General features: G+C 62.1%; 37 protein-coding genes and 3 pseudogenes. 29 read left to right on the top strand and 11 right to left on the bottom strand.

What is annotated here, in order from left to right; genetic code table 11:
- Positions 1–51 precede the first annotated feature (51 nt).
- Entirely contained in the window at positions 52–1,281 is a 1,230-nt protein-coding gene (locus G9373_RS31700; RefSeq protein WP_167118757.1) for a PucR family transcriptional regulator, read from the bottom strand.
- Between the two features lie 146 nt (positions 1,282–1,427).
- Between G9373_RS31700 and G9373_RS31695 the strand changes: the two genes are divergently transcribed.
- The 9 genes and pseudogenes from G9373_RS31695 (at position 1,428) to G9373_RS31660 (ending at position 10,794) form a co-directional block, all read left to right on the top strand.
- The gene (locus G9373_RS31695) at positions 1,428–1,949 is read left to right on the top strand and encodes a flavin reductase family protein (RefSeq protein ID WP_167118754.1); all 522 of its coding nucleotides are present in this window, start codon (positions 1,428–1,430) and stop codon (positions 1,947–1,949) included.
- Between the two features lie 37 nt (positions 1,950–1,986).
- Positions 1,987–3,333, top strand: a complete 1,347-nt coding sequence (locus G9373_RS31690) for an MFS transporter (RefSeq protein ID WP_206032823.1) — start codon at positions 1,987–1,989, stop codon at positions 3,331–3,333.
- 26 nt (positions 3,334–3,359) lie between these two features.
- Positions 3,360–4,517 (top strand): LLM class flavin-dependent oxidoreductase, encoded by a 1,158-nt coding sequence (locus G9373_RS31685; RefSeq protein WP_167118751.1) that lies wholly within the window; start codon positions 3,360–3,362, stop codon positions 4,515–4,517.
- Complete coding sequence (locus G9373_RS31680) at positions 4,517–5,704, top strand: CoA transferase (RefSeq protein WP_167118748.1); 1,188 nt, start codon at positions 4,517–4,519, stop codon at positions 5,702–5,704. The genes G9373_RS31685 and G9373_RS31680 overlap by 1 nt, the downstream gene beginning before the upstream one ends.
- On the top strand, positions 5,685–6,485 hold the full coding sequence (locus G9373_RS31675) for an enoyl-CoA hydratase/isomerase family protein (RefSeq protein WP_167118745.1): 801 nt from the start codon (positions 5,685–5,687) through the stop codon (positions 6,483–6,485). The genes G9373_RS31680 and G9373_RS31675 overlap by 20 nt, the downstream gene beginning before the upstream one ends.
- Positions 6,486–6,830: 345 nt before the next feature.
- Positions 6,831–8,063 (top strand): GTP cyclohydrolase II, encoded by a 1,233-nt coding sequence (ribA, locus tag G9373_RS31670; RefSeq protein WP_167118741.1) that lies wholly within the window; start codon positions 6,831–6,833, stop codon positions 8,061–8,063.
- A gap of 201 nt (positions 8,064–8,264) precedes the next feature.
- Positions 8,265–8,441 (top strand): annotated as a pseudogene (locus tag G9373_RS46900) (malonate decarboxylase subunit alpha); the annotation flags it as partial.
- Between the two features lie 41 nt (positions 8,442–8,482).
- Positions 8,483–9,871 carry a malonate decarboxylase subunit alpha gene (locus tag G9373_RS31665; RefSeq protein ID WP_346842874.1) on the top strand — a complete coding sequence of 463 codons (1,389 nt, stop codon included), beginning with the start codon at positions 8,483–8,485 and terminating at the stop codon, positions 9,869–9,871.
- A 2-nt stretch (positions 9,872–9,873) separates the two neighbouring features.
- A complete protein-coding gene (locus G9373_RS31660) occupies positions 9,874–10,794 on the top strand; it encodes an AEC family transporter (protein ID WP_095870514.1) in 921 nt (306 codons plus the stop codon).
- 89 nt (positions 10,795–10,883) lie between these two features.
- Here the strand turns inward: G9373_RS31660 and G9373_RS46895 are convergent, their stop codons facing one another.
- Entirely contained in the window at positions 10,884–11,519 is a 636-nt protein-coding gene (locus tag G9373_RS46895) for a hypothetical protein (RefSeq protein ID WP_240960847.1), read from the bottom strand.
- A 440-nt stretch (positions 11,520–11,959) separates the two neighbouring features.
- Complete coding sequence (locus tag G9373_RS31650; protein ID WP_167118738.1) at positions 11,960–12,658, bottom strand: hypothetical protein; 699 nt, start codon at positions 12,656–12,658, stop codon at positions 11,960–11,962.
- Between the two features lie 24 nt (positions 12,659–12,682).
- Here G9373_RS31650 and G9373_RS47830 point away from each other — a divergent pair, with 24 nt between their 5' ends.
- The gene (locus G9373_RS47830; RefSeq protein WP_346842875.1) at positions 12,683–12,784 is read left to right on the top strand and encodes a YegP family protein; all 102 of its coding nucleotides are present in this window, start codon (positions 12,683–12,685) and stop codon (positions 12,782–12,784) included.
- A gap of 219 nt (positions 12,785–13,003) precedes the next feature.
- Here the strand turns inward: G9373_RS47830 and G9373_RS31640 are convergent, their stop codons facing one another.
- Complete coding sequence (locus G9373_RS31640) at positions 13,004–13,498, bottom strand: N-formylglutamate amidohydrolase (RefSeq protein WP_167118735.1); 495 nt, start codon at positions 13,496–13,498, stop codon at positions 13,004–13,006.
- Positions 13,499–13,713: 215 nt separating this feature from the next.
- Between G9373_RS31640 and G9373_RS31635 the strand changes: the two genes are divergently transcribed.
- The 3 genes from G9373_RS31635 (at position 13,714) to G9373_RS31625 (ending at position 15,025) form a co-directional block, all read left to right on the top strand.
- Positions 13,714–13,884 (top strand): hypothetical protein, encoded by a 171-nt coding sequence (locus G9373_RS31635; protein ID WP_167118732.1) that lies wholly within the window; start codon positions 13,714–13,716, stop codon positions 13,882–13,884.
- A gap of 124 nt (positions 13,885–14,008) precedes the next feature.
- Positions 14,009–14,476: a hypothetical protein gene (locus tag G9373_RS31630; RefSeq protein WP_167118729.1), complete on the top strand. Its 468-nt coding sequence runs from the start codon at positions 14,009–14,011 to the stop codon at positions 14,474–14,476.
- A gap of 3 nt (positions 14,477–14,479) precedes the next feature.
- Complete coding sequence (locus G9373_RS31625) at positions 14,480–15,025, top strand: hypothetical protein (RefSeq protein ID WP_167118726.1); 546 nt, start codon at positions 14,480–14,482, stop codon at positions 15,023–15,025.
- Positions 15,026–15,102: 77 nt separating this feature from the next.
- On the opposite strand, the gene G9373_RS31620 is transcribed toward G9373_RS31625, so the two are convergent.
- From G9373_RS31620 to G9373_RS31595, 6 genes are all read right to left on the bottom strand, one after another.
- Entirely contained in the window at positions 15,103–15,864 is a 762-nt protein-coding gene (locus G9373_RS31620) for an SDR family oxidoreductase (RefSeq protein ID WP_167118723.1), read from the bottom strand.
- A gap of 19 nt (positions 15,865–15,883) precedes the next feature.
- Positions 15,884–17,680: an acyl-CoA dehydrogenase gene (locus G9373_RS31615; RefSeq protein WP_167118719.1), complete on the bottom strand. Its 1,797-nt coding sequence runs from the start codon at positions 17,678–17,680 to the stop codon at positions 15,884–15,886.
- A 25-nt stretch (positions 17,681–17,705) separates the two neighbouring features.
- On the bottom strand, positions 17,706–18,437 hold the full coding sequence (gene fabG / locus G9373_RS31610) for a 3-oxoacyl-ACP reductase FabG (protein ID WP_167118716.1): 732 nt from the start codon (positions 18,435–18,437) through the stop codon (positions 17,706–17,708).
- A 39-nt stretch (positions 18,438–18,476) separates the two neighbouring features.
- The gene (locus tag G9373_RS31605; protein WP_167118713.1) at positions 18,477–19,697 is read right to left on the bottom strand and encodes an acetyl-CoA C-acetyltransferase; all 1,221 of its coding nucleotides are present in this window, start codon (positions 19,695–19,697) and stop codon (positions 18,477–18,479) included.
- Between the two features lie 535 nt (positions 19,698–20,232).
- Entirely contained in the window at positions 20,233–20,988 is a 756-nt protein-coding gene (locus G9373_RS31600) for a TetR/AcrR family transcriptional regulator (protein ID WP_095870064.1), read from the bottom strand.
- Positions 20,989–21,084: 96 nt separating this feature from the next.
- Positions 21,085–21,489 (bottom strand): VOC family protein, encoded by a 405-nt coding sequence (locus tag G9373_RS31595; RefSeq protein WP_167118710.1) that lies wholly within the window; start codon positions 21,487–21,489, stop codon positions 21,085–21,087.
- 557 nt (positions 21,490–22,046) lie between these two features.
- Here G9373_RS31595 and G9373_RS31590 point away from each other — a divergent pair.
- The 16 genes and pseudogenes from G9373_RS31590 to G9373_RS31520 form a co-directional block, all read left to right on the top strand.
- Positions 22,047–22,898: an NAD(P)-binding domain-containing protein gene (locus G9373_RS31590; RefSeq protein ID WP_167118707.1), complete on the top strand. Its 852-nt coding sequence runs from the start codon at positions 22,047–22,049 to the stop codon at positions 22,896–22,898.
- Entirely contained in the window at positions 22,895–24,907 is a 2,013-nt protein-coding gene (locus G9373_RS31585; RefSeq protein ID WP_167118704.1) for an FAD-dependent oxidoreductase, read from the top strand. The genes G9373_RS31590 and G9373_RS31585 overlap by 4 nt, the downstream gene beginning before the upstream one ends.
- Before the next feature lie 52 nt (positions 24,908–24,959).
- Positions 24,960–25,418, top strand: coding sequence for a MaoC family dehydratase (locus G9373_RS31580; protein ID WP_206032821.1), 459 nt, complete (start codon positions 24,960–24,962; stop codon positions 25,416–25,418).
- Positions 25,419–25,701: 283 nt separating this feature from the next.
- Positions 25,702–27,732, top strand: a complete 2,031-nt coding sequence (locus G9373_RS31575) for an FAD-dependent oxidoreductase (RefSeq protein WP_346842873.1) — start codon at positions 25,702–25,704, stop codon at positions 27,730–27,732.
- 38 nt (positions 27,733–27,770) lie between these two features.
- Positions 27,771–28,697: an MBL fold metallo-hydrolase gene (locus tag G9373_RS31570; protein ID WP_167118698.1), complete on the top strand. Its 927-nt coding sequence runs from the start codon at positions 27,771–27,773 to the stop codon at positions 28,695–28,697.
- Between the two features lie 402 nt (positions 28,698–29,099).
- The gene (locus tag G9373_RS31565) at positions 29,100–30,197 is read left to right on the top strand and encodes a phenylacetate--CoA ligase family protein (protein ID WP_167118695.1); all 1,098 of its coding nucleotides are present in this window, start codon (positions 29,100–29,102) and stop codon (positions 30,195–30,197) included.
- A 200-nt stretch (positions 30,198–30,397) separates the two neighbouring features.
- Entirely contained in the window at positions 30,398–31,147 is a 750-nt protein-coding gene (locus G9373_RS31560) for an SDR family oxidoreductase (RefSeq protein WP_240960846.1), read from the top strand.
- A gap of 597 nt (positions 31,148–31,744) precedes the next feature.
- Positions 31,745–32,587, top strand: coding sequence for a mycofactocin-coupled SDR family oxidoreductase (locus G9373_RS31555; protein ID WP_167118689.1), 843 nt, complete (start codon positions 31,745–31,747; stop codon positions 32,585–32,587).
- Between the two features lie 130 nt (positions 32,588–32,717).
- A complete protein-coding gene (locus tag G9373_RS31550; RefSeq protein ID WP_167118686.1) occupies positions 32,718–33,548 on the top strand; it encodes a mycofactocin-coupled SDR family oxidoreductase in 831 nt (276 codons plus the stop codon).
- 127 nt (positions 33,549–33,675) lie between these two features.
- The gene (locus G9373_RS47825; RefSeq protein WP_167118683.1) at positions 33,676–34,038 is read left to right on the top strand and encodes a putative quinol monooxygenase; all 363 of its coding nucleotides are present in this window, start codon (positions 33,676–33,678) and stop codon (positions 34,036–34,038) included.
- A 647-nt stretch (positions 34,039–34,685) separates the two neighbouring features.
- The gene (locus G9373_RS31540; protein ID WP_167118681.1) at positions 34,686–36,026 is read left to right on the top strand and encodes an MFS transporter; all 1,341 of its coding nucleotides are present in this window, start codon (positions 34,686–34,688) and stop codon (positions 36,024–36,026) included.
- A gap of 84 nt (positions 36,027–36,110) precedes the next feature.
- Positions 36,111–36,599, top strand: a complete 489-nt coding sequence (locus tag G9373_RS31535) for a MaoC/PaaZ C-terminal domain-containing protein (protein WP_167118678.1) — start codon at positions 36,111–36,113, stop codon at positions 36,597–36,599.
- A gap of 81 nt (positions 36,600–36,680) precedes the next feature.
- On the top strand, positions 36,681–37,595 hold the full coding sequence (locus G9373_RS31530; RefSeq protein ID WP_167118676.1) for an SDR family oxidoreductase: 915 nt from the start codon (positions 36,681–36,683) through the stop codon (positions 37,593–37,595).
- 884 nt (positions 37,596–38,479) lie between these two features.
- A pseudogene (locus G9373_RS46885) lies at positions 38,480–38,739 on the top strand (IS1380 family transposase); the annotation flags it as partial.
- A 372-nt stretch (positions 38,740–39,111) separates the two neighbouring features.
- Positions 39,112–40,236 carry a 12-oxophytodienoate reductase gene (locus G9373_RS31525; protein ID WP_346842872.1) on the top strand — a complete coding sequence of 375 codons (1,125 nt, stop codon included), beginning with the start codon at positions 39,112–39,114 and terminating at the stop codon, positions 40,234–40,236.
- A gap of 786 nt (positions 40,237–41,022) precedes the next feature.
- Positions 41,023–41,352: pseudogene (locus G9373_RS31520) on the top strand (transposase); the annotation flags it as partial.
- A 958-nt stretch (positions 41,353–42,310) separates the two neighbouring features.
- On the opposite strand, the gene G9373_RS31510 reads toward G9373_RS31520, so the two are convergent.
- Positions 42,311–43,078, bottom strand: a 768-nt coding sequence (locus tag G9373_RS31510) for an IS256 family transposase (RefSeq protein ID WP_167118670.1), incomplete at its 5' end; no start/stop codon positions are given.

The raw sequence follows: 43,078 nt of genomic DNA, 5'->3' as shown, positions 1-43,078 counted from the left end.
GACCCGACCCGATCCGATCGGACCGGATCGGAGAAGTGTTACGGCGGTTGCTTATTCAAAGAGAAACTGGGTGACCTCGCTTTTGACTTCGAGTTCCTCTGTTTGCGTGCACAGCGGCAACAGGCGAACGGCGAGTTGAAAGCGGAAAGAGCGTTCCGGCGAAGTCAGATCCATCCCTGAGGTTTTGGCGGCTTGGCGTAGCCGGTAATCAAGAGTGTTCGGGTGGATGCCGAGCTGGGTTGCGGCTGCTCTCCTGTTCATTCCGAGAGTAAAGTACACATACAGTGTGTGGACCAGATCGATCTTGCTGGTCCGCTCGGTCCCGGTCAGGTCGCCGAGGACGGTCGCGACGAAGGTGTCGACTGGTGGGCCTTGCCGAAATAGATCGAAGAAGCCCGTCGCCTCGTACGTATGCACTTGGCCCTTGGGAAAGAGGATCTCGCCGAGAGCGCGGGCACGCTCCGCTTCGCGGACGGCCGCGGCTAGGCCTTCGGCTGTGGGCGCGGGCCGACTCAGCCCCGCGCTGACGTCGTCTGAACCAGCCTTCGACTGAAGGAGTGCCTGATTTACCAGTGCTTCGATTCCGCTGGTTGCTGCGGTCGGAACAAGAATGATCACGCCGCGCCGCAGCAGCGCCGAGGTAGCGCCCGGGATGAGGCGCCGGAACGCCTGGAGAAGCTCAAGAAGAATTTCGTCCAGGGTGCTGCTCGCCCGCCGAGTCGGCCCAATTACTACTGCGACATGCGGCTGTTCGGGATCTAACCCGACAGAACGGACTGCGGCATGGCGCTCGTCGGTGGTATCGAAGTCGTCCGCCACAATGCGCGAGAGCAACAAGCGCGTTGCTTCAATCCTCGAGTCGAGCAGATTGTCGCGTTCGGTCAGATAGGCGCGCTCAGCCTCGCTGCTGACCCAATCGATGTAGCGAAGTGTGTAGTCGGTGAGCACGTAAGGATCTAGATCCGACCTGCTCACGCTGAATTGTTCCCACATAGCGCGGGCACCAATTCGGTAGGCGCGAAGCATTCCCTCGAGTGGCACACCTTGGTGAACCCTCCTACGGGCGGCGTCGGCCAACGCGGCGAGCTCTTCGCTCGACGGCCGGCTTTGGTGGACTACGGCGTGGAGGTATATGCGCGCATTTTGGACGTTCGTTTCCACGACATCCGCAATCACTGCTGGGGGAAGGTTGGCGTAGTCGGGATTCGCCGCACAGATCGTTTCCGTGACGTACCGACCAACGCGGTCGAAGTCTTCTGCATCGGGTTGTGACTTTGTCACAAGTACCGCCCTCCCGAGGGTGTGATGTCTCCGATGACGCCGAGGTGGCGCGGCGGGAAACTTATGTAATCACGATCACGCCTGAAGGCCTCTCCGCCTAGTGCGGACCGGCACAACCCTAATCCGAACCGAACAGGAGGAGTCAAATGTCGCTCCACCAGGATGCCAGCACGACGACGGTATTGGCTGACGCAATCGAGCAGAGCGTGCTGCGTGCCGTCGCGGGCACGTTCGCTACAGGCATCACCATCATTACCTGTTCCACCGACGGGAAAGCGCACGGGTGTGCTGCCAATGCGGTTCTGAGCGTTAGCCTCGACCCGGCACTCATGCTGATTTCTCTGGCACACACTTCTCGCACCCGAACGGCCATCGAACAAGCCGGCTCATTTGCGATCAATATCCTGCCGGACAGCGCCGAGGGGAGTGAAATGTCCTCGCTCTTCGCCAGCCGCTCCGAGAACAAGTTCGATCAGATCTCCTACCGTCGGGGCAAGACTGCCACGCCGATCCTGAACAGTGCCCTGGGCTGGCTTGAGTGCGCCGTCGAAACCGTCCAGGTCGCGGGTGACCACACCCTATTTATCGGTCGCGTCCTCGACGCCGAGCACGCGCCGGGCGAGCCGCTGGTCTTCTTCCGCGGTCGCCACCGCCGGCTTGCGGCTTGACCACCCACCATCAATGTCCACAAACAGGAGAACTCGGATGCCGAGTACCGATGAGAACAAGAGCCAATCTGATTCAAAGATGGCTCGCCGCGCACTGATAGCGTCGACCGCAGGCAGTGCCATCGAATGGTACGACTTCTACGTCTACGGGCTGTCCGCAGCCTTGGTCTTCAACCACCTTTTCTTTCCCTCCAGCAGCCCCTACGCCGGGACGCTCTTAGCGCTCGGTACGTTCTTCGCCGGATTCGTGGCCCGCCCCCTGGGCGCGATGATCTTCGGGCACTTCGGTGACAGCATCGGCCGCCGCGGAGTCTTGATCGTCACAACATTGCTCATGGGATTCGGTACGTTCTTCGTCGGATTGACCCCAACCTACGACATGGTGGGGATCTGGGGCGCTGTGATCCTGGTGGCCCTGCGCGTGGTCCAGGGCATCGGCGTCGGTGGTGATTGGGGTGGCTCGGTCCTGATGGCCACCGAATGGAACTCAGCCAAGGGGAAACGGGGGTTCACGGGAAGTCTCCCGCAATTCGGCAGCCCGCTTGGACTGATCACCGCAACCATTGTCACCGAAGCCGCCAACCGCATGATTCCCCAGGAATCATATGAATCGTTCGGATGGCGTATTCCGTTCCTGTTCAGTTTCCTGCTGACCGGTCTCGCGCTGTTCCTGCGGTTGCGGGTAAAGGAAACGTCCTCGTTCGAGGAAGCCAAACGAGACGGCACGATCCGCCAGGCACCGGTCGCTTACCTGCTGCGCCACCACTGGCGCAGAGTCCTGCAGGCGACGCTGATGCGAGCGGGCCAGCACGCGTCCTTCTACATCTTCACAACCTTCGTGCTCACCTACGGCGTCACCTCGCTCGGACAGACACGGTCGTCCATGCTGCTGGCGGTGATGCTCGCCGCCGCGGTCTCGCTGGGAAGTACATTGTTCTGGGGATCGATGTCCGACCGAATCGGTCGCAAGAGGATGCTGCAAATCGGCATCATCGTGATGTTCCTCTTCGCGTTGCCATACTTCGGGTTGCTCAATTCCGGTATCACGGCACTCATGGTTGCGGGGATCGTACTCTCGCTTGTCGTCCACGACATGCAGTACGGACCGCAGAGCTCCTTCATCGCTGAAAGCTTCCCAGCCGAAGTTCGCTACAGCGGCGCCTCGCTCAGCTACCAGCTGTCCTCGATCACGTCGGGAGGCCCAGCTGCACTGATTGCCACTGCCTTTATGGCCACTTTCAATTCCACGCTGCCAATCGCTCTCTATCTGATGGGAATGTGTCTAATCGCTTTCCTGGCACTGTTTTTCATGCCGAGCGTTGACGACGCAACAGACACGCACGACACACCGATGCCGGTACATGACTGGCAGACAGCTTCCTAACCACCCTACGCAGAAAAGGTTGACCAATGTCGACGTCACTCACCCCGGCAACCGCGCTGGCGCCCAGTTCGCCGCTGACCGCAGCAATGGAAAACAAGCTGATCCTGGGATTATTCCTGCCGTTGCAGGAGGGCGCATGGAGCCCGTCGTCCGCGCCCCGTGACACCACCTGGACCTACGAGTACAACGCCAAGTGCGCGATCGAAGCGGAGAAGTACGGCTTCGACCTCGCCTTCGGCCTTGGACAGTGGCTCGGCAAAGGCGGGTACGGCGGCGACACGAACTTCCGTGAGCACGAGCTCGATCCGCTCATCAGCTCGGCCGCACTCGCCGCCCAAACCTCAAAGCTGATGCTGATCAGCACCGTGCATGTTCTCTACGGTTGGCATCCGGTCCATCTCGCGAAGTACGGCGCATGCATCGACCACATCTCCGGCGGTCGTTGGGGCCTTAACGTCGTGACCGGCTACAAGCCCAGCGAGTACCGGATGTTCGGGCTCGACCCGATCGAACACGAACTGCGCTACTCCATGGCGGCCGAATTCACCGACATGATGGAAACGCTCTGGGCGAGCGATGACAACGTGACGATGCAGGGCAAGCACTGGTCCATGCAGGACGCGCACATTTTGCCCAAGCCCGTCCACGGGCGCCCGGTCATGGTCAATGCCGCGTCCTCACCGGCTGGTCTCGAATACGCCGCACGATACTCAGATCTGATTTTCATCACCAGCCCTGGTGGTGCGGATCCTAACCGGGCCGTCGAGACACTGCCCGCACACAACAAGAAGATCAAGGACCTTGCCCGGGCACACGGTCGCGACGTTCGCACTGTAATCAATCCGCACGTCATTTGCCGCGAGACCGAGAAGGAGGCGTGGGCGGCGTATCACGCCATCCTCGAGAACGAGGACCCCATCGCCGCGGACAATTTCGTCGCCGGGTTCACGGGCGGGGACAACGCGTCCTGGCGTGGCCACAGTCGGGCACAGTGGGTCGTCGGTGGCAACGTCCACCTGGTAGGTACCCCCGAGCAGATCGTCGAGTGGTTCGTGAAACTGAACGACGCTGGTTGCGATGGCATGCAGGTCAACTTCTACGACTATCTGCCCGATCTGAAGATCTTTGGTGAGAAGGTCATGCCCCTGATGGTCGAGGCCGGATTGCGGAAGGCAGGTGCGTGATGCACACCAACACGACCGAAGCCCCCTTGGCAGGGCTGCGCGTGCTCGAATTCGGGCAGATAGCTGCCGGCCCGTTCACCGGATCTTTGCTCGCCGATTTGGGAGCGGACGTCGTCAAAGTCGAGCGCGCCGGTGATGGCGATGGCATGCGCCAGTGGCCCCCGTTGATGGATGCACCCGAGGGACCGTCCCGCTACAGCGGCAACTTCGCCTCCATCAACCGCAACAAGCGCAGCGTCGCATTCGATCTGAAATCGCCCGATGACAAAGCCTCGGTTCTCGAACTTGCCCGCACGGCCGATGTCGTTGTCGAAAATTTTCGTGCTGGAACACTAGATCGTCTCGGCCTAGGCTACGACGTGCTTGCCGACACCAACCCGAAGATTGTCTACTGTTCAATCTCCGGGTACGGCCAGGTCGGACCTTATTCCCGGCGAGGCGCATTCGACGTCACCGTACAAGCCATCTCCGGGTTAATGAGCGTCACCGGCGATGAACACGGTGAGCCGGTCAAATGCGGAGTACCCGTTGGCGACTTCGTTGCCGGCCTCTACGCCGCATACACGATCGCAGCCACCGTGCATCGCGCGACACGTACCGGGAAAGGCGGGCGAATTGACTGCTCCATGCTCGGCACGCTCCTAGGGATCTCGGCGCTACAGACAAGCGAGTATTTTGGCACAGGTAATGATCCGCGCCGCCTCGGCTCGGCCCATCCGCGTAACGCGCCCTATAGGGCTTTCCAGGCCTCGGACAAGAGTTTCGTGGTGGCAGCGGGAACTCACGACTTGTGGAAGCGATTCTGCGATGTCGTTGGCCTGCCCGAACTTGTGAATGACGAAAGGTTCCAAACTCAGGAGTTGCGGGCCCGCCACCAGGACACCCTCGCCCAGGTTCTCGCCACCCGGTTCTTGGAGAAAGCGGCAACAGTGTGGTTGGCCGCTTTCGAGGAAGCCGGTGTGCCTTGCGCACCGATCAACACCTTCTCCGAAATCCTCGCCGATCCGCATGTCGCGGCAATGGGACTGGTCAAGCCGCTCAGTCTGCCCAACGGAGTCATGACCGACACCATCACCTTCCCGGTGCCGATCACAGGTCACGAAACAGAACTACGAACCCCTCCCATGCTGGGAGAACACAACGACGAAGTAATGAAGGAGTGGCTCGATGAACGTTGCGATCGATGATTCCAAGAAGACCGGCGATGTGCGTGTCGAACGATCACGAGAGGTCGTCACCGTGACGATCGACCGGTCGCGGCGGGCAAACTCGCTCGACGCGGCCACAGTCGAACAACTCCTGGAGGTGCTCGAGAACGTGAGCGCCGAAGACACCCGGGTACTTGTACTGCGAAGCGAAGGCCGCCACTTTTGTGGTGGCTTCGACATGGAGGGAGTTCTGGACGGCTCTGAGGGAGACCTGCTACTCCGCTTCGTCCGAATCGAACAACTACTCCAACGGCTGCGCCGGGCACCGTTTCTCACCGTGGCCTGTGTGAGCGGAAAGGCGGTCGGGGCCGGCGCCGACATCGTCGCCGCCTGCGGCTACCGACTGCTGGATCCAGGAACCTCGATGAGATTTCCAGGGTTCAGGTTCGGGGTGGCCCTCGGTACCCGGCATCTTGCCGCGATCGTCGGACCCCACGCGGCCCGGGATCTCCTCTTGGAGTCTCGCGATGTAGATGCCTCGACAGCCTTGCGGTTAGGGCTTGCGACCGTCATTGTTCCGCGCGAGCACCAGCAGGCAGAGGTAGAGAAGATCGTCGCAGCCACAGCTGGTCTCGATACGCCATCGGTGACCATGGTGCTCGAGCGGACTTCCACTGCTACGGAAACTGACGACAATGCCGACATGGCGACTCTCGTGTCCTCGCTAGCCCGGCCAGGTTTGCGCACTCGACTTGCGCGTTATCTCGACGGTGGCCGCTTTGACCCTCGCGGCGGGGTGCGGTCCACCTCGCGGGACTGAGCCGTACCGAACCTGACGTGGAGTGTCGGTGTCACAGATAACTACCTGGTGCCGGCCCTCCGCCTCGGATCATTTCAAGTGCGGACAGCAGAACGCCAGGCGAGAACGACACGCAACGGGTGCTGAGTTTGGACCCCGGCTCGGCCGCCAACTTACTGGTCCCGGACTCCACGTCGAGGATCACGTTTCAACAAGCCTTGCTGCGAGCCACCAGGCCGCGGCGGAAGGTCACCGCGACAAGGTCATGTGGGCAGTCTCAGAACCACGACCGCACCTACACCGGTACCAACGCCGGTCGAGGCGGAACTGGGTGCCCTTTACCAACACTCAGCAATGGAGTACGAGATGAATTCACAGGTCGCCATCAGCGTGGCAGTGCAGGCGATTGCGCGAGGCCGCATGGTCTTGGTCGCCGACGACGAAAATCGGGAGAACGAGGGCGACCTCGTCATGGCGGCTGAGTACCTCGATGGCGATGACATGGCATTCTTCCTTCGCCACGGCAGCGGAATCGTGTGCACACCGATGTCGAACGAGATCGCCGATCGCCTCAAGCTGGACTTCATGGTGCCAGTCAATACTGACAACCACGGCACCGCGTTCACGATCACGGTCGATGCTATCGGAGCGGGAACGGGCATCTCGGCGAAAGACCGTACAAAGACAGTCCACTCTCTTGCCTCACCAGACACCCGTCCCGAAGATCTGCGGCGTCCCGGCCACGTGTTTCCGTTACGCGCTCGCCCGGGGGGTGTCCTGGAACGCGATGGGCATACCGAGGCATCCGTCGACCTGGTACGGATGGCCGGTTGCCGTGAGGTCGCGGTGATCACTGAGCTTGTTGCCGACAATGGTGTCCCTATGTCCGGTCAGACCCTCGCCGCATTCGCGGCCGACCACAACATCCCCATGATCACGATCGCTGACCTTATCGCGCATCGCCGGAACACCGAGACGACCGTCAGATTCGGTGGCTCAGCTAATCTCCCAACCGATTACGGACACTTCGAGGTACGTTCCTACCTGTCAAACGCAGATGGCGTTGAGCACCTGGTCCTCACTCACGGTGAAATTAGAGAGGTCGCACTAGGGTCCAGCGGTCTGTTGACGCGGATCCACAGCGAGTGTTTGACCGGGGATCTCATTCGATCCCGCCGATGTGATTGTGGCCACCAGCTCGACGCAGCGCTCCAGGCCATCGTCGCGGAAGAGGTCGGTGTTCTCATCTACATGCGGGGGCATGAAGGACGTGGTATCGGACTCGGTCTCAAGCTGTCTGCCTATGCTCTACAAGAGGCTGGATGTGACACCGTTGAAGCCAACCTACGGTTGGGCCTTCCCGTAGACAGCCGCGATTTCGGTGTGGCCGCAGCGATACTTCAGGACCTCGGAGTCGATAAGATCCGGCTGATCACCAATAACCCGAACAAGGTGGAGGCAGTACGGTCCGGCGGAATACAAGTCACCGAACGGGTCGAGTTGCCCCCGGCTGTGACCCCGGACAATCTGAGCTACCTGCGCACTAAGCGAGACCGCATGGGCCACCTTCTCGACCTTCCTCGGGCACTGCCGTCATAGAAGCCGAGGACGGGCATTGTGATGCGTTCCCAATCACGTTGTAAGGCTGGCCGTTACGCCTGAGGCGCCTTGAAGGCTTCCGCGAGAAGGGATCCGAAATCCCAACGGCGCCGCCGCCTGCCGGGAGCCACCACAACGTACCCCAAGCAAAGTGAACCAAACGGCGTCATTCGCGCCTCTACCCAGTCTCGGAGCCGACCCATGCCACGGACCAGAAACGAGCGCCTTCGCTCAATAGCCCAGATGATGCAAGGGAAAGTGCTCGACCCTGCCTCCACCGTGGACGCTCTGCAGCGAGTGCTCGAACCAGGGGACCGGGTCGCTCTCGAAGGTAACAACCAGAAGCAAGCAGATTACCTGTCTCGTTCACTCGCGCAGGTAAGTCCTCGTCGTATCCACGATCTTCACATGGTGATGCCGTGTCTCACGGCCAGGAACATCTTGATCTGTTCGAGTCGGGGCTCGCACGCCGCGCGGATTTTGCATATTGCGGACCGTTGCCACAACAGGTTGTACGAGCGATTACTGAGGATACGCTTCAGACGAGCGCAATCCATACTTACCTCGAGCTGTATGCACGGATGTACCTCGATCTGGCCCCCCAGGTGGCGTTGGTGGCCGCGGAAATGGCCGACACTGATGGCAATCTCTACACCGGCGCCAACACGGAAGAAACGCCGTTAATCGTGGAGGCCAAAACGTTTCGCGGAAGTGTAGTGATCGCGCGAGTCAACGAAATTGTCAATACCGCCGACCTGCCCCGCGTCGATATACCCGGCACGTGGGTAGATGTCGTAGTCGAAGCCGACCGCCCCTATCACCTCGAGGCGCTGTTCACCCGGGACCCTGCGAAGATCACCGACACCCAGGTATTGATGGCGATGACCGCCATCCGGGGAGTGTATGAGCGCCATTCGGTGACGTCTTTGAACCATGGCATCGGATACAACACGGAAGCGATCGAATTACTTCTTCCGACATACGGTGAGTCATTAGGGCTGAGAGGCAAAATCTGTCTCGACTGGGCCGTCAATCCCCACCCCACACTCATTCCGGCGATCGAGACCGGCTGGATGAGATCCGTGATGCCGTTCGGAGGAGAAGTCGGAATGAACGACTACGTCAATGCCCGGCCCACGGTCTTTCCCGTTGGAGCGGACGGCACACTGCGTTCGAATCGAATGGCCGCTCAAACGGTAGGACTCTACGGCACTGACATGTTCATCGGTTCGACACTGCAAATAGACTCCCTTGGGAACTCCTCGACTGTCACCGCCGGCCGGATCACGGGATTCGGCGGAGCCCCGAACCTCGGGAACAACCCTGGAGGTCGACGGCACAGCTCACCAGCATGGGCTAGCATGGCCGAATCAAACGACGGCCGCGGCCGCAAGCTAGTTGTCCAGATAGTGCAGACCCAAAGCAGCAAAGGCGTTCCACATTTCGTCGAGTCACTAGACGCCGTACAGGTAGGTCGCGAGGCAGGGTTCGATGCTGCACCGGTAATGATTTACGGTGACGACATCACTCATATTGTCACTGAACAAGGTGTCGCCTACCTGCACAAGGCCAGAGATCTCGAAGAGCGGAAAGCTGCCGTGTCCTGGGCAGCTGGAGCGACGCCGCTTGCGTTGTCCCGAGATCGGTCGCGAGATGAGCAGATGCGGCGGGACGGTCTTATCGCAACCCCTGAGGACATCGGTGTCAATCGAGGAGATGCGAGCAGAAAGCTACTGGCCGCGCAAACATTCGACGATCTCATCACCTGGTCGGACGGTCTGTACATCCCACCCGCCAGGAGGGTGTAGATGTGTCAGCAGTCAGTACCGCCATCGTCCCGATAGTCCTGCTTCTCGTACTCGGTCTCGCCCTGCGACGGCACGTGTTGACCGACGCGGCGTTCTGGCGCGGACTCGAGTCCCTGACCTACTTCGTGTTCACACCGGCACTATTCGTGCACTCGCTCGCCGACGTCGACCTCAGCACGGTGCCGGTCCTGCCGATCGCCGCCGCGGTAATCGTTCCGGTCACAGTCATGACCGGTATCCTGATCGTGTGCCGGCGCCCGCTTCGCCTCGACGGCCCGGCACTGACGTCGATGATCCAGGGAAGCACACGCCTCAACACCTATATCGGCTTGAGTCTCGTGTTCGCGCTGCACGGCCAGGACGGGGTGGCGACATTCGCACTCGCCGCCGCGGTGATGGTGCCGACGGTCAACATCGTGTGTGTGACCGCGCTGTCGGTCTTCGGTGACCAGGACCGTCAAGCGAGCCGTGTCCCCCTGGTACGGGCATTGTGCACCAACCCTCTGGTCTTGGGATGCCTCGCGGGATTGCTGCTCAATCTGCTCGCTATGAGACTTCCCGGGTACGCTGCATCGACGATCTCGACGCTTGCGGCACCGGCCCTGGCCTGCGGAACCTTGGTTGCTGGCGCGTCCGTAATGGCTGGCCTGCGACGCACGGACCTCCCGCACGTAGCACTCGCGTCGATCCTCAAGCTCGGGACCCTCCCGCTCGCTGCGGTCGGCATCGCTGCTCTGCTCGGTGTCCGCGGCGTCGCGCTCGACAGCATCATCATCATCTGCGCGGTACCCACCTCGCCGTCCGCCTATATCCTCGCTACACGGATGGGCGGCAATGCTCAACTGATGGGTTCGATCACCGCTGTGCAGACGATCCTTGCGCTCGCGACTCTGCCGCTGATGCTGACTGCGCTCGGCACCTGACCCGACCATGCCTGTACGCTCCGGTACCCATGGGGAGGTTCGGAAGGCGGAACTGCATCGCTCAATCGGCACGGATCGTGGATTTAGCGTCATCGACACGGAAGGTCTTGAGCTCGACGGGCGTACTTTTGTCCCGGATCGTCCGGGTCGCCATGTTTGCGTAGGCGTTTGAATGCGAACTGGTAGTGGGTGGCCTTGATGTCGGGGATGTCGATGAGCATGTCTCGCCGGTGATCGGGGTGCGCGATAAAGGTCCGGCAGAGTGGGCGGATCGTGCGGGCGATTCCGCGGGTGTGATGGTCGACTGCGCCGGAGCCGTTTCCTCTGGTGCGGCGTGAGGTCGGTCCGCTGCGGATATGGTCGGCTGTGTCGTCGCCGGTGGGATCGGTGACGGTCCGCTCGGTGAGGGGCACGAGCCGGCTGGGGTACGAGTGTCGGCCGGTGAGCGGGTTCTCGGGATCGCCGCCGTTGCCGGTGGCTTCGACGACGACGTCGGCGTAGGGGCATTCGGGTTCGTGCACCGCGTCGGGGTGAGAGCGGAAGTGCGGTGTTCGGCGTTGCAGTGGTGGGCGACCGATGACTGCGACGACTCGGGCATCGCAACCGTCGGTCTCGCAGACGAAATGGGTGCGGACCGATTCGACCCAGTCGCGGTCGAGGTTGACCAGGTCTTCGGCCATGATGAGGCCGAACTCAGGGATGACGGTGATGCGTGCAGTGTCCATCAGGTGGCAGTGTATTGGGCTGGTCGGACACACCAGATGCAATAGCCTTTCGATCTGGTCGCGCGGGTGTCATGTGGAGGTCGTGGCCGATCGTGCAGTGGCGCATAGCCACCGGCAGCCCCGGCCAGGACCCTCGGGCGCCGCGCCCGCCTGCCCTGGCAAGGGAGGCATTACTACCCTGTGAAACTGATTCGAAAACCCGCACGCGGACATTCACACAGGATGTCGAAAGGTGAACCAGTGCCGGGGCGCTGTAGTTACGCCGATGGGTATAGGCGCGCCCCGTCGGGGTGGGCGACAGTGACCCTCGGGTGCCTGTCCCGACGTTTGTCGGGGCCGCAGGATAGGGCCTGTCATCACATCCCGTACCCCCTGTCGGAGGCACTTTTATGGCTCGAAATACCGGCGCTCGCATCGCGATCGGCTCCCTCGCGGCGTTGTCAATTTCCCTGGCCGCGACGACTGCCATCGTCCTCGCGGACGACGAGCTGCGCGGCATTGCGCTTCCCGGCCGGGAGCACGGCACCACTGTGCAGGTCGTCCCCGAAAGCGCCCCGCAGCCCGGCAGAGACATCACGGAGGCGCGGACGCAAATCCCCGGCACCGTTCCCGGAATCGTCGGGTCCGATGGTGGTGTGATTGTGGGAGGAGGCGTCGGGGGTGACCCGTCCGGTGATGGCGCCGCGAACCCCGGCCCAGCCGCCGCGATCCCGGGACCGGTCGTCGGCCCGGCCCCTGCGAACCCCGGTCCGGCCCCTGTGAACCCGGGCCCGGTCGTCGGCCCGGCCCCCGCGGATCCCGGTTCGCCCCCGCCACCGCTGGTCGCGGATCCGCCGCCGGTGGCCGATCCGCCGTTTGTGGAGCCACCCGTTGTCGATCCGCCGGTCGAAGAACCGCCGGTCGCCGACCCGCCGGTCGAAGAACCACCCGTTGTCGATCCGCCACCGGTCGCGGAGCCGCCGGTGGCCCGGGATCACCGTGATGAGCCTGTCGTCCGGGATCACCGTGATGAGCCTGTCGTCCGGGATCACCGTGATGAGCCTGTCGTCCGGGATCACCGTGATGAGCCTGTCGTCCGGGATCACCGTGATGAGCCTGTCGTCCGGGATCACCGTGATGAACCTGTCGTCCGGGACCATCGCAACTAACCGGAGCGTCGATGTATCGCGGCCAGCCAGGGATGCACCTCGAAGGCGGCGGCCCAGAACGGGATTGCGTCGATCAAGGACAATGCCGCCTCCGCTCCCACCGAGGATTCGACCTGACCCGAGGGCGTGGCCGACGGCGCGATGTGTGGCCGGCGGGGATGGGGAAGGGTATGAAGCTTCGGAAGTCGTCATCGTGGCGAAGGGTGGCCGCACGATCACCGTGATTGCGGTCGGTGACCCGAAAGGTCTTCGTTCGCAGGCTTTCCCGATGGCCCCTGGCCGACCTTGTGTGGCCGAGTTGTGTCGGCGCCGCGGCGTCCGGTTTCTACGGTGAGGTCAGGCCGTGGTGGGAATGGTGATCTCGGCTCTGCCGTCGAGGCCAGGTGGGAGGTAGTGCGGGCAGGTGACCAGCTGATGCGGCACGGGTATCGGCTGCCGGTCGGTGTCGAGGTAGAGGCGGTAGGCGAGCTGCCCGCGCCGGTGGGTGCCGGTGTTCGGGTCGACGGCGCCGAGGAAGTAGCCGTGCGCGGCGCCGGCGGTGGAGATCGCCCGCGCCCACTCAGCTGGTTCGGCGGGCGGTAGATACCGCGGCTCGCCCGTCTGCGCGTCGACGGTATGCACGATGACCGTGACGGCGAACCCGGCCGCCGCGGGGAACCACTCCTCGGCCGCGACGTCGAACGATGCGACGGACGTGTGAATCCGCAGCTCGATGTCCGTTCCGGTGCGGGCCGCCGCTGTGATGATGTGGGGAGCCGCTGAGGTGTCGTCGGTGGCCAGGGACGGCAGCGCGGCGTCGGTGGTGCGGTTGCTGCCGGGGCGTGCGGACATGGGCACACAGTACGGGGCCCGCACACACCCGGCCGGCAGGACGACCGGTGGTTCGCCCGGGCGAGGACTGGTTCGCAGGGCGGGGCATCTGACCTGCGGTGACAGCATGTCCCCAGGAGCAGAGTGTTCGCCGACGAAGGCCGTGCTGCGTTCTTCTCGGCGCCATCCGGGGCGGCACGATTCTGATCGCAACCGGCTCGGGGCAGGATGGGTCCGTGAGCGACCGCACCGCAGCCGACCTCGAGCGTGACCTCGCCGTGCTCGCCTACGTACGTGACCGCCTCCGGGCGTCGGAAGGCACAGACTTCCGGATACCCACCACCGCCCTCGATCAGGTGCTCGACGAACTCAACAGTCTCGAACCATTGCCGTGGGATCCGACCTGATTCCTTCGGTGCGGATCGGCGAGGGGCCGCCGCCCACGAGTCGCAGGGTGTCCCGCGGCGGTCGTCGCGGACTTTACGGCCTGGAACTGCGGGTATAAGATTGCTTATAGAGGAGGTTCGGGTTATGACGATCATGATGGACCGGGACCGGTTGTTCTCCAGCATGGCCGAGAACCGGGCACGTGAGGTGGTCGCGCATATCGGTTTTCTCCGTAACCTGCGGCAACTGTACGAGGGCGGGGTCACCCAGACACGGTTGGCGGAGGTCAACGGCGTCAGCCAGCCGGCGATCAGTCAGATGCTTCAGCGGGCCCGCGTCGAGGCCCCGGATGTGCGCCCGGGCACCCACGGCGGCAACGCCTATGAGGTCGCGGCGCGGTGCGCGGCCGGCGAGATCGATCCGGAGACGATGCGCGCCGAGCTGATCGGCTGGGAGTACGACACGTCGACGGCGCCGACCGGCTACCCCGACGTCGACGATGTCCGCCCCCAGACGCAGGGTGGCTTCAACCACCAGGTGGGCCGCGCGCTGACCCACGGGTTCCTCACCGATGAGGACTACGACCTGATCCTCGAAGCACTGGCCGACTGACCTGTGCCGACCCACGAATTCGAGGATCGCCGTGCCTTCCTCACCTCACTGTCCACCCCGGGCGGCCCGCTGACGGTCGACGCCCCGCACGCCACGATCAATGACCGCCGGTACTTCCGCAGAATCAAGGGTGAACCTGTCCCCACCCGGCCGTGGTTGCGGATCCTTGCGGACTGGCGAGCATCGCGCACACAGGTGCGTCGCGACCGGGTGGGGATTCTGATGGCCGGCCCACCCGGTGCCGGCAAATCCACCGCCCAAGCCCACCTGGTGGGGGAGCACCCCCAGGGGTGGCGGCATCTGGATGTGGACGAGTTCAAACTCCGCCTCCGCGCGGCCGCAGTAGAGGATGGCTCGCTGCAGCAGTTCCTGCCCGAGGTACTTCAGGCGCAGCCGGGGCAGCCCAGCCGGTTCTATCCGAATGAGCTGTCCGCGCTGGTGCACATCGAATCGAATCTGGTACTCGAAACTGCTGTGGCACAAGCATTGTCGGTGGGAGAAAGATGCGATCATCGATGGCCTGGACGCCGTGGGTGCCCGAGTTGGTGACCCGACTCGAGCGGGAGCAGTACACGATCGGTGTCGCCGACGTCGAAACCTCCCGATGTAGAAGGGGTGCACGCTGCTCAAGTGATGGTCATGCCGCCGTCGACAACTATCGTCTGTCCGGTGACGTAGCCGCCCGCCTCGGATGCGAGCCACACCACCGTACTCGCCAACTCTTCTGGTTCGCCGGTTCGTCCGAGGAGCATGCGTCTTTCCAGTTGTTCGATGTTGCTCTCTGGGTATTTCCTGCTGATGGCATTTGTGAAGAAGCCTGGTGCAATTGCATTGACGCGAATGCCTTTTCGGCTGCCCCATTGTTGCGCGAGGTCGCGGGTGATCCCGGCGATGGCGGCTTTGCTCGCGCTGTAAGCAGCTTGCGGCATGCCCGTGTTCGTGATTCCCAGGATGCTTGAGATGTTCACTATTGAGCTCCCCGGTTGCATCACTCGCCCGCATGCCTGTGCTGCCCAGTAGGAACCGTGTAGGTTCACATCGATCACGGATCGGAATTCGTGAACGCTCTCGCCGATCGCAGGTCCCACGGTCACGAGTTCGGCGTTGTTGACCAGGACATCGACTCTTCTGAACTTGTCCAGTGTTGCTTCGACCAGAGCGGTGCAGTGGCTTGGATCCGTGATGTCGGTGGGAACCGTCAGTACACGTCGACCTGAACGGCGGACGATGTCGGCCGTTTCGTGGAGTCCGTCCGTGCGAGGAGCGGCGAGGACTACGTCTGCGCCCGCTTCGGCCAGTCCTTTTGCCAGGGCCGCGCCTAGCACCGATGAAGCATCGGTGACGATCGCGACGCGGTCGTCGAGGCGAAATCTGTCGAGGATAGTCATCCGTCTGCGCTCCCGCGGATCAGAACCACGCGGGGTTCATGTCGAGTGTCGTTCTGTCCAAGCTCGCCAACAACTCCACCTGCGGTCCGACCTTCGGTAGTTCGTAGGCGTAGAAGTACCGGACCGCTTGCCGCTTGCCATCGTAGAAGTTGCCGGCCTGACCATCCGCGGCGATGACTTGCTCGAGCCACATCCATGCGATGACGGTGTGCCCGAACGCTTCCAGGTAGATGGTCGAATTGGCGAGTGCAAGAGAGGGGTCACCTGATTCCCAGAGCGTGGATGTCAGGTCCACAATTCGGCTCCAGGTAGAGGCCAGTTCGGTCGCGTAACGCTCGGCGTCTCGGCCTATCGCCTGTGCTCGTTGCACGGTCGCCGCGATCTTCGAGTCCAGTAGCTTCAGTCCAGCGCCGTCCTGCATTGTGACCTTGCGGCCGAGCAGGTCGAGGCCCTGTATTCCATGAGTACCCTCATGAATCGGATTCAGCCTGTTGTCGCGGTAGTACTGTTCGACGTCGTAGTCCCGTGTGTAGCCATACCCTCCGTGAACCTGTATGGCGAGGTTGTTCGCCTCCAGGCACCATTGTGACGGCCAGCTTTTTGCAATCGGGGTCAATACATCGAGCAGTAACGTCGCGTTGGACGCATCCGCCTCGTTGTCGGCGCTGTCGTGTTCGTCCACCAGGTAGGAGCAGTACAAGCCGAGTGCCAGCGCTCCTTCGACGTAGGACTTCTGCGCCAGCAGCATGCGGCGCACATCGGCGTGTTCGACCAGGGCGACTGGAGGCGAGGACGGATCTTTTGCGCCCAGTGCCCGGCCCTGTGTCCGAGTCTTTGCGTATTCGACCGACTTCAGGTAGCCGACGTAGCCGAGGGCGATGGCCACGAACCCGACGCCGATCCGCGCCTCGTTCATCATGTGGAACATATAGCTCAGCCCACGATTTTCTTCGCCGACGAGAAAACCGATCGCCCCGGCGTCGCCCTCCGGCTGATGCGTGCCGTCACCGAAGGCAAGGAGCGTGTTGGTGGTTCCGCGAAAGCCCATCTTGTGATTCAGGCCGGTCAGCGTCACATCGTTGCGGATGCCGGGTTCTCCGTCCGGGCCGGGTAAGAATTTCGGGACAATGAACAGCGAAATTCCTTTCACCCCAGACCCGCCGCCGGGAACCTTTGCCAAGACGAGATGGATGATGTTCTCAGTCAGCTCGTGGTCGCCGGCGGAGATCCACATCTTGGTACCGGTGAGTCTGTACCGGCCGTCGTCCTGTTTCACGGCACGAGTGGTGATGTCGGTCAACGACGAGCCGGCCTGCGGCTCCGACAGACACATGGTTCCGAAGTATCTGCCCTCGATCATCGGGCGGACGTAGTCGTCGACCTGCTGGTCGGTGCCGTGGGTCGAAATCAGATTCGCATTTGCGATGGTGAGGAACGGGTACGACGAGGTCGAGGCGTTGGCGGCCTGAAACCACGCCATCGCAGCGCGGGACACAGTCGTCGGCAACTGCATGCCCCCGACGCGCTCGTCGAACTGTCCGGCCAGTAGTCCAGCCGCGGAGTAGATGTCGAGAGCCTGCTTTACCTCCGCGATCATCACTATCGAACCGTCTGGCGACATGGTCGGCTCGTTCGCGTCGGACTTCTTGTTGTGCGGTGCGAAATGTTTGTGGGCGATGTCCGCGCTGAGTTCGAGCACCGCGGCGAATGTGTCCTTCGAGTGCTCGGAGAACCGTTCGCGCGATGTCAGCGAAACCACATCAAGCCACTCGTACAGCAAGAAGTCCAAGTCGCGTCGTGACAGTACGTCGGTCATCGAGATCTCCGAATCCTGTACTCCGTCACATCGACACCCCGCCGTCGACGGGAAGCACGACGCCCGTGATGTACGCGGCTTCCTCCGACGCGAGGAAGCAGATGGCATCGGCCATCTCGGATGGGTCCGCGAGCCGGGCGATCGGACCGGTGAGCTCGGAGAGCTTCTCCTCCGGGATCGTGGCGGTCATGCGTGTGGCTGCATTGGGCGAGATCGCATTGACCGTAACTCCGAAGGCAGCCAACTCTTTTGCAGCAGTCTTGGTGAATCCGATGATCCCTGCCTTCGCTGTTGCGTAGTTCGCCTGTCCGCGGTTGCCTCGGAGCCCGGTGTACGACGTGATATTGATGATGCGCCCGAATTCCTGCTTGCGGAAGTGGGGGGCCGCTGCGCGGGTAAACCGAAAAGTACCTCCCGCGTGCACCTGCAGGACCTGATTCCAGTCGTCGTCGGTGAGCTTCCACAGGACTTTGTCGCGCAGGATTCCTGCGTTGTTGACGACGATGTCGACGCGGCCGGTCTCGGCGACAACGGTCGAAATGACGTGTTCGACATTGTCGGTATCGCCGACGTCCGCTGGGATTCCGATTGCACCGACGTCTGCGGCCGAGCTGGCAAGTTCATCCTTGTCGAAGTCGACCATGAACACGGTCGCTTGTGCCTCTACGAAATGTCTCGCGATCGCCTGCCCGATGCCGCGGGCCGCGCCGGTGACGATGACGGATTTGCCTGTGAAGTCGTACGTGATGTTGCCCATTGCGTTTTTTGCTTTCGGTTTAGTGTTGTCAGGGGGTTGTCACGACAGGCGTTCGAGAATCATGGCCATTCCTTGGCCGCCGCCGACGCACATCGTCTCCAGGCCGAACTGTTTGTCGTGAAATTCCAGCGAGTTCATCAGCGTGGTGGCGATGCGGGCGCCGGTCATGCCGAAGGGGTGACCGAGTGCGATCGCGCCTCCGTTGATATTCAGTCGGTCTTCGTCGATGCCGAGTTCACGAGCCGACGGAATGACCTGAGCCGCAAATGCTTCGTTGATTTCCGCCAGGTCGATATCACCGATGCTCATGCCGGCGATGTCGAGTGCGCGCCGTGTCGCTTCGACGGGTCCCAGACCCATGATCTCGGGTGAGAGTCCCGATACGCCGGTCGATACGATGCGGGCCAGGGGGGTGAGCCCGAGCTCCTTCGCCTTCGCGTCCGACATGATGACCAGTGCTGCCGCGCCGTCGTTGAGCGGGCATGCGTTGGCTGCGGTGACGGTTCCGTTCGGACGGAATGCCGGCTTCAGCTTGCTGACGACGTCGTATGTCGTTCCGGGCCTGGGGCAGTCGTCCGTGCTGACAATGGTGCCGTCGGGGAGGGTGACGGGTGTGATTTCGCGGGCGAAGAAGCCTTGCTCGATTGCGGCCTCGGCGCGATTGTGGCTGCGGACGCCGAATTCGTCTTGTTCTCGGCGTGAGACCCCACTGTATTCCGCGACGTTCTCGGCAGTGTGTCCCATGGTGATGTACAGATCGGGAAGTGCCCCGGTTGTTCGCGGATCCACCCACGGGTCCTGGTTGCCATCAGCGCGCCGTTCGGTGAGGGACTCCGCGTCGGAGAACACGGCGTTGTGCGTCTCGGGGTTCTCGTCGGCCATGCCTTTGTTGAAACGGCTGACAGTTTCGACTCCGGCGGAGATGAAGATATTTCCTTCGCCTGCCTTGATCGCGTGCAGCGCCATCCGGGTGGTCTGAAGGCTCGAGGAACAGTAGCGGTTCACGGTGACGCCTGGTAGGTGGTCCATTCCGGCGAGAACGCTCACTGCCCGTCCGAGGTTGTATCCGCTCTCGCCGGCGGGCTGGGCCGTGCCGAGCATGAGGTCGTTCACCGTTCGGGGATCGACCTCGGGCACCTTTCCCAATGCGGCGAGCACCATCTGTGCTGCCAGGTCATCGGGGCGCATCTCTCGGAGTGAACCCTTGACTGCGCGACCGATTGGGGACCGGGCGGTCGCGACGATAACTGCTTCAGGCATAAATCTCGTCCGTTCATGTTGTCGACCAGCGGGTCGAATATTCGATCTTGCGGTCTACTTATCGCAGTATGGCTGCGCCGGGAGTGGCGGTCAAGTGGACTGTCGTAAGCCGAGTGCGGCGTGCTTACGTAACGGCCGCAGGCGAATACGCGGTCCTGGGTGTGTGGTAGGGCGGCTTGTTCGGCGGGGTTCGACGCGTATGACTCGACCGCGAGCGCCGAACTTGCAGTCTGCGCCGGTTCGGCTGGTCGGCTTGCGGCAGGTCTGCGTCCTGCCCTGCGGACGACGAGAACAGATGCGTCTCTCGAACAGGTGCCCTCCGGAGGAGTGCAGCGCGCGGCAGAGCCGTGCAGTGTGGGCGCACCCCTGTGCTGCCCAAGTCCGACAGTGGACCATTCGCGTGCCGGACCTCGCCTCATTCGCCGACGAGCACCCCGGTCATCTCGGGGATCCGTCTAAAGGCCGTGCAGTACCGACGCTCAGAGAGGGTCAGAGGCGTACCTCGAAGAAACCAATCAATGCGACGCGCTGAAATTTACCGATTCCTCAACAAGAGTTCGAGCTGGCTTGTGTGATGCCGTATCTCGCGGGCGTGGTAGGCAAGCGCCCCATCCACGCCCTGGACGTCTTCGGGCCAGCCGGCGGACGCCGTCGACGTGGTCGTCATGACTCCGCGCAGAATCAAGTGGGCGAAGGTCTCGGCGATGTCGTCAGCGGGTTTACCGTCTTCTCCCGGGCGATACCACTTCCAGATCCAGTTGCACATGCCGTCGATCGCAAATGCTGCCAGGGTTTCATCGATTGGTTCGAAGATGCGAGCCTCTACGCCCTCTCGAATAATCTGCCGGATCAGCACATCATGCTCGCGCTTGGCTGCCCGGAACTCGTCGCGGACGTCGTCGGGAAGCTCGCTTTCTTCGCGAAAAGTCAGTGAGTAGAGATCCAGGTGATCGACCAGGGAGTTCAGGTGGAAACGAATGAAAGCTGTGAGCTTGGTAGCTGCGTCGGCATCCGATGCAGCGATCACCCGGGCTTTCTCGACCTCACCCCTTGCCCAGTCACCGAAGACGTGCCGGAGCAGGTCGTCTCGGTTTTCGTAGTAGTGGTAGATGGACGCCTTCGACAACCCCACCTCCGCAGCGACCTCCTGCATGGTGACTCCGTTGATCCCCCGGGCCTGGAAGAGTCGGGCCGCACCCTCTGTGATGCGGTCACGCATCACGGAATTGCGTACCGAACCACCGGCGCTCTTTGCAGCCGCCGCGTCCGCACGATCAGAAGCCGTTGTCATAGCTTCCGAGGATAGACACCGCCGCAGCCAAGCCGGTACCGGTGGGCACTGCAATCAGCGCGACGACGGCGTTGGTGCAGCTACGCGCCCCGTTGTTCATACATGCTCGATCAGTTCGAGCTGCACGCCGTTGAGTGCTCGGGGGTGGTAAAAGTTGACCGCCCCGAAGTCTCCGCGGACAGCCTCGTCGAGCAGAGGCCACAATCCCTGCTGCTTGAGCTCGTCCGTAGCGATATCGAGGTCGTCTACTTTCGCAGAGAAGAGAAAGACGCCTTCACCGTGGCGCTCGAGAAAGCGCGCCACCGACGTGCCCTCCTGGGTCGAGGCGATCAAACTGATGATGAAGCCCCCCACGTCGAGCTTCGTACCCTCGAGGCCGGGGAACGCAAATCCGTCGGGGCCGACGTGCTCGCCCCTGACATCGAACAGGCGTTCGTAACGCTCGGTCGCGGACGCTAGGTCGCGAACGGCGATGTTGATTCCATTGACTGCGAGGCTCATCTTCGTCTCCTGTTGTTGCGTTGTCGTGTAATTCGCTGTCGCGCCGGACATCTGCACGGTGACCTCGCCGCAGCGGGCGTGCACTGGTAGGTGGACGCGTACAGAACGCTGACCTTCAAGGGTCTGCACCGAGACAGTACCGACCCGAGGGTCGATAATTCAAGGCGTCGGTCGGATTCGTTCGGCGAGCCCGCGGCAGCGGGACCGTAGTGGCACGCGCGCAGGACGCGACATCACGCCATCTGACCGAGGCGACGCGACTGTCGCCCGGGGGTCGAACCGAACGCCTTCGACGCACAAATCGTCGGGATGCCTGGAATGCGCGGCAGAGAGGTGGTACAACTTGTGTCGACTACACAGTCGGGTTTTCAACCTTCGGGTAGGTTTGGTCGTGCACGCAGCAGTGGACACCGGCGCGGCTTCCCGCGGAGTGGACAACGGCGCCCACGCGGTCGGTGACGAGCGTCGATGCGGCGTTCTCCGTCGCCATTTCCACGGCCGTCAAGCCGGGAACAGACCAGCGAAACGTCCCATGTCGAGGTGAGGTGGAGGAACCGATGGCACAGGCCGATAGTTATGCGCATCGACGCGCACAGGTAGTGGTGGTCGGACTCGGCGGCATTGGCGGTGGAATTGCCCGTCGCATGGCCGAACAAGGCCGATACGTCATCGGCATGGACGTCGACGGGATCCGTGCGAGTGAGTGGCAGGAGCAAACGGGAAGTCGGGCGGTGTCCTCGTTCGATGGTATCGACTGGGGCGATGTCCGGTGCATGTTCATCGCGGTGCGAACGGTGCAACAAATCGAAGCGGTGTTGTCCGACGACAGCGTGCGCTCGGCGATGGACGACGGCGCCAGCGCCTTCATCATCACCACGATGACTCCGTCGGACGCCCGCCGCGTCGTCGACGCGCATCGAGCGTGGCGTCTGTTCGAGCTACCCGTTTCAGGCGGCGAGGTGAGGGCGCGAGAAGGCGAACTCACCGGTCTGATTGCAGGCCCGCAACCCGATGCCTTCGAAGAAGCCCTGTTACACGACGTCTTCGCGAGACTGTTCCCGCTCGACACCGTCGGTCAACCCTCGTTGCTCAAGTTGATCAACAACACCCTGGCCGCCCGCAATGTGCTGAGTGCGGCAGCGGGGCTTGCTACCGCACACGAGCAGGGAGTCGACCCGTCGATCGCAAGCGACGTCATCCGGGCGTGCTCAGGATCGAGTGCGGCCGGCGACGCCCTGGCCACCCTTTCGGACAATCAAGTCGACCTCCTGCTCAAAGACGCGCGGTTACTCGGCGGTGAGTTGCCGTCGTCGCCGTTCGATCGCGCGTCCATGAATGACATCACCTCCACCGTCAGCGCTGCCCGGATGTTACTCGCGGCAGCCGATCCAGAAAGGACACGGTCATGATCGAAGAGTGGAAAGACGGGATGGCATTCCCGCACCTGACAAGTTCGGTGCGCATCGGTTCTCGAGTAGTGAAGAACCGCATCGTCTCACCCCCGCACGGCACGTACTACGCGTCCAACGGAATGGTCACAGAACAGCAAATCGCTTACTACGCCGAAAGAGCGGCGGGCGGCGTGGGCATGATTGTCGTCGGAAACATGGCCGCATGGGATCGGTCGAAGACCGGCGGAGGACAAAACTACGCCTTCTCCCCGGAGGCGGTCGAGGGCCATCGCAAGCTCGCACAGGCTGTCCAATCGCATGGTTCGCTGCTATTGGCGCAGCTCTGGGACGGCGGCCGCCAAGGTTCCTCACGGCTGAGCCATCTGCCGCTTCTGTCAGCGTCGCCTCTACCCGACCCTGTTGTTCGGGAGATACCCAAGAAGATTGAAGCAGCGGAGATCGAAGACATGATCTCGAGCTTCGCTCGGTCCGCGGCGCTCATGGAGCAAGCCGGTTGGGATGGAGTCGAACTCCTCGCAGCGCAGGGTTACGGACTCGCCCAATTCGTTTCTCCCCAGATGAACCATCGCCACGACGAATGGGGTGGCTCACACGAAAACCGCGCACGCGTCGTGAGTGAGATAGTCCGACGTATCCGGTCAGTGGTCTCCGCGGACTTCCTGGTGGGTGTGCGCATCAACGGCGACGACATGATTGCCGGCGGCAACACCCCCAGCGACGCCATCATCACGGCGACACTGTTGGAGCAGACCGGTGGGGTCAGCTATCTCAACGTCAGCGGCGCAAGCAACGAAAACTATCCACTATGGATTGCCGATATGGGGCACGGCACCGGACTTTTCGTCGACGCCGCCCGGGCGATCAAAGATGCGGTGTCCATCCCGGTCATTGTCGCCACGAGAATCAAGGACCCTCTTGTCGCCGAGTCGATTCTGGCGCAGGGCTCTACCGACATGGTGGGGATGAATCGGGCGTTGATCGCTGACCCATCCATGCCCACCAAAGTCGCATCAGGTCGTCTCAGCCAGGTTCGACCATGCATCAGCTGCAACCAGGGTTGCGTCGGCAAGACCGCTCAAGGCGGACAGATGGAATGCACCGTCAACCCTCGGGTCGGGTTCGAGTGGTCGAGTACCGGAAAGCAGGTCACCCGACAATCAGTCGTGGTGGTCGGGGGTGGACCGGCAGGCATGCAGGCAGCGGCAGCCTGCGCCGAACGCGGCGCCGACGTCGTGTTGTTCGAAACCCGCGAGACGTTGGGTGGCCAAATCGAGCTGGCGTCACGCACGGCAAGTCGATCGGAGTTTCGACTGCTGATCGAACATCTACGTCGCCGACTCAACACCTTGGGTGTCGACGTGCACCTGGGTGTCACAGCGGCCGTCGAGGACCTCTCTACTTTCGATCACGTCTTTCTCGCAACAGGCTCGAGGCCGTGGACGACCGGCTTCACTACTCACCGACCAGATGTCAGGGTCGTACCAGGACACGACTTGCCGCATGTCGTCACGTCATGGGAAGTGTTCGACACGGCCGCGACAGTGGGGAACAGAGTTCTCGTCGTCGAGGACGATTTTCAAGGGCACGCGACCACGGCTGCCGAATACCTCGCAGAGAACGGCCACGAGGTGACCATCGTGACGAGGTCGACCTCGGTGGGGCTCTGGAGCGGGGCCGGCCAGGAATTCCTGTACAAGCGGTTGCGCAATGCACGGGTCGAGCTACGGCCCCACACCTGGATCGACACCATTCGAGACAAGACAGTCGACGCTTACGATGTATTCTCCGGCGTGCCCGTCGAACTGGGCAGCTTCGACACCGTGGTTCTAGCAACCGGTAGCGCCGTCGACGACACCCTGTACCTGCAGCTGGGCGATGACAGTCGTGTGGTTCGCATCGGCGACTGCCTGGCACCCCGACGTCTCGACAATGCCATGTGGGATGGCCTGCACGCCGCCGACCGGCTGTCCGCAGTGGGCACAGCTCTGAAACTGGCCACCCCATGACGGGTGCGTGTCGCGACCGGGCCGGTTCATCTCTGAAGGAGCTTCAGCACCCATGCGCATCTTCACATCACCGAATCAACTGAAAGCCGCTGTCGGAGAGGACTTGGGCACCAGCGACTGGCTGCACATCACGCAAGAACGCATCGACACCTTCGCCGACGCCACAGGGGACCATCAATGGATCCACGTGGACGTCGAACGTGCGACACGCGAGAGCCCGTTCGGAGCCCCCATCGCGCATGGGTTCCTGAGCCTGTCTCTCGTGTCGTTGCTCAACTGGCAGATATACACGATCGAGAACACAACGCTGGCGATCAACTACGGATTGAACAGAGTTCGATTCGTCAACCCGGTGCAGGTCGAGGCCCACGTTCGTTTGCGGACGACGTTGAACTCCGTCGGGGACGCACCCGGAGGGGCCCTTCAGATCGTCACGACAAACACCCTCGAGATCGCAGGCGAAGAAAAACCGGCCCTGGTTGCAGAAACCGTAGGCCGCATCATCTTCTGAACTGCCCCCCGCCAGCCTCTGAGCGACCGCGGTGATCGATCGCCCGCTGCCTCCGGGGCCGCGACCGACCCCGGAGGCCGCGGGGCGTATCGGTCCACCGAACACACCAGCAACGACAGGACGCTTCAGTGGAGCGACCCACACGGCGATTGGGCTACCGGAACACCGTTTCGCGGCGGATTCCAATCAGGTGAGCCACACCTTATTGACAAGCCTGTGTGACCTACGCCATTATCGCATTTGAACACTAGGTTGGGTTTTCGACTCTCCGGTCAGCCCCCGGATGGACAGTCGAGCCGCGACGAGACGAGGAAACATCATGACCAAGCATCCGGCGCTCTGGCAGCCCATCGAACTGGGCCCGGTCAGTGTCAAGAACCGCATCGTGGTCACCGCACACGCGCTGATGTACGGCGACAAAGACAACCTGATGACTCAACAGAGCATCGACTACTACGAGGAGCGGGCGAGGGGAGGCGCGGGGCTCATTCTCACCGAGGCTCAAGCCGTGCATGCAACGAGTCGCGGACTGGGGTACCGCACCCACCAGGGATGGCCCACCGAGGTGATACCGGTGTACGAGCGACTGGCGAAAGCCGTGCACCGCCATGGAGCCAAAATTTTCGTCGACCTTTCACACTTCGGCGTGGAAGACTACAACGGAATGTTTCTCGAGAACTGGAGGGCGCTCTGGAGTCCCTCGGGTCTGCCCTCGACTACCTATGGGGAGATCGGCCGAGCGATGTCGCACGCCGACATCGAGCAGCTCGTAGCGGGATTCGGCCGAAGTGCACGCAACGCACGGGTTGCCGGTATCGACGGAGCCGAGGTACACGCCGCTCACGGGTATCTCCTGTGCAGTTTCCTCTCCCCACTGACGAATCGTCGAACGGACGAGTACGGCGGCAGCACCGAGAATCGATGCCGCGTCGTTCGTGAGTGCGCCGAAGCGGTGCGCCGAGAGGGTGGCCCCGACTTCGCGGTCGGCGTGAGACTATCGCTCACCGAATACGTTCCGGGCGGTATCGACGAGGCCGAGGGCGAGAAGATCGCCAAGAACCTGGCGGACTCTGGATTGTTCGACTACTTCAGCATCAGCGCCGGGAACGCTTCCACGTTCGATCGCGTCGTCTCTCCGATGAGCCTGCCCGGCCCCCAGTTGGTCGATCTGGCTGCCCGCGCGAAGAAGGTCGTCGGAAACTATCCGGTCGTGACCGCAAACGGAATTACCGAGCTGTCGGTCGCCGAACAGATTGTGACTTCGGGTGACGCCGATCTCGTCGCTATGACCAGAGCGCACATCGCAGATCCCTTCCTGGTGCAGAAGGCGCAGACCGGACGCGAGGACGAAATTCGGCATTGCGTCAGGGCAAATCAAGGCTGTATCGGCCGGATGTCCAAGGGCTGGGAGCTGACCTGCACGCAGAATCCCGCCGCTGGGCGCGAGAAAGACCTCGGCAGCGGAACATTGGATTTGGTCGCCACACCTCAGAAGGTGCTCGTCATCGGCGGGGGACCCGCCGGTATGCGGGCAGCGGAAGTTGCCGCATCGCGAGGGCATGACGTTGTATTGATGGAGCGCGGCGACACGCTCGGCGGGCAAATTCGATATGCCGCCAAGTTGCCCACGCGTGGCCGATGGTCCGTCATGGTCAAAGACATGGAGCGAATGCTCGAAAAATACAAGGTCGATGTCCGTCTCAATACGACCGCCGACATCGAGAGCGTGCGTGAAGTCGGTGCAGACCACGTCATACTTGCATCCGGATCGACCTGGCGCACCGACGGGTTCTCCGCCGCCCTCGCCGCCCGCCCGGAAATCCCGGGGTTGGAGCGTATCCGCGTTCTCAATCCGATCCAGGCCATCGAGGATCCCTCGGCATGTGGGGAGAACGTCGTCATCATCGACGACACGGGCGAGTACCTCGCGCTGGGACTGGCGGAGCTCCTCGCGAATGCGGGCAAGAAGGTCGAAGTGGTTTCCTCGAAGCTGTTCTTGGGCGACAACACACTCTTCAACCTCGATGTCGGGCATCTCTATCCGAGGCTGTATGCGCTGGGAGTGACCTTGACACCGCAACACATTGTCGCCGAAGTGAATTCGGACGGCGTCGTACTCAATCGCATCTGGGATGGTGCTGCCAGAGTGGTACCGGCGCAGTCTCTCGTGACCGTCATGCTTCGCGATTCCGATACGGCCCTGCTACCCCAACTGGAAGCGCAGTTCGACGTGACGGCCGTCGGAGACTGCTTGGCACCCCGCCGGGTGGACGAGGCGATCTACGAAGGCGAAATGGCCGGACGCGGTGTCTGAACAAGCACCACACACACTGAACGAAAGAAGGAAACCCCATGGCTCATAGCTGGCAGATCGGTGATGTGAAAATCACCCAGATAAACGAAATCGCGGTCGAGGTCGGTGAGCTCGACGGACTGATCGCAGAGGCAACGCCGGATGCGGTCAAGGCCGTTCCGTGGCTGTACCCCGACTACGCCAACGAACACGGGCAGACACTCTGGAGCGTTCACTCGTTCGTCGTCGACACCGGGTCGTCTGTCGTTCTCGTCGACACCGCGTGCGGCAATCACAAGGATCTACCGCTGATCCCGGCCTGGGGTGGCCTGGACACCCCCTATCTGGATCGACTGGCGGATGCCGGCTACAAGCCCGAACAGATCGACTACGTCGCCATCACACATCTCCACCTCGATCACGTGGGATGGAACACCGTGCTCGACGGTGACCGATGGGTGCCGACATTCCCGAACGCCCGGTACACCTTCGTTCAGGACGAGTTCGAGTACCACAAGGGACTCACCGAGGGCGGTACCGTCTCCGACGACCTCGGGCATGCCGTCACGTACAACGGAGCGGATCCGGACATCCACCGGCAGACGCGTCTCGTGTTCGCGCAGTCGATTCAACCGTGTGTCGAGGCGGGCCTCGTCGATCTGGTTCCGGTCAACCACACCATCTGCGAGGGCGTGCGGTATACATCCACGCCTGGCCATACCAAGTCCCACCACAGTCTCACCATCGAATCGAAGGGCGAGACCGGGTTCATCACTGGTGATTTCGTACATCACCCAATCCAGGCCGCCCATCCCACGTGGAGTTCGCGAGGTGACTGGGACCGTGAGCTGTCCTCCGCTCGGCGTCAGGAGTTCCTCGCCTCGGTTGCAGACCGTGATGTCCTTGTGTTCGGCACGCACTTCGCCGGGAACAGTGTCGGTCGTATCGTGAGCGACGGCAACGCCTACCAATTCGTCACTGCTTGAGCCGAGCACTTCTACAACACCACCGGCGCCCACACTGCCGGCATAACGACAGCTTCAGGAGCATTGATGTCGAAGAACGAAATTCCCTACTACTGGTCGAGCATCGACTGGCGTCAGCTCACCGAGGACTACCCGCCCCCGCCCCTGTTCAACTCCGTCATGTCGACACGGTCCGACGACGAAATGCGACAGATTCAGGAATCACGCTTTCTCGCACGGGTGGCCGACGCTTGGGCGGTCCCGTTCTACCGCGAGCGATGGTCGGACGCCGGTTTGCAGCCAGGAGTCATACGAGGCCTGGACGACCTCGAGAAAATCCCCACGTTCACCAGTGAGGACATCAAGCACTCGATCGAGGAGCACCCTCCGTTCGGAAACCACCAGAACTTCGCACTGGACGCGATGCGAACACCGCTGAAGATCCAATCCAGTGGTGGCACCTCAGGGCTGCCGCGGCCGACACTGTTCGATCCCGTCGCATGGGAAGTGCAGGCAATTCAATTCGCCCGAGCTTTCGTTGCGCAGGGAGCCGAAGTCGGGGACATCCTACAGATCACCCTCACCAACAGTTTGGCCAACACCGCATGGTGTTCGTCGACCGCCGCCATGCACTGGTGCGGCATGATCCCCTTGACCACCGGTTCAGGGGCCGTCACCAGTTCGGCAAGGCAACTGGAGCTGGCGCGCTCCTGGGGAACAAGTGGTTGGGTCGCCTTCGGCGAGTACCTCAAAATCCTGGCGCAAGAAGCTGATCGATCTGGCATCGACCTCAAGAAGGATCTGTCCACTCGATTCATCCATACCTATCTCGGGGTGGATACCGAGGGACACCTGCGCGACTTGCTCGAAGATGCATGGGGTGTTCCGGTCTACGACAACTACGGAACCCATGAAGTCGGTCTCATCGGATACGAATGCGCTGCAAAAGATGGGTTGCACGTCAACGACGACACCGCCATCGTCGAGATCGCCGACAGCGAGACCGGACGCATCCTCGGCCCGGGGCACGACGGCGACATCGTGGTCACCAGCCTGCATCGCTCGGTTCCACCCATCATCAGATACGACCTCAAAGACCGCATGCGTAGTTCCGAGCGCGCAGCGTGCGCGTGCGGCGCCCGGACGACCAAACTGTCCGGTTTCTTGGGCCGCCTCGACGAAATGGTGAAACTGAGAGCGACAAGCGTGTATCCGCGGTCAGCGCAGGACGTCGTCCAGGGCGACGCGCGATCGACGGGCGAGTTCCTGTGCGTGGTGGAGAACGTCGGCGAGGGGCTCGGTTCCCGTGAACGAATGACCGTGTTGATCGAGCAGGCGAACGACGAAGACACAGCACCCCTCCAGGAAGACATGAAGCATCGTCTCAAGTCGACCTTCGGTGTCTCGGTGGAGGTGACGATCGTTCCTGCTGGATCCCTCGCTCCTCAGACGGGGCTGGGAGGAGAGGGGAAGGTCAAGCGGCTTCTCGACCGCCGTGGTCAGGCCCCCTCACCCGTCTGAGCACTCCCAATAGTTGGTCAAGAGACCGGTCCCGGCTCCAGGTGTCGACAGCGGTAGCCAAGCCTTAAGTGTCGACGAAACTTTCAGCAGAGTCGGGCGGTATGGCGTAAGCCGTCGATATCCGGGTCGGGGCTGACTTCGAAGAGGGAAGTGAAATGCACGAACAAGAGGCGGCCGACAACCTAGGCGCCTTCGCGGAAATGTTCCGCCTCGACGATCGAGTCGCGATCGTCACCGGGGCGTCAGCAGGTCTAGGCGTATCGCTGTCCAAGGCAATGGCCCGCGCCGGAGCCCACGTAATCGTGGCATCGCGCAGGGTCGACCGCTTGGAGGCAACCGCACAGGCGGTACGCGGGTACGGGCGCGAGGCCCTGGTGCAGAACGCCGACGTGGCCGATCCTCGCCAGTGCGTAGAGCTGGTCGAGGCGGCGATGGCACGGTTCGGTCGTGTGGACATCCTCGTCAACAATGCCGGCATGGCGAGTGCAGTCCCGGCGACTCGGGAGAGCCCTGATGCCTTCCGGGCGGTAGTAGATGTCAATCTCGGAGGTAGCTATTGGATGGCCCAAGCCTGCGCCGAAGTGATGACGCTGGGGAGTTCGATCATCAACATCTCGAGTGTTCTCGGCTTCACTACTGCCGCACTGCCCCAGGCGGCCTATACCGCAAGCAAGGCCGGCCTCGTCGGACTCACGCGTGACCTCGCGTCGCAGTGGGGACGTAAACCGGGAATCAGAGTAAACGCGATTGCGCCGGGCTTCTTCGAGACCGAAATGACGGAGTCATACCCCCCAGAGTATGTGACCGATTCGCTCGAGCCCCGGTTCCTGTTGGGAAGAGCGGGCAAGCCCGAGGAACTCGCCGCAACCGCGGTCTGGCTCGCATCGCCCGCAGCGGGGTACATCACCGGCCAGACGATTTTGGTCGACGGCGGGATGTCGACGACGTGAGAGTTCAGCCTGCTCCGCCGTCCCATCAAAAAGCTCCGCGGGGAAAATGCTGAGCTGCAACAGCTCCCCGCGGAGGCGGCGAGCTGCAACAGCTGCTGCGTAGTCTGATGGCCAACGTCGTTATAGTTCGAACAACAGAATCCTTGTCGCCAGAAACCGATCCCCAGCCGTGGTACGTGACAGTCAACGCCGGACGAATCCACGCACGCGAGACTACAACTCGCATGTGGGACTCGTCCGGCGTTTCAATACTGCAGCTGCTCTGCCCAAACCAGCCTATAGATCCGGACACGGTCAGGGCACCTCGCCAGATCTGGCGTCTGTGACCATTGACACGTCCACGCGCTGGAACTAGGTTACTAACCAATGGGTCGATATTACGACTCAAGAGTCGGATCAAATGTCCGGTGAGTCGCACACAAAAAGATATCCTGTGCCACCAGTCAGCTCGCGTATTCGACAGTGCCTGTACTGCAATTGGTTTTGATAGAACACGGGCACCGAGCGGTTCTTCGATACACATCACGCGTACGACACGCATAGGTACCTCCAGTCAAACGTCGAGAACAGGTGAGTGATAGAGCATGGGGAAGCTGGATGGAACGGTTGCACTCATCACCCGGCGGAGCAAAGGGCTCAGGTCGATCCCACGCTCTGACACTGGCACGCGAGGGGGCGGACATCGCACTTGTGGACAACTGCGTTGCCGATGTCGCGGGGCAGAACTACCCAGGCGGCTCCGAGGAGGAGTTGGAACAGATCCGCGCCATGGTTTCCGACGTGGGACGTAAGTGCATCAGCATCGTCGCGGATGTTCGCGATGACGAAACTATGGTGGACGCTGCGCGACAGACGATCGATGAACTCGGACAAATCGATCACCTGCTGAGCAGTGCAGGTATCATCCTGAAATTCGGCAAGCTCGCAGACATCTCGCCCGAACAGTGGCGTACGGTCATTGATACCAACCTCACGGGCGTCTTCAACGTGTGTCGCGCCGTCCTGCCGCACATGGTCGCGAAGCGCAAAGGCAACATCGTGATCACCTCGTCCACCGCAGGCCGCGCCGCCTACCCCCACATCTCGGACTACGGCGCCTCAAAGTGGGCAGTGATCGGACTGATGAAGACCCTAGCAATGGAATACGGCGAATACGGTATACGCGCCAATTGTGTGGCCCCGACGAATGTCAACTCCGGTGACCTTCCCTCGATGAACAACAACGAGGAAGCCTACAAACTCTTCTGTCCGGACGTCGAGAACCCGACGCGCGAGCAGATGGTCGAACGAATGAAAACCATGCATCCGCTCGGCGTCTCAGGTGTGGACTGGCAGGACGTCTCCAACGCCTACCTGTACCTCCTGTCGGACGACGCTCGCATGGTCACCGGCGAAGTGTTGCACGTTTCTGCCGGGCTCATCGCCAACAACATTGCGTGAACCCTGGGGAGTACAAACCGCAAGGAACCCAACGGGTAACACCGAACGGCTCCACCGCAACAATATCTATTCTACGACAACAGATCACGAGAAGACCGACCTGCGAGTCGGTCGGACGGGAAGATCGAGAATGCATGATCTGACAGGCAAAGTCGCTCTGGTCACCGGGGCCGCCCGAGGGCAGGGCCGCTCGCACGCCACCTTCCTCGCTGAGTCGGGCGCGGACGTCATCGTGCTCGACATCTGCAGACAGGTTGCAACCGTGCCATACCCGACGTCGACGGCAGAGGACCTCGACGAAACGATCGGTCTTGTGGAGAAGTACGGACAGCGTGCCTACCGCCTCGAATGCGATGTGCGCGATCCGTCCGCGGTTACGGAGGGTGTCGAGAGGGCGGTACGCGATCTGGGGCGACTGGACATCGCGGTGCTCAATGCCGGCGTATGCGAAATCACCGCGGCAGAATCGATCACGCCCGAGCAGTGGAACACCGTGGTGGGCACAAACTTGTCCGGCGCGTTCTTCTCGGCGCAGGCCGCCTCGAAGCATATCGTCGATGGTGGACGCGGTGGATCGATGGTATTCATAGGTTCGGCCAGTACCCTTACTCCCGTCGAGTCGATGGTGCACTACATCGCCTCGAAGCACGGCGTTGTCGGTGTAGCAAAGGCTTTGGCCAAAGAACTGGCACGACATCAGATTCGGGTGAACGTCATCCACCCGACCAATTGCGATACCCCGATGATCCAGAACTCGATGATCTACGATCTCTTCGCGCCGGACGTGGATCAACCCACGCGCCACAGCGTCGAACCCGTGTTCCAGACACTCGCTGCACTCGATACACCGTGGGTGGACCCGGCCGACATCTCCCGCGCCGTCCTGTACTTGGTAGGGGAGAGTGGCCGATTCGTCACCGGAACCCAGCTGGAGGTTACCGCTGGATATCCGCTTCTGTAGTTTTGCGCACCTGTTGTGCACCGTCTTCGGTGGTCAGGAAGCTGCGATGGTTCGCCACCCCAGGTTCGATTCGAACCCGCGCTCGAGGGCGTTGTTCGCTCGATGCGGGCTGATAGGAAGGTATGCCGTGTCAGAGATCGTCCCCGCCGAGTTGTTGTCCAGCGAGACACCGGTTGCGTTTTACGGTTACGCGCGAGCCAAGGAAGGCACACGCCACATCCTGATGGAGCGGATGCTCTCCCTGGGAGACCCGAGTCGCGCCGAGCCAGGCATCCTTGTGTACGAGATCCATCATGATGCATCCAGGCCCGACAGCATCGCATTCTATGAACTCTACGCTAACGGTGCCGCAATCCGTGAGCACCTCGAACAGCCCTACATGAAAGCATTTTTCGCCGATAGCACGACATTGCTGCAGTCGAACCTCGAAATCATCCCTCTCGAGCCCATTCGTTCCGTGGCAGCAATCTCGACTGACTGCCCCGGTTGACCCTACGGGCCTGTGCTATGAGTCTTCTGACGGTCGTGCTGGTGCAGAACGTGGCATCGGACCCTCCGTGCGCGAGGTATCCCGTTCCCCGACTCGGCATCGCGCCGCAAACCTAGAAGGCCTCCCAAATGCCGTTGCTCATCATTCATGCCGTCATTGCATGTGTCAGTCTGATCACACCCCGCCGCGCCACCGAATCGATCCAACGAATCTTTACGAATATCGCTCTCGCACGAGCCAATGCAAGATATTTAGCCGTGGCAGCGAGCGACACACAACACGAGCCGTCTAGCCGTCAGTCATTCACAGATGCCCCGGCCGGGGCGAACCGCGCAACCTCCTAGTCCAAGCGTTCCGGTCCGCAGCCTCCGCCCGACCCTCCGTCGAATTCGTGGAGACAATTTCGGGGTCCAGCGGGCTTTCACCCTCAAACAACCACTGTCAAACTACTTCAACCACGCCGCACTAGCGCTCCACGTGTGGGGATCCAGGCAATGAACCGGTGACAGTGCTTCAGCGACCGCCGAGACCAGACCGTCCAATTCCGGCCGATCAACACATCCGCCCCGTTCCCCGAGACTCACCGTCGACGGCATCTCGGGGATTCAACCAAGTCGGATCAACCCGTGACTCGAGAAGGAGTCGGCATGACCCTCAATGGGGCTCGCTCGCTGGCGTCCATGACGCCGTATCAAATAGCAATCGTTCTAGTATGCTCGCTCGTCAACCTGCTCGACGGCTACGATTTGTTCATCATGGGGTACGCCCTCCCCAACCTCCCCGAGGGGTACGCAACAGCGTCCGACAAGGGCTACTTGATCAGCGCAGCCTTGGTGGGCATCGGCGTCGGGGCCTTCTTCCTGGCTCGAATGGCCGACGTCCATGGGCGTCGCCCGACGTTGCTCGGCGCGCTGGTACTCAACACCGCCGGCCTCCTTGTTTCATCACTGGCCCCCAACTACTCGGTGTTGATCGCATCCCGATTCGTTACGGGAATGGCAATCGGTGTGCTCGGCGCAATCTCTATGGTCATCGCCCAGGAAATGTCTCCACCATCACGCCGCAGCCTCTCGGTGGGCGTGGTGCTCTTCGGTTACCCCCTGGGAACTTTCGTCGCAGGCCTGGCAGGTGCCTCGGTAATCGAAGCCGCAGGCGGATGGAAAGGGTTGTTCTGGGTAGGGTTTGCCCTCAGCGCAACTGTCACCGTCGTTGTCGCCGCTTTCATCCCAGAAACAGTGGCCTACCTTCGACGGTCATCGGACGACACGGCGCAGGAGACGGCCGAGAAGTTGTCTACGCGGGTCAACCTGGAGGAAGGACTCCTCAATGGCGGTGTTCTAGCCGACGAGGCGATAGTCGATCAATCGGATACGAAACTCCTCGGACCAGGACTGCGGGTAACCACCCTGCTCCTCTGGCTCGGTTATGGATTCTGCACTGCCGCGTTCTATTTCATCGGTTCCTGGACCCCTCAGCTGATCAAGAATGAGACCGGAGACACCGGCAGCGGGGCGCTAGTGGGCATCATGCTGTCGGTCGGCACGATGATCGGGGCCATCCTGTACGGATTTCTTGGCCTCAAGCGGCCGTCTGCCCAAATTTCCTGGATGTCGATGGCCCTGGGCATGGCTGCCCTGGTTGCCTTCGCACTGACCCTGCAGGGCCCCTTCGCGCTGACCATGGCCCTGCTGCTGGGTCTGTTCGTCTTCGTCTCACTGACGGCCTTCACCGCGATCGCAACCACCGTGTACCCAATACGAATACGAGCCAAAGGGTTCGGCACGATGCTAGGCGTCGCCAGAGTCGGATCGATCGTGTCGCCCATCCTCGGCGGCTACGCAATCGGCTTCATGTCACCGAAAGATCTGTACATCGCAGTACTGGTGCCCTTGGCAATCGCTGGGATGTGCTCGTACGGGCTACTCAGAGCAACGCGACCAAAGACCGCGACCGGCCAACATCCCGCGCGGCACACCGACTTCGTGTAACCGCACGGGAAGACTGGCAGGGGCGTCGAAGTCACCCGCAATCACTGCGCAGAGCGCCCAGCCGTAGCAGGGAAGGAAGTCGGAATGAACCATGCCGCAGCTGATGACGGCGAACTGCGATATGCCGAGGACCTCGCCGTAGGAGACGAGTACGACCTCGGGGAGTACCTCGTCACAGCGGAGGAGATCATGTCGTTCGCCGACCACTGGGATCCTCTGCACATACACACCGACGTCGCACTCGCCGAAGCAAGCCACTTCGGCACGATAATCGCGAGCGGCGTCCACACGCTCGCGGTATTCCAACGCCTCGCTGTCAACCGAGTATTCGGAAACTGGCACATAGTCGCAGGCCGAGCACTGCGTGAGGTGCAGTTCCGCGCACCGGTCCGTGCCGACACCTACCTGCGGGGTACTTTCAGCATCACCGCAATCGGTAATACCCACCCGTACTGGGATCGGGTGACAACCATCGGAACCCTATCGTCACGAGACTCGCAGCCTGTCATGACGCTTCAAATGGAGATGTACGTTCGTCGCCGTCCGCGTCCGAGCGAACACAGCGCCCTCTAGTTCACGGGCGAGAGGCGGCACGCGGACGGGTTCTATTCATCCACGAGTGTCCGAACAAACTGACTCGACAAGGAGATCACTATGACCGGTCGTCTGGAGGGCAAAGTCGCAGTAATCACCGGTACCGGCCGCGGAATGGCGCGGCAGGTCGCGTTGCGGTTCGCAGCCGAAGGAGCGTCGATCGTCGGATGCGACATCAACGCCGAAGCCGCCGAGGAAACGCTCGCAATCGTGCGCGCGGCCGGCGGACGGATGGAATCGCTGCACCCGATCGACCTCTCGAACGAGGAGGAAGCGCACCAGCTACTCGAGTTCGCCGCCGGGAAATTTGGCGGCATCGACGTCCTACACAACAGCGCGATGCAGTTACGATTGGGAACGGTCGAAGACTCCAGCCTCGCGGACTGGAAATTCACCCTCGACCACACACTGACCGTTCCCTTCCTGGTCTCCAAACACGCTATTCCCCACCTTCGCGCACGCGGCGGCGGCAGCATCATCTTCATGGGCTCGGTGGCCGGTTCCGATGTAGGGACGGGGTACCCGGGCAACCTCCCCATCATCCAGGCCTACTCGGTGGCCAAAGCTGGTGTCATCCGGTTGGCAAGCTGCCTGACGAACGAAGTGGCCAGCGCGAACATCCGGGTGAACACGATCTCACCAGGCTGTGTGGCAACCCCGAATGGCCTGCTGTTCTACGGCACGGAAGGCACCGAACAACGGCGCGTTACCATGACACCGAACCTGATTCCGCGCCTAGGAGAGCCCGAAGATATTGCAGGCGCGGCTGTCTATTTGGCCTCAGACGAGGCCTCCTGGGTTACGGGGCTCAACCTGGCCATCGATGGTGGTTCTTACGCATCCGGCGGAGCCGGCCTGGCGCGCCCGGACGACATCGCCGCCTATGCACCCGGGATGGCCGAAATGTCCGAGGTCGACCACTGGGCTACGAGTGGGCAGCGCGTCCAATCCGGTGATACCCCTCTTCGTCAGTAACACTGGGAGGACCGTCAGACAGGGCCAGAGTGATGGTGTGAGCGTGCAGTATTGGCTTCTTGACCTAACTGGAACCCGGATACGAGATGTGACACCTCAGCGCTGAACCTCGTGAGAACGCCGATCTGCTGTAAAGGCCCTGCCTGTCGCTGAGCAAACAGGATGGGCAGGTCGGGTTGCGGTTGCATCCTGACAAGACACGGATCGTCTACTGCAAGGACGGCACGCGGCGCGGCTCGCGCGAGCACACGTCGTTCACGTTTTTGGGGTTCACGTTCCGCCAGCGCAGGGCGCCGCACAGGAATGGGCAGCACTTCAGCGCGTTCGTGCCCGCGGACAGCAAGGACGCTGTGAAGAAGATCGGTGCGGCGGTGCGGTCCTGGCGGCTGCACACCCGCACCGGTCACGCCTTCGCCGACCTCGCACGACGCATCAATCCGGGTGCGGGGCTGGATGCAGTATCACGGGGGCGTTTCACCGCTCTGCCTTGTATCAAGTCCTCTCACGAATCAACGCCTACTTGGTGCGGTGGATCCGCAAGGAATACAAACGGCTGCGAGCGGAGAAGAAACCATCGAGTGCTGGCAGGGGATCACCGCACGGTGTCCCAGCATGTTCGCACATTGGGAAATGGGCTACATCCGTCTCGTCTGTCTGGTGACCAGAATGACAAGAGCCCGGTGACGGGACACTTGTCACGCCGGGATCTGTGGGAGCCCGGGGTGCGATTCCCCCCCGGGCGACCCGACCAGAGGGTACGGGGTGGGTCGTGACGGCGAGATGGCCCTACGTTCAGGAGGATTGGGCTTGTCTAAGGTCCGGTCCATCCCAGAACGGGGAGCGTCTCTGAGGTGCACTATCCCGGCCCACCCGGTGACCGTCCGGCGTTCGAAGACCGCAATCTTCTTGCCTTGGCCGGGTTGGTTCCGGCGTTGGGGTTGGCCCAGCGATTCGGACTCGGAGCCCTGCCGACGACGGTCTGGCAGTGCCGACCGACAAGGGCGGGCATGGGCCTCAAGGTGGGCGCACTGAAGCGGGCATGGTCGCCGCCGCCGACAGGAGTCGACCTGGCGCTTCTGTGGCACGGCGCCATGCCATCCGTGTTCGACGCCCGTATGCCCAGTCGACCGTTGGCGCGGTTCTCGCCGAGAGCACAGTGGATCGAAAACCCGCCGTCATCCCGGGCTCGGTGTCCTTGGCCGCTCTCGCGGCGCCAGCAGCGCGGGCAATACTCCGGAATTGGCCGAGGCGGTGACGCCCGCGGCGCAGTTCCTCCTCGCCGGGGCGGACTTGAGCCGTTCAAGGTTTGAACACCATTCACTAAGGCTCCGCGGAAGTGTGCAGTATCAGAAGAACGGGTGGCAGCAGCTTTCGGCGGGGCACCCGATGCAGAGATAGGGACGATCGAGATGGATCTCACGCTTACCTGGGTTGGCGCCGTCCCACGCGTCCACCCGGAGAAAGAGGCCCGAGTGAAACAGGATATTAACGCGCTGTCTAGGGTGAGGGATTGAGGGTGGAAGTGATTGACGACAAGCGGCTGCAATCCTTGTTCACGCCGGTGAGCGTGGGCACGCTGACACTGCCGAACCGGTTCGCAATGGCCCCGATGACTAGGTTCGCGTCCCCAGACGGTGTGCCGGGCCCGGACGTGGCCGCCTACTACGCCCGCCGGGCCGCAGGTGGAACCGCGCTGATCATCACTGAGGGCGTGCGCATCCCGCATCCGGCGGCTGGGCCGGACAGCGTTCCGCTTATCGATGGGGCCGAGGTATTGCGGAGCTGGCGCGCGGTGACCGATGCCGTGCATGCCGAGGGCGGCGCTATCGCGGCTCAACTGTGGCACGAGGGCTCGCAGCGAGACGTCCTCGACGGTGGGAGGGAAGGACAGGAGGCGGTCAGCCCATCGGGTATCGACGTTGCAGGTAACCAGGTCGGGCGGGCGTTGCGCATCGACGAGCTCGGTGCGCTCGCCGACGTGTATGCGAAGGCTGCCCGCAACGCGCGTGACGCCGGATTCGACGCCGTTGAAGTGCACGGCGGTCACGGCTATTTGCTCGACCAATTCCTCTGGGGGAACACTAATCGCCGCACCGACGGCTACGGCGGAACACTCACTGCACGTACCCGGTTTCCTGCCGAGGTGGTGGCTGCGGTGCGGGAGGCTGTCGGTTCGGGTTTCCCGATTATTTTCCGGTTCTCGCAATGGAAGATCAACCGCTATGACGCCCAATTAGCGTCCGCACCAATCGATCTCGAGAAATTGCTCACCCCCTTGATCGAGGCCGGGGTCGATGTGCTGCACCCGTCCACTCGTCGCCACTATCAGCCTGCTTTTCCCGATGACGATCCACGGCTGGGTATGGCGGGCTGGGCCAAGAAGCTGACCGGGCTGCCGGTCATCGCAGTAGGCTCGGTGGGTCTGGACACCGAGTTCGGGTTCTCGCTCGTCGAGGCAAAGCGGATCTCCCCGGCCCCGGTTTGTCGGCTGCTCGACCAATTCGATGCGGGCGAATTCGATATCGTCGCCATCGGTCGGGCGTTGCTTGCCGATCCTGGTTGGGTCAGCCGACTGCGTGACGGTGCGCTCGACGACTTCGCCGGATTCGACGCCGACACTGCGCTGGCGCACTTATATTGAGCTCACGAGCTGCGACCCGGGCCTCGACGCATCATCGTTCCAACGTGGAAGTCGCCAGCCCTATGATTCGAAATGACGAACACAGGCTGTGACTCAAGCGATTGACCCCAAGGATCATCTCTCAGGGCATCGTGTATGAACTGCCGCCTGTTTCTCGTTCGGCCGTTATGCGGGCAGTGCCGCGGCTGTCACCTCCTGGGTGGGTTCGGCAGTGCTGCCTGTCGTCTGGCCACAAGGGGGGGGCAGTCGAGGCCGGGTAGCGGGCGGGCTTCGACCATTCGTCGTGTACCCGCCATTTGTCCCGGCCTAGTCTCGATCTTCGTCTTGCGCACTGACCTTCGAATAGATGGCCGGTAGCGAGGTCCTTCGGGCATGGCGTGCGGGAGCTCACCGGCGCTGCTTCGCCAGTTCTCCGTGGGTGGTCGGTGGGGGCGATGCGGAGCGTGGTTCGCTGGCGACGTCGAGGCCGTTGTGCCCACGATCAGGGCTGCCCGCGCATGGGCCCACCGGGATGCGGCCGTTCACGACGGACGATGCCCCGCATCCCCGGGGGGGGGGCTAGTTCTCCAGGCCGGGACGGGTGGCCCTGGCCGCCCTCACCGAGCTGCTCGCATCTGTCGTGTCGAGATGGAAGAAACGTGGCACCGTGCCCCGCCACGTCCTGTATTTGGGAGGTTACCGAACAGCGGGGTGCCGCGGATCGAGAGTTTACTTTTGGGCTGTACCGCGATCGACTGCTCTCGGACGAGAACCTCGGCGGCCATACCCACAGTTCGCCGTGCTCGGTTGCTGCAGCGCCGCAAGCGTGCCGAACGTGCCCTGACCTCGGTGGTGGCCACCTGCGACCTGCTCGGTGTCTCGACCCCGACGGATGGAGAAGGTCGTCGAGTCCCTCGGCATCCTCAGCCTGTCGAAATCCAAGGTGGCCGTGATGGCCGATGACCTCGACGCGAAAGTGGAGGCGTTCCGCAGCCGACCCTGGATCCCGGCCACGCAATTCGTCGCCGCCGACGCCCTTGGTGCTCAAGGTCCGGGAGAACGGGCGGGGTGGTCAACATGCACGCACTGGTCGCGGCCGGGGTCAACGCCGAGGGCTACCGGGCGATCCTCGAAGTCGTGGGCACTGGTCATCGCGTGGTGCTTTATCGAGTGACCACGGTCGGTCTCTCGAAGAGTCACGCCGAGTTCACTGGGGCTACGACACGCCGGTCAGATCCGAATCCGGTCCGTACACTTTCATGGACACAACCTGCTTCTCGCGACTGATGTGAGCTTTGGGCTGTGCAATCTGGCTTTCCTACTCCGCTGCCGTTTAGGACTCCCTCCGAGAGCCCTAAACGGGTCGCTGGCGTCGACACACCACAGAAGCTAGCCGCGAGCCGAGGCGTCTTCCGGAGCGGACGCTCGCCGTTTGCTACCAGCTGCTACAAGATCAAGCAGCCCTGGAAAACGTGCGTCGAGATCTGCTCGACGCAGCATCACCTCGGCTCGGTTGCGGTAGTCGAACTGAGTGATCAGGCCCGCCTCACGGAGGACCTTGAATTGGTGGGTCATCGTCGACCGGGAGACCCCCACCCCGAAGGTTGAGCACTTGCGCCGAGCCCCATCCGGTTCCCGAAGAAGGTCCTCGACAATCGATCGCCGATGTGGGTCCGCAAGAGCTGCGAACACCGCTCCTAACTCGAGCTGTTCCACAGCTGGCTGGTCTTTCGCTTCGCCCACTCTGACGCCTCCCAATCCATGCAGTTTGTCTGCCATCGTAATGAAAGACGTGTCATGGCAGAGGGCCGCTAGGCCAAAGTTAGGACGACGATTGACAGGTCGCTCATTGGTGTCTGGCGCGTCCACTACCCTCGCCATATGAACCGACGCCGGATACGAGGTGGTCGTCGCGGCGACGCCCACGCATGCGCTTCAGTGTGACGGCTGGTGCTCGAGACGCTCAGCGCAACTGACCGTAGAGCCCTGGCCACGATCGCAGCGAAGCTACAGGTGTGCCACGCGGGCCCGACATAGAACTCCTAGCGAAAGACCGGGGTCTGTCAAGTTAACGGTGTAACTGTTTGAACTGTCACTACTTTCGTCCGGCGGACAGGCGTCCGTCAAAGGTGATCTCGAAGGCGTTCAGCGCTGCCTTCCAGCGGTTGGACCAGCGCTGGCGGGCGGTGCCTTTGGGGTCGAGGCTCATGATGGCCAGGTACACGCATTTCAGGGCCGCCGCCTCGGTCGGGAAGTGGCCGCGGGCCTTGACAGCCCTGCGGATTCGGGCATTGACACTCTCGATCGCGTTGGTCGTGTAAATCACCTGCCTTATCGCGTGGTCGAACTGCAGGAACGGCACAAACTCGGCCCAGGCGTTGGTCCACATCCGGATGATCGCGGGATAACGTTTCTCCCATTTGTCGCTGAACTCGGCGAACCGGTCCAGCGCAGCCTGCTCCGACGGCGCGGTGTACACCGGTTTGAGGTCCTTGGCGATCTCGGCCCAGTCCTTGCGGGAGGCGTAGGCGTAGGTATTGCGGAGGAGGTGGACCACGCAGGTTTGCACGATAGTCTGCGGCCACACCTGTCCGATCGAGTCGGGCAGATGCTTCAGACCGTCACACACGACGATCAGAACATCTTGCACACCAAGATTTTTCAGCTCCGACAACACCCGGAGCCAATACTTCGCCCCCTCCCCGTCGCCGTGCTCGCCGGCCCATAATCCGAGGATGTCGCGAGTGCCGTCCACAGTCACCCCCATCACGACGTAGATCGGCCGGTTGGCCACGTTGCCGTCGCGGATCTTGACGTGGATACAGTCGATGAACAGCACCGGATACACCTGGCGGATTCCACT

The sequence above is a fragment of the Rhodococcus sp. A14 genome (genome assembly GCF_011603105.1).
GTDB lineage: Bacteria > Actinomycetota > Actinomycetes > Mycobacteriales > Mycobacteriaceae > Rhodococcus_F > Rhodococcus_F opacus.
Note: the sequence above shows the minus strand (reverse complement) of the source record. Positions and strands in the feature narration are given on the sequence as shown.

Bases quoted from the DNA above. Each gene is read 5' to 3' on its own strand.
- G9373_RS31695 (WP_167118754.1), top strand. From the start codon at position 1,428: ATGTCGCTCCACCAGGATGCCAGCACGACGACGGTATTGGCTGACGCA.
- G9373_RS31690 (WP_206032823.1), top strand. From the start codon at position 1,987: ATGCCGAGTACCGATGAGAACAAGAGCCAATCTGATTCAAAGATGGCT.
- G9373_RS31685 (WP_167118751.1), top strand. From the start codon at position 3,360: ATGTCGACGTCACTCACCCCGGCAACCGCGCTGGCGCCCAGTTCGCCG.
- G9373_RS31680 (WP_167118748.1), top strand. From the start codon at position 4,517: ATGCACACCAACACGACCGAAGCCCCCTTGGCAGGGCTGCGCGTGCTC.
- G9373_RS31675 (WP_167118745.1), top strand. From the start codon at position 5,685: ATGAACGTTGCGATCGATGATTCCAAGAAGACCGGCGATGTGCGTGTC.
- ribA (WP_167118741.1), top strand. From the start codon at position 6,831: ATGAATTCACAGGTCGCCATCAGCGTGGCAGTGCAGGCGATTGCGCGA.
- G9373_RS46895 (WP_240960847.1), bottom strand. From the start codon at position 11,519: ATGGACACTGCACGCATCACCGTCATCCCTGAGTTCGGCCTCATCATG.
- G9373_RS31650 (WP_167118738.1), bottom strand. From the start codon at position 12,658: ATGGTCCCGGACGACAGGTTCATCACGGTGATCCCGGACGACAGGCTC.
- G9373_RS31640 (WP_167118735.1), bottom strand. From the start codon at position 13,498: ATGTCCGCACGCCCCGGCAGCAACCGCACCACCGACGCCGCGCTGCCG.
- G9373_RS31630 (WP_167118729.1), top strand. From the start codon at position 14,009: ATGACGATCATGATGGACCGGGACCGGTTGTTCTCCAGCATGGCCGAG.
- G9373_RS31620 (WP_167118723.1), bottom strand. From the start codon at position 15,864: ATGACTATCCTCGACAGATTTCGCCTCGACGACCGCGTCGCGATCGTC.
- G9373_RS31615 (WP_167118719.1), bottom strand. From the start codon at position 17,680: ATGACCGACGTACTGTCACGACGCGACTTGGACTTCTTGCTGTACGAG.
- fabG (WP_167118716.1), bottom strand. From the start codon at position 18,437: ATGGGCAACATCACGTACGACTTCACAGGCAAATCCGTCATCGTCACC.
- G9373_RS31605 (WP_167118713.1), bottom strand. From the start codon at position 19,697: ATGCCTGAAGCAGTTATCGTCGCGACCGCCCGGTCCCCAATCGGTCGC.
- G9373_RS31600 (WP_095870064.1), bottom strand. From the start codon at position 20,988: ATGACAACGGCTTCTGATCGTGCGGACGCGGCGGCTGCAAAGAGCGCC.
- G9373_RS31595 (WP_167118710.1), bottom strand. From the start codon at position 21,489: ATGAGCCTCGCAGTCAATGGAATCAACATCGCCGTTCGCGACCTAGCG.
- G9373_RS31590 (WP_167118707.1), top strand. From the start codon at position 22,047: ATGGCACAGGCCGATAGTTATGCGCATCGACGCGCACAGGTAGTGGTG.
- G9373_RS31585 (WP_167118704.1), top strand. From the start codon at position 22,895: ATGATCGAAGAGTGGAAAGACGGGATGGCATTCCCGCACCTGACAAGT.
- G9373_RS31580 (WP_206032821.1), top strand. From the start codon at position 24,960: ATGCGCATCTTCACATCACCGAATCAACTGAAAGCCGCTGTCGGAGAG.
- G9373_RS31575 (WP_346842873.1), top strand. From the start codon at position 25,702: ATGGACAGTCGAGCCGCGACGAGACGAGGAAACATCATGACCAAGCAT.
- G9373_RS31570 (WP_167118698.1), top strand. From the start codon at position 27,771: ATGGCTCATAGCTGGCAGATCGGTGATGTGAAAATCACCCAGATAAAC.
- G9373_RS31565 (WP_167118695.1), top strand. From the start codon at position 29,100: ATGCGAACACCGCTGAAGATCCAATCCAGTGGTGGCACCTCAGGGCTG.
- G9373_RS31560 (WP_240960846.1), top strand. From the start codon at position 30,398: ATGTTCCGCCTCGACGATCGAGTCGCGATCGTCACCGGGGCGTCAGCA.
- G9373_RS31555 (WP_167118689.1), top strand. From the start codon at position 31,745: ATGGAACGGTTGCACTCATCACCCGGCGGAGCAAAGGGCTCAGGTCGA.
- G9373_RS31550 (WP_167118686.1), top strand. From the start codon at position 32,718: ATGCATGATCTGACAGGCAAAGTCGCTCTGGTCACCGGGGCCGCCCGA.
- G9373_RS31540 (WP_167118681.1), top strand. From the start codon at position 34,686: ATGACCCTCAATGGGGCTCGCTCGCTGGCGTCCATGACGCCGTATCAA.
- G9373_RS31535 (WP_167118678.1), top strand. From the start codon at position 36,111: ATGAACCATGCCGCAGCTGATGACGGCGAACTGCGATATGCCGAGGAC.
- G9373_RS31530 (WP_167118676.1), top strand. From the start codon at position 36,681: ATGACCGGTCGTCTGGAGGGCAAAGTCGCAGTAATCACCGGTACCGGC.